Annotated in this window: 46 protein-coding genes and 3 tRNA genes (2 of these 49 running past the window's edge); 15 read left to right on the top strand and 34 right to left on the bottom strand. The window is 44.5% G+C overall.

The window, feature by feature from the left end:
- From infB to AWH61_RS05790, 10 genes are all read right to left on the bottom strand, one after another.
- A protein-coding gene (gene infB, locus AWH61_RS05835; RefSeq protein ID WP_014949256.1) for a translation initiation factor IF-2 crosses the window boundary here: on the bottom strand, positions 1 to 1,960 show its 5' portion. The gene continues 647 nt to the left of window position 1, outside the view; 1,960 of the gene's 2,607 nt are visible here — the first part of the coding sequence; the start codon lies at positions 1,958 to 1,960; its stop codon lies off the left edge, out of view.
- 24 nt (positions 1,961 to 1,984) lie between these two features.
- On the bottom strand, positions 1,985 to 3,481 hold the full coding sequence (gene nusA / locus AWH61_RS05830) for a transcription termination factor NusA (RefSeq protein WP_014949255.1): 1,497 nt from the start codon (positions 3,479 to 3,481) through the stop codon (positions 1,985 to 1,987).
- 45 nt (positions 3,482 to 3,526) lie between these two features.
- Positions 3,527 to 3,985 (bottom strand): ribosome maturation factor RimP, encoded by a 459-nt coding sequence (gene rimP / locus AWH61_RS05825; protein ID WP_014949254.1) that lies wholly within the window; start codon positions 3,983 to 3,985, stop codon positions 3,527 to 3,529.
- 377 nt (positions 3,986 to 4,362) lie between these two features.
- Positions 4,363 to 5,364, bottom strand: coding sequence for a response regulator (locus AWH61_RS05820; RefSeq protein ID WP_075176453.1), 1,002 nt, complete (start codon positions 5,362 to 5,364; stop codon positions 4,363 to 4,365).
- Between the two features lie 14 nt (positions 5,365 to 5,378).
- Positions 5,379 to 8,714, bottom strand: a complete 3,336-nt coding sequence (locus AWH61_RS05815; protein WP_075176452.1) for an MHYT domain-containing protein — start codon at positions 8,712 to 8,714, stop codon at positions 5,379 to 5,381.
- Positions 8,715 to 8,885: 171 nt separating this feature from the next.
- A tRNA-Met gene (locus AWH61_RS05810) sits at positions 8,886 to 8,962 on the bottom strand.
- A gap of 52 nt (positions 8,963 to 9,014) precedes the next feature.
- A tRNA-Met gene (locus tag AWH61_RS05805) sits at positions 9,015 to 9,091 on the bottom strand.
- Between the two features lie 53 nt (positions 9,092 to 9,144).
- Positions 9,145 to 9,221, bottom strand: a tRNA-Met gene (locus AWH61_RS05800).
- Positions 9,222 to 9,422: 201 nt separating this feature from the next.
- Positions 9,423 to 9,725: a 4a-hydroxytetrahydrobiopterin dehydratase gene (locus tag AWH61_RS05795; RefSeq protein ID WP_014949251.1), complete on the bottom strand. Its 303-nt coding sequence runs from the start codon at positions 9,723 to 9,725 to the stop codon at positions 9,423 to 9,425.
- A 190-nt stretch (positions 9,726 to 9,915) separates the two neighbouring features.
- Positions 9,916 to 12,621: a TonB-dependent receptor gene (locus AWH61_RS05790; RefSeq protein WP_075176451.1), complete on the bottom strand. Its 2,706-nt coding sequence runs from the start codon at positions 12,619 to 12,621 to the stop codon at positions 9,916 to 9,918.
- A gap of 421 nt (positions 12,622 to 13,042) precedes the next feature.
- Between AWH61_RS05790 and AWH61_RS05785 the strand changes: the two genes are divergently transcribed.
- Together AWH61_RS05785 and AWH61_RS05780 are read left to right on the top strand one after the other, a co-directional pair.
- Entirely contained in the window at positions 13,043 to 14,029 is a 987-nt protein-coding gene (locus AWH61_RS05785) for a mechanosensitive ion channel family protein (RefSeq protein WP_075176450.1), read from the top strand.
- 17 nt (positions 14,030 to 14,046) lie between these two features.
- Positions 14,047 to 14,211, top strand: a complete 165-nt coding sequence (locus AWH61_RS05780; RefSeq protein WP_075176663.1) for an entericidin A/B family lipoprotein — start codon at positions 14,047 to 14,049, stop codon at positions 14,209 to 14,211.
- A 274-nt stretch (positions 14,212 to 14,485) separates the two neighbouring features.
- On the opposite strand, the gene AWH61_RS05775 is transcribed toward AWH61_RS05780, so the two are convergent.
- Positions 14,486 to 14,935, bottom strand: a complete 450-nt coding sequence (locus AWH61_RS05775) for a MaoC family dehydratase (protein ID WP_075176449.1) — start codon at positions 14,933 to 14,935, stop codon at positions 14,486 to 14,488.
- A gap of 231 nt (positions 14,936 to 15,166) precedes the next feature.
- Here AWH61_RS05775 and AWH61_RS05770 point away from each other — a divergent pair, with 231 nt between their 5' ends.
- On the top strand, positions 15,167 to 16,069 hold the full coding sequence (locus AWH61_RS05770) for a LysR family transcriptional regulator (RefSeq protein ID WP_014949246.1): 903 nt from the start codon (positions 15,167 to 15,169) through the stop codon (positions 16,067 to 16,069).
- A 54-nt stretch (positions 16,070 to 16,123) separates the two neighbouring features.
- On the opposite strand, the gene AWH61_RS05765 is transcribed toward AWH61_RS05770, so the two are convergent.
- The gene (locus AWH61_RS05765; protein WP_075176448.1) at positions 16,124 to 17,992 is read right to left on the bottom strand and encodes a CocE/NonD family hydrolase; all 1,869 of its coding nucleotides are present in this window, start codon (positions 17,990 to 17,992) and stop codon (positions 16,124 to 16,126) included.
- Positions 17,993 to 18,008: 16 nt separating this feature from the next.
- Positions 18,009 to 21,053 (bottom strand): D-2-hydroxyglutarate dehydrogenase YdiJ, encoded by a 3,045-nt coding sequence (gene ydiJ, locus AWH61_RS05760; RefSeq protein ID WP_075176447.1) that lies wholly within the window; start codon positions 21,051 to 21,053, stop codon positions 18,009 to 18,011.
- Positions 21,054 to 21,256: 203 nt separating this feature from the next.
- Between ydiJ and AWH61_RS05755 the strand changes: the two genes are divergently transcribed.
- On the top strand, positions 21,257 to 22,276 hold the full coding sequence (locus AWH61_RS05755) for a CobW family GTP-binding protein (protein WP_075176446.1): 1,020 nt from the start codon (positions 21,257 to 21,259) through the stop codon (positions 22,274 to 22,276).
- Positions 22,277 to 22,405: 129 nt separating this feature from the next.
- On the opposite strand, the gene AWH61_RS05750 is transcribed toward AWH61_RS05755, so the two are convergent.
- The gene (locus tag AWH61_RS05750) at positions 22,406 to 23,719 is read right to left on the bottom strand and encodes a dihydroorotase (RefSeq protein ID WP_075176445.1); all 1,314 of its coding nucleotides are present in this window, start codon (positions 23,717 to 23,719) and stop codon (positions 22,406 to 22,408) included.
- Between the two features lie 41 nt (positions 23,720 to 23,760).
- Positions 23,761 to 24,213 (bottom strand): Fur family transcriptional regulator, encoded by a 453-nt coding sequence (locus AWH61_RS05745; RefSeq protein WP_075176444.1) that lies wholly within the window; start codon positions 24,211 to 24,213, stop codon positions 23,761 to 23,763.
- Positions 24,214 to 24,550: 337 nt separating this feature from the next.
- Here AWH61_RS05745 and AWH61_RS05740 point away from each other — a divergent pair, with 337 nt between their 5' ends.
- The gene (locus AWH61_RS05740) at positions 24,551 to 24,943 is read left to right on the top strand and encodes a DUF3718 domain-containing protein (RefSeq protein WP_014949240.1); all 393 of its coding nucleotides are present in this window, start codon (positions 24,551 to 24,553) and stop codon (positions 24,941 to 24,943) included.
- A gap of 170 nt (positions 24,944 to 25,113) precedes the next feature.
- On the opposite strand, the gene AWH61_RS05735 is transcribed toward AWH61_RS05740, so the two are convergent.
- Both AWH61_RS05735 and AWH61_RS05730 read right to left on the bottom strand, forming a co-directional pair.
- On the bottom strand, positions 25,114 to 26,631 hold the full coding sequence (locus AWH61_RS05735) for a mannitol dehydrogenase family protein (RefSeq protein ID WP_075176443.1): 1,518 nt from the start codon (positions 26,629 to 26,631) through the stop codon (positions 25,114 to 25,116).
- A 10-nt stretch (positions 26,632 to 26,641) separates the two neighbouring features.
- Positions 26,642 to 28,357 (bottom strand): purine-cytosine permease family protein, encoded by a 1,716-nt coding sequence (locus AWH61_RS05730; protein ID WP_075176442.1) that lies wholly within the window; start codon positions 28,355 to 28,357, stop codon positions 26,642 to 26,644.
- A 441-nt stretch (positions 28,358 to 28,798) separates the two neighbouring features.
- Between AWH61_RS05730 and AWH61_RS05725 the strand changes: the two genes are divergently transcribed.
- The 4 genes from AWH61_RS05725 (at position 28,799) to AWH61_RS05710 (ending at position 31,861) form a co-directional block, all read left to right on the top strand.
- Positions 28,799 to 29,479 (top strand): HAD family hydrolase, encoded by a 681-nt coding sequence (locus AWH61_RS05725; protein ID WP_075176441.1) that lies wholly within the window; start codon positions 28,799 to 28,801, stop codon positions 29,477 to 29,479.
- Positions 29,476 to 30,432: a sugar-binding transcriptional regulator gene (locus AWH61_RS05720; protein WP_014949236.1), complete on the top strand. Its 957-nt coding sequence runs from the start codon at positions 29,476 to 29,478 to the stop codon at positions 30,430 to 30,432. The genes AWH61_RS05725 and AWH61_RS05720 overlap by 4 nt, the downstream gene beginning before the upstream one ends.
- Before the next feature lie 332 nt (positions 30,433 to 30,764).
- Positions 30,765 to 31,163, top strand: a complete 399-nt coding sequence (locus tag AWH61_RS05715) for a DUF3718 domain-containing protein (RefSeq protein WP_014949235.1) — start codon at positions 30,765 to 30,767, stop codon at positions 31,161 to 31,163.
- A 299-nt stretch (positions 31,164 to 31,462) separates the two neighbouring features.
- Positions 31,463 to 31,861 (top strand): DUF3718 domain-containing protein, encoded by a 399-nt coding sequence (locus AWH61_RS05710; protein WP_014949234.1) that lies wholly within the window; start codon positions 31,463 to 31,465, stop codon positions 31,859 to 31,861.
- A gap of 94 nt (positions 31,862 to 31,955) precedes the next feature.
- Here the strand turns inward: AWH61_RS05710 and AWH61_RS05705 are convergent, their stop codons facing one another.
- The 4 genes from AWH61_RS05705 to AWH61_RS05690 form a co-directional block, all read right to left on the bottom strand.
- Positions 31,956 to 32,840 (bottom strand): alpha/beta fold hydrolase, encoded by an 885-nt coding sequence (locus AWH61_RS05705; protein WP_075176440.1) that lies wholly within the window; start codon positions 32,838 to 32,840, stop codon positions 31,956 to 31,958.
- A 155-nt stretch (positions 32,841 to 32,995) separates the two neighbouring features.
- Positions 32,996 to 34,795: an acyl-CoA dehydrogenase C-terminal domain-containing protein gene (locus AWH61_RS05700; RefSeq protein ID WP_014949232.1), complete on the bottom strand. Its 1,800-nt coding sequence runs from the start codon at positions 34,793 to 34,795 to the stop codon at positions 32,996 to 32,998.
- Between the two features lie 9 nt (positions 34,796 to 34,804).
- Positions 34,805 to 35,986, bottom strand: a complete 1,182-nt coding sequence (locus tag AWH61_RS05695) for an acetyl-CoA C-acyltransferase (protein WP_014949231.1) — start codon at positions 35,984 to 35,986, stop codon at positions 34,805 to 34,807.
- Between the two features lie 160 nt (positions 35,987 to 36,146).
- The gene (locus AWH61_RS05690; RefSeq protein WP_075176439.1) at positions 36,147 to 38,270 is read right to left on the bottom strand and encodes a 3-hydroxyacyl-CoA dehydrogenase NAD-binding domain-containing protein; all 2,124 of its coding nucleotides are present in this window, start codon (positions 38,268 to 38,270) and stop codon (positions 36,147 to 36,149) included.
- Between the two features lie 245 nt (positions 38,271 to 38,515).
- Here AWH61_RS05690 and AWH61_RS05685 point away from each other — a divergent pair, with 245 nt between their 5' ends.
- The 3 genes from AWH61_RS05685 (at position 38,516) to AWH61_RS05675 (ending at position 40,734) form a co-directional block, all read left to right on the top strand.
- Positions 38,516 to 39,430 carry a haloalkane dehalogenase gene (locus tag AWH61_RS05685; RefSeq protein ID WP_075176438.1) on the top strand — a complete coding sequence of 305 codons (915 nt, stop codon included), beginning with the start codon at positions 38,516 to 38,518 and terminating at the stop codon, positions 39,428 to 39,430.
- Between the two features lie 44 nt (positions 39,431 to 39,474).
- A complete protein-coding gene (locus AWH61_RS05680) occupies positions 39,475 to 40,239 on the top strand; it encodes an SDR family NAD(P)-dependent oxidoreductase (RefSeq protein WP_075176437.1) in 765 nt (254 codons plus the stop codon).
- A gap of 219 nt (positions 40,240 to 40,458) precedes the next feature.
- Positions 40,459 to 40,734, top strand: a complete 276-nt coding sequence (locus AWH61_RS05675) for a hypothetical protein (RefSeq protein WP_014976331.1) — start codon at positions 40,459 to 40,461, stop codon at positions 40,732 to 40,734.
- Between the two features lie 455 nt (positions 40,735 to 41,189).
- Here AWH61_RS05675 and AWH61_RS05670 read toward each other — a convergent pair whose 3' ends face one another.
- Entirely contained in the window at positions 41,190 to 41,555 is a 366-nt protein-coding gene (locus tag AWH61_RS05670) for a DUF4870 domain-containing protein (protein ID WP_075176436.1), read from the bottom strand.
- A gap of 11 nt (positions 41,556 to 41,566) precedes the next feature.
- Positions 41,567 to 41,947 carry a gamma-glutamylcyclotransferase family protein gene (locus AWH61_RS05665; protein WP_075176435.1) on the bottom strand — a complete coding sequence of 127 codons (381 nt, stop codon included), beginning with the start codon at positions 41,945 to 41,947 and terminating at the stop codon, positions 41,567 to 41,569.
- 225 nt (positions 41,948 to 42,172) lie between these two features.
- On the opposite strand from AWH61_RS05665, the gene AWH61_RS05660 reads away from it, so the two are divergent.
- The 3 genes from AWH61_RS05660 to AWH61_RS05650 all read left to right on the top strand — a co-directional run bounded on the left by AWH61_RS05660 (position 42,173) and on the right by AWH61_RS05650 (position 47,935).
- Positions 42,173 to 43,993 (top strand): M2 family metallopeptidase, encoded by a 1,821-nt coding sequence (locus AWH61_RS05660; protein WP_075176434.1) that lies wholly within the window; start codon positions 42,173 to 42,175, stop codon positions 43,991 to 43,993.
- A gap of 162 nt (positions 43,994 to 44,155) precedes the next feature.
- A complete protein-coding gene (locus AWH61_RS05655; protein WP_249922605.1) occupies positions 44,156 to 47,107 on the top strand; it encodes a ligand-binding sensor domain-containing diguanylate cyclase in 2,952 nt (983 codons plus the stop codon).
- Positions 47,108 to 47,302: 195 nt separating this feature from the next.
- Positions 47,303 to 47,935 carry an SDR family oxidoreductase gene (locus AWH61_RS05650; protein ID WP_075176432.1) on the top strand — a complete coding sequence of 211 codons (633 nt, stop codon included), beginning with the start codon at positions 47,303 to 47,305 and terminating at the stop codon, positions 47,933 to 47,935.
- A 185-nt stretch (positions 47,936 to 48,120) separates the two neighbouring features.
- Here AWH61_RS05650 and AWH61_RS05645 read toward each other — a convergent pair whose 3' ends face one another.
- The 11 genes from AWH61_RS05645 to AWH61_RS05595 form a co-directional block, all read right to left on the bottom strand.
- Positions 48,121 to 48,678 (bottom strand): pyridoxamine 5'-phosphate oxidase family protein, encoded by a 558-nt coding sequence (locus AWH61_RS05645; protein ID WP_075176431.1) that lies wholly within the window; start codon positions 48,676 to 48,678, stop codon positions 48,121 to 48,123.
- Positions 48,679 to 48,714: 36 nt separating this feature from the next.
- The gene (locus tag AWH61_RS05640) at positions 48,715 to 49,497 is read right to left on the bottom strand and encodes a TatD family hydrolase (protein ID WP_014979120.1); all 783 of its coding nucleotides are present in this window, start codon (positions 49,495 to 49,497) and stop codon (positions 48,715 to 48,717) included.
- Between the two features lie 63 nt (positions 49,498 to 49,560).
- Positions 49,561 to 50,448 (bottom strand): DNA polymerase III subunit delta', encoded by an 888-nt coding sequence (holB, locus tag AWH61_RS05635; RefSeq protein WP_014979119.1) that lies wholly within the window; start codon positions 50,446 to 50,448, stop codon positions 49,561 to 49,563.
- Positions 50,448 to 51,098, bottom strand: a complete 651-nt coding sequence (gene tmk, locus AWH61_RS05630; protein ID WP_075176430.1) for a dTMP kinase — start codon at positions 51,096 to 51,098, stop codon at positions 50,448 to 50,450. Before tmk ends, holB begins: the two co-directional genes overlap by 1 nt.
- A gap of 59 nt (positions 51,099 to 51,157) precedes the next feature.
- A complete protein-coding gene (gene mltG, locus AWH61_RS05625; protein WP_075176429.1) occupies positions 51,158 to 52,177 on the bottom strand; it encodes an endolytic transglycosylase MltG in 1,020 nt (339 codons plus the stop codon).
- 113 nt (positions 52,178 to 52,290) lie between these two features.
- Positions 52,291 to 53,142: an aminodeoxychorismate lyase gene (pabC, locus tag AWH61_RS05620; protein ID WP_014949216.1), complete on the bottom strand. Its 852-nt coding sequence runs from the start codon at positions 53,140 to 53,142 to the stop codon at positions 52,291 to 52,293.
- A 233-nt stretch (positions 53,143 to 53,375) separates the two neighbouring features.
- The gene (fabF, locus tag AWH61_RS05615; RefSeq protein WP_014949215.1) at positions 53,376 to 54,614 is read right to left on the bottom strand and encodes a beta-ketoacyl-ACP synthase II; all 1,239 of its coding nucleotides are present in this window, start codon (positions 54,612 to 54,614) and stop codon (positions 53,376 to 53,378) included.
- An 80-nt stretch (positions 54,615 to 54,694) separates the two neighbouring features.
- Positions 54,695 to 54,934 (bottom strand): acyl carrier protein, encoded by a 240-nt coding sequence (acpP, locus tag AWH61_RS05610; protein ID WP_012518211.1) that lies wholly within the window; start codon positions 54,932 to 54,934, stop codon positions 54,695 to 54,697.
- Between the two features lie 199 nt (positions 54,935 to 55,133).
- Entirely contained in the window at positions 55,134 to 55,874 is a 741-nt protein-coding gene (gene fabG / locus AWH61_RS05605; protein ID WP_075176428.1) for a 3-oxoacyl-ACP reductase FabG, read from the bottom strand.
- Positions 55,875 to 55,883: 9 nt separating this feature from the next.
- Entirely contained in the window at positions 55,884 to 56,813 is a 930-nt protein-coding gene (gene fabD / locus AWH61_RS05600) for an ACP S-malonyltransferase (RefSeq protein ID WP_014949213.1), read from the bottom strand.
- An 85-nt stretch (positions 56,814 to 56,898) separates the two neighbouring features.
- On the bottom strand, positions 56,899 to 57,671 hold the 3' portion of the coding sequence (locus tag AWH61_RS05595; protein ID WP_075176427.1) for a beta-ketoacyl-ACP synthase III. Its footprint extends 193 nt past the window's final position; only the last 773 of its 966 coding nucleotides appear in the window; its start codon lies off the right edge, out of view; its stop codon occupies positions 56,899 to 56,901.

The following is a 57,671-nucleotide window of genomic DNA, read 5'->3' as shown; positions in this document are numbered from 1 at the left end:
CAAGTTTCGCTTTTTGCTGACGAGCAAGTTTAAGTTCACGTTTCTTCTGATGACGTTTCGCTGCTACTTCACGCGCTTTACGCTCGTCTTTAACAACGGCTGCGTCTTCACCCGCTACCGGAACACCAGACAGACCAAGTACTTCCACAGGCGTAGAAGGACCAGCAATCTTAATTTCATTACCGTTTTCGTCACGCATTGCACGAACACGGCCGTATTCTTCACCACAAAGTAGAATGTCACCAGCGCGTAATTGGCCTTCTTGAACCAATACAGATGCTACTGGACCACGGCCTTTATCAAGGCGAGATTCAATAACAATACCGCGACCTGGGCCTTCAGCTACTGCTTTAAGGTCTAGAACTTCAGCTTGTAGAACGATAGCTTCAAGCAGTTCGTCTACGCCCATACCTGTTTTCGCAGAAACGTTACAGAACTGGTGCTCACCGCCCCACTCTTCTGAGATAACTTCTAGTTGAGATAGCTCAGTTTTAACGCGATCAGGGTCAGCTGTTTCTTTATCCATTTTGTTCACTGCAACGATAAGAGGTACGCCAGCAGCGCGAGCGTGCTGTACCGCTTCTTTCGTTTGAGGCATTACGCCGTCATCTGCAGCAACAACAAGAATAACGATATCCGTCGCCGTAGCACCACGAGCACGCATTGCGGTAAATGCGGCGTGTCCAGGTGTATCTAGGAACGTGATTTCGCCATTTTCTGTTTCTACTTTATATGCACCAATGTGCTGGGTAATACCACCGGCTTCACCGTCTGCAACTTTCGCGCGACGAATGTAGTCAAGCAATGACGTTTTACCGTGGTCAACGTGACCCATGATAGTTACAACAGGTGCACGTGTGGTTTTTTCACCGCCAGTGCCATCTGCCAACAACTCATCTTCAAGTGCGTTGTCGTTAACAAGCTCGTACTTATGACCCATTTCTTCAATTACTAGTACCGCTGTATCTTGGTCTAGTACTTGGTTAATGGTTGCCATTTCGCCCATCTTCATCATCGTTTTGATAACTTCGTTAGACTTAATTGCAAGTTTACTTGCAAGTTCGCCAACTGTGATGGTTGCGCCAAGCTTAACTACACGCTCTACAGGTGCAGCTGGCTTGTTAAAGCCTTGCTTAAGATGCTCACCCGCATTTTTCTTCGACTTACGACGACGGCGCGATGAACGCTCAACCTGCATGTCTTCTTCGTCTTCAGCTTCTTGAGCATAACGGTTAGAGTGCAAGTGAACTTCTTCAGCTTCTTCTTTCTTACGACGCTCTTCTTCTTCCTTCCAGCGACGCTCGTTCTCTTCAGCAAGTTTGCGCGCTTCATCAGCCGCTTTCTTCGCGTCTTCTTCAAGCTTCTTCTGCGCTTCTTCTTCTTGCGCTTTGCGCAGACGTTCTTCTTCCTGACGAGCCGCTTCAGCTTCCGCTTTTTCAGCTTCAGTTAGCTCAGGTTCGTCGGCCTTACGTGCTTCAGCTTCTTTTTTCGCTTGTTCTGCGCGACGAGCACGCTCTTCTTCAGCAGCTTTCTTAGCTTCTTCAGCTTTACGTGCTTTCTCTTCAGCGGCTTTTTTCGCTTCAGCTGCTGCTTTTTCTTCCGCTTCGCGCTTCAGACGAGCTTCTTCTTCAAGACGCTTCGCCTCTTCTTCCGCTTGACGCTGCTGTTCTTCAACATCGCTACGCTTAACGTAAGTGCGCTTTTTACGTACTTCTACTTTCACTTCTTTAGACTTACCAACACTTAGCGTGCTGGTTGTCTTACGCTTAAGTGTCATACGTGTCGGTTCAGCTGCGCTGCCGTGTTGCTTACTTAAATGATCCAATAGTTTTTGTTTCTCGTCTTCGTTTACCTGATCGCCGGCATTCTTAGTGATACCCGCGTCTTTAAACTGGCCAACCAATCGGTCAACGGTCGTACCAATGTCGCTGGCGAGCTTTTCAATAGATACATCTGCCATTACGTAATTTTCCCCCTGTTGACCTTACTCTTCTTCACTGAACCATACGATATTACGAGCCGCCATGATTAACGCACCGGCTTTCTCTTCGTCTAGTTCATCGATATCACTGATATCATCGGTACCTTGTTCTGCTAATTCTTCCAGGTCAGTAACACCGCGGCTGGCCAACACATAGGCCACGTGTTTACTCATACCTTCAAGATTTAATAAGGCTTCTGTAGGCTCTGCACCTTCAAGCGATTCTTCGTTCGCCAGTGCACGCGTGGTTAGGAAAGCGCGCGCTCTGTTGCGCAGCTCTTCAACCATTTCTTCATCTAACCCTTCAACCGCTAGAAGCTCACTTGCAGGCACGTATGCCACTTCTTCTAACGTTGTAAAGCCTTCATCTACCAAGACAGACGCGAATTCTTCGTCAATGTCCAAACCAGCAGTAAATAGATCAAGTACCTTCGCGTTTTCTTCTTCGTGCTTCTTGTTGAGATCTTCAACCGTCATCACGTTAAGTTCCCAGCCTGTAAGCTGGCTAGCTAGGCGAACGTTTTGACCACTACGGCCAATTGCCTGTGCTAGGTTGTCTGCTTCAACCGCTACGTCCATGCTGTTGCTGTCTTCATCAACAACGATTGACGCCACTTCGGCGGGAGCCATAGCATTGATAACGAATTGCGCTGGGTTTTCGTCCCATAACACGATATCAACACGTTCACCGCCAAGTTCCCCTGATACGGCTTGTACACGTGAACCACGCATACCAACACACGCACCAACCGGGTCTAAGCGCTTGTCGTTAGTTTTAACCGCAATCTTTGCACGAGAACCTGGGTCACGCGCTGCAGATTTAATTTCTAGTGTCTCTTCCGCAATTTCTGGTACTTCCAGACGGAAAAGCTCAACTAGCATGTCTGGGTGCGTACGGCTAATAAATAGCTGTGCGCCACGTGCTTCTGGACGAATAACGTAAAGAAGGCCACGTACACGGTCGCCCGGACGGAAAGTTTCACGAGGAAGCATGTCATCGCGGTAGATAACACCTTCAGCGTTGTTACCTAAGTCGATGATGATGTTGTCGCGGTTTACTTTCTTAACCGTACCTGTAACCAGCTCACCTACTTTGTCTTCGTACTCAGCAATCATTTGCTGACGCTCAGCTTCACGTACTTTTTGTACAATCACTTGCTTTGCGGTCTGCGTAGTTATGCGGTCGAATTTAATAGATTCAATCTGTTCTTCCACATAATCGCCGAGTTGTATCTCTGGTTCGTCGATTTGTGCAGCAGAAATCGTAATTTCAGCAAATGGGTTTTCCTGTTCTTGATCATCAGGGATAACCAACCAGCGACGGAATGTATCAAAGTCACCAGACGTTCTGTCGATGCTTACACGAACCTCAATTTCGCCTTCGTTTTTCTTTTTTGTTGCACTAGCGATCGCAAACTCTAGCGCTTCAAAAATTTTCTCTCTAGGCACTTGTTTTTCATTTGAAACGGCTTCCGCCACTAACAAAATTTCTTTATTCATTTTCGCCTCTCTTTTGCTTTCGTCGATGAAAGCAGAGCTGTTCCGTTAATCGAACGTGGGAACAACGTTACCTTTTTCGATATTCGCCACAGCTAACTGGAACTGCTGGCCATCCACTTCAATACTTACGATGCCATTTTCGCACGCGAGTACTTTGCCTTTAAAATTACGTCTGTCATCCATTGGCATAGACAAACGAATTTGAACCACTTCACCCACAGACTCGATATAGTGCTTCTCTTTGAAAAGCGGTCTGTCCATACCCGGTGATGACACTTCCAAGTTGTATTCAGTGCTAATTGGATCTTCAACGTCCAAAATTGCGCTAACCTGATGACTTACATCTGCACAATCATCAACGGTAATACCGTTTTCATGATCAATAAAAACGCGAAGAATAGAATGCTTCCCCGCTCGTACAAACTCGATCCCAACCAGCTCAAAACCCAGTGCTTCAACACCTGGCTCTAGCATTTCGGTTAGTTTCTCTTCAAGTTTTGCCAATGCAAACCTCCAAAAACGAAAAAAGGGCCTAAAGCCCACCTGTCATCACCCGGCTCAGCGAGGCTGACTCCAGGTTTTAATACAACAAAAAGCCCCGGACTAGCGGGGCTTTTATTAAAATTCTGAACCCATACCTGCCAACAAGGGCAGTTGCAAACCTATGGGTAAAACCACCGTTAGGTGATAGCTTGCTAATGATAAGTGCGTTACTTTCCTGTACTGAGGGAGCCCGCTCTCATCACTTAATGAGCACATTATACGTATAGCCGTCGCATTAAGCAACAGCCAATAGGCGCAGACACTGGAGGGTGTCGATCTTTTCTGTGCAAAATTCGGCCAGCATGAAAGTATTTTAATTGCGGTTTAGTCCAGCAGACTTAGTCTTCGTCTTTAAATGTCGCTTTAATATCAAGAATTTTAGGCATAATTTCTATCATCAAATCGACAAGTCTGGGTTCGAAATGCTTTCCCTTTTGGCTTTGAAGAAAATCTACCGTTTTTTCAATACTCCAGGCGTCTTTATAAGGACGTTTGCTGGTTAAGGCATCGAACACATCAGCAATGGCGCAAATACGTCCCTCAATGGGAATATCTTCACCCGCAAGCCCTTTAGGATAGCCTGACCCGTCCCATTTTTCATGGTGGGTAAGCGAAACAGACTTTGCAACTTTCAACAACAAAGAATCGCCGCAATCACCAATGATTTCCGCACCAATCTCAGGGTGGTTTTTCATGGTGGCAAACTCTTCGTCTGTCAGCTTCCCTGGTTTCAACATTATACTATCAGCAATACCAATTTTGCCGATGTCGTGCATCGGTGCAGCATGAAGCAGAATTTCAGCCTGTTTATCTGTGAGTCCATAGGCAAGCGCAAGCTCTTTCGAATAATGGCTCATGCGCATGACATGCATGCCCGTCTCATTGTCTTTATATTCCGCCGCTCTACCTAAACGCTGTACAACTTGTAAACGGCTATCAAGTAGCTCGTCAGCTTGCACCAAACTGAGGTGGGTTTTAACCCGCGCTTTTACGATGGCCGGAGATATAGGCTTAGTAATGTAGTCCACAGCGCCCGCTTGGAAGCCTTCCGTTTCTTCGTGTTCATCATTTAAGGCGGTGACGAATATAACGGGAATGTGCCTTGTATCTGCTTGCTGTTTAAGCTGGCGGCATACTTCAAAACCCGTCAGTCCAGGCATCATAACGTCAAGCAATATCAAATTTGGCTGTCTAGTCTCAGTGAGCTTTAACGCTTCTTCGCCATTTCTCGCAAAAATAAGCTGATAATCATTAGCGAGAAGTTGCTTTAAAACCCTTAGGTTTACTGGCTCATCGTCAACGAGTAATAAAGTAGGTTTTGTGATTTCAATGTTTAACATGCCGCGTCTCTTGGCTACTTTAATTCTTGTATCAATGTAGAGATGCGCTCATGCGCCAACTCGAACTCAAAATCATCGATATCTAAGAGAATTTGAGTTATTTGTTCTTTGTGACTAGAACACCCAACTTCGCGTAAAAATGACAATTCATCTTCATCTACCATGTTTTGCTCTACACTATCGAGCATAGCCTCCAAATGACTCAGCAGCAATGCATTATCGATACTTTCATTAATGGCATTTTCGGCATACAGTGGCGATTCGCTAAGCATCAACTCGATTTTATCTAAGGCATCACGAAGACGGTTAACGTCTTCAATATTCACCTCTGATTTTAGAGCCTGAGCTTCAATTTCCCTGGTCGTATGATAGAAGGTGGTTAAGCAAAGGTTACCCGATGTACCTTTTAAACCGTGTGAAAGTGTAGCAACCGCTTTATAGTCTTCACGAATTGCCGCCCCCATTAAGTCGTCGACTTTATCCCTGCAGGTAGTAGAGAATTTATCCACCTCTTGTAGGACGGCCTCTTCACTCCCCCATAAATCGATGGCCTTCTTCAAATCCAACACGTTTTTATCAACTTTAAGCGCAGATGCTGGAGCATTTACTTCTAATGTGTCTGGTACCGAGTCGACCTGAAGCGTATCTATGTTAAGCACGCGAGCAATCTCGTCCATCAATTGAGGGAAATCGACGGGCTTGTTGGCGAACCCTTCCATTCCCGCCTGCTGCGCGGCATGTTTGTCCTGTACTAACACGCTAGCAGTCAGCGCAATAATGGGCGTAGGTGGTAAGCTATTTTCTTTTTCAAACTCTCGACGCTGTTTGGCTGCCTCTAGGCCATCTAACTTAGGCATCTGTAAATCCATCAGTACCACGTCAAACGACTTAGCGCGCATTTTATCTAATGCAATCTGTCCATCTGTTGCCGTTTCTACACTGTGGCCAGCGCGTTTTAGCAGCAACGAAAGCAACTCAAGGTTTTGCTGCACATCATCAACAACCAGTACGGTTAACGAGGTTTCAATACGTGCTGCTTTAGAGGAGAGCTCACTAGATACGTAATCATCAATTTCTACAACTTCTAGAGGAAGTCTGAAAGTAAAGGTCGTTCCTTTACCTTTTTCACTAGTTGCACATATATTGCCGCCCATCAGTTCAACTAACTGCTTGGAAATAGTTGTACCCAGCCCAGTGCCGCCGTACTTTCGACTCATCGATGCATCTGCTTGAGAGAACGGGTCGAATACTCTTTCTACTTGCTCTTGCGTCATACCAATGCCGGTATCTGTCACGTCAAAATACACAAACTTTTCATCACTTTTGACATTGATAGTCACTTCACCCTCGTGAGTGAATTTAACGGCGTTGCCTATAAGATTGTTAAGTACCTGCCGCATTCGCTCCGGTACACCTCTGTATCCGTTAGCTACAGAATCATCGACATTAAGTACAAGTCCAACTTTTTTGCGTTTGGCTTCTAACCAAAATGTTGAAATAACCAAATCCAACTCTTCGCGAATAAGGAAATCGCGATAATCTAAATCAAGCTTACCTTTATCCAACTTCGCGCTATCAAGTATGTCGTTTAGAAGATGCAGCAAAGAACGTGCGGAACGGTTTATCGTGGTTAAGTGAGATTTTTGCTCTTCGCGTAAGGCTTCTCCTAACATGAGGTCGCTAAAGCCTATGATTGCATTCATAGGCGTACGGATTTCATGACTCATATTAGCAAGAAATGCGGTACGCGCAGCGGCAGCTTGCTCCGCTTTTTCCTTTGCCGCTTTTAATTCATTTTCCATCACTTTTCGATGTGTTATGTCAGATATAAAGCCGTCTACATAAAGCACCATGCCATCATCGTCCTTAACCTGCACTCCATGCTCGATAACCCACTTCACCTCGCCAGATTTCGCGACAATTCTATATTCATATGAGAATTCGCCCACCTCAGGACTAATAGACGAAAGGCGCTCAACATCATCAGGATGGTAAAGATCGGTGAAAGAGCGCTTCGGGTTGGGCAAGGTAAAATCTTCAGGCGGGTATCCGGTTACTTCTATTACAGCATCACTAATAAATACCATGGGCCACCCTGGCATATTTAAACAGCGATAAGCCATACCAGGAATATTTGAAATGAGGCTTCTAAACTTAGCTTCGCTCTCACGCAGTGCATCTTCCATTTCCTTGCGTTTGCGTAAATCAGAAGCGAAAGAGACAAAAACGGGTTTCCCATCAATTTTTGTGTAGCCGACACCAAGGCGCACTGGTATGCGCTCACCATCTTTGCGAAGTACTTCTACTTCTCTTCCTGTACCAATAATTTGCTCAGTTGGTACTACTCGCTGACTGAAGAAGTCATCACCGTATAAATGACGTCTTTCAGGAGTTACTACCTCAGCTGCGTGCATACCGATTATTTCTTGCTGAGTATAGCCATAGATGCGCTCAACAGCGGGGTTAGCGGTTTTTATGATGCCTTTGTCGTCAACAGTCAGGATGGCGTCGACGGCGGTATCGGTAATAGCACTTTGAATTCGCTCACTTTCAATGGCGCGTACCATTACATCGCGATATTTAAACAGAAGGCTAATGCCTAATACCATGGTAATTAATATTAACGTAACGATAGCAATCGAAATCGCTAGATAAACGGCAATATCTGAAGACTGACCCGACGTTTCCATTCCTGGTGGCAATACGAATCTTGCTGCCGCCATCCCCGTATAGTGCATACCAGAAATAGCCAGTCCCATGACGATACTTGCAAGTAATACATGTTTTCCTAACAGCTTTTTACTTTTCGTAGCAGCTGTAATGCCGAATTTAATCCACAGCGACAGCATGGCTAAACACACAGCTACCACAATAGAAAGGGCAAACGTACCAAGGTCGTAACGAAGAAGCGGTGCCATTTCCATAGCGGCCATACCACTGTAGTGCATAGTGCCAATACCAGCACCTACCAGTACACCACCTAATATTATTTCAGCGAGGCTAATACGGGACTTAGTTAAAAGGTGAAGCGCCACCCAAGCAGCGGCAATCCCGGGAACGGCAGAGAGCCCGGTAATCAGAGGATCATAGTCAACGGGCAGACATAAATCAAAAGCGGTCATCCCCAAGAAATGCATAGACCAAATACCACCGCCTAAAGCAACGCTGCCGGTGCCTAATAAGGTATTTCGTCGAAGTTTGTCTTCGGTGATCGCGGCTTGTCCTGCCACATTAAACGCCATGAATGAGGCAAATACAGCCACCATAAGCGATAGAATAACCAAAGGAAAATGATAAGCACCTTCTATTAAGGTGGCGTGTTCTTCAAAAGTAAAAAAACGGGATATCATAACGCGGCCATACTACCTATTAGTTTAATTTTCAATGGTGGCGTGAGGTTAACTTAGCACACTCATTTACACAGTGTAGTAATTAATTCAAAATTATCGTGTAAATCAAGGAACGCTATTATGTTTTGCCGTATAAAAAGAAAAAACCCAGCAAAAGCTGGGTTTTAAATGTGGTTGCGGGAGCAGGATTTGAACCTACGACCTTCGGGTTATGAGCCCGACGAGCTACCAGACTGCTCCATCCCGCGACTGTACGGTATAGCTTGCGATTGCAATGCTTTGTAATTCTGGTTTTCAAATTGGTTGCGGGAGCAGGATTTGAACCTACGACCTTCGGGTTATGAGCCCGACGAGCTACCAGACTGCTCCATCCCGCGCTTGTACGGTAAAGCTTGCCTTTGCAATGCTTTGAAATTCTGGTTATTTTCTGTGGTTGCGGGAGCAGGATTTGAACCTACGACCTTCGGGTTATGAGCCCGACGAGCTACCAGACTGCTCCATCCCGCGCCAGAAAATTATTGTTGTAAGCGCTTCATTTAATGCCTCGCTTCAACGTGGTGCGTATTATACATAGGGACTTTCGCAACACAAGTACCAGCATGCGAAATATTTCATTTTTCTGACTGTTAGCGGTTTAATTGACCAACATGAACAAAGTTAATACGAATTAACCGATTTTTAGCTCCCATTTACACACGTTGATTCAAGCTATTTAAATTTTTCCATTTTTTCAGCCAACGAAAAATCTAATTCTGTTAGCCCACCAGCGTCGTGCGTAGTCAATGTTACCTCTACTTTATTATAAACATTGAACCACTCCGGATGATGTTTTAGCTTTTCCGCCCAAATCGCAATTTGAGACATCCACCCAAAAGCTCGGATAAAGCTCTTAAACATAAACGTCTTTTTGATAGTGTCTCCACTTTGCTCCCATGGTGTGTCATCGGAAACCAGTTCATTGAGCGCTTTCAATTTTTCATTAATTTCATTATCAGACAGCTTCGTCGCCATTCTTATCTCCTTCAATCACTGATGATTACGTAAAAGTCTTACCTACTACGAGATACTTTAATCGATTGGTTTAACATTAGAAGAGACTGGAGACAAAATCACAAAGAGGAGTGGAGGCTAAGGTTTACAAAAAAGCCACCCTTCAACTTTTATAGTCAAAGGGTGGCTATACTTCTACCTTATTAACAGATTAGAACTCGATAGCTAAGCGCGCATAGATTTGACGACCTCGAGGATCGTGAACCTTAGAGTCAAACCCGCTGTTAGTGAATAGCTGTGGAGGCTCTTCGTCGAACATGTTAATTGCGCCTAACGTCAACACATAACTTTGTTCTGTATCATATAAGCCGCCTAAGTCGATGTTGTATTGAGCATCTACCGTCAAGTGACTATCCACTTCGTAAAAGCCACCTGAACAACCACCCACGTTTGCAGTACCGTCCGCGCAATTTTGATCATCGTCATACGATGAGATGTAGCGAAGGAAGATATTGGCTGCATGGATATCGTTTTGCCAAGCCAGCCCCAAGTTGGCGCGCAATTCAGGAGAAGACACACCAATATTATTGAAATTACGGCGTCCTGCACCATCAATGTTCCCTGCCTGTGGGTCCATCAAGTCATACTTAGTAATGTAGGTCGCATTCAACGTAGGTGTAAAGTTACCGAAGTCTGTCTCTATTTTATAACTGGTTACAAAATCAAGACCCGATGTTTCCAAAGAACTCGCGTTAACATACGTGTTATTTACTTGAAGAACAGGCCCAGTCAGCGGGTCTCCAGCACGGATAACGCGGTCTGGGTTAGTCGGATCATCATTTAGTACCGCCTGCGCGTTCTCTTGAATGATCAAGTCTTCAAACTCGAAATTCCAATAATCAACTTCAACAGAAAAGTCTCTGAAAGGCTCGTATGAGAAGCCAATATTATAGGCTGTCGACTCTTCAGGTTTTAGCTCTTCATTACCCGATGTTCTAACAGCCACAAATGCCGTAGCACCTTGAACGGGGTCAATAAGCTGTTGCAACGACGTTGCACCACCTTGTGCTAAGAACACTGTTGGCGCTCTAAACGACGTAGATATCGAGCCGCGAAGTGAAAACTCATCAGTCGCACGCCACGAAATCGCTAACTTTGGATCCACTGTACTACCAATGGTACCGCCGTAATCTTCATAACGAACCGCTAGCTGAACATCTAATTCGTCATTTATTGGTAATGCAAGTTCACCGAACGCTGCCCATACATCCTGGCTACCATCAATATCAGGGTTGCCGATAACGAATGTGAAACTGTCTTGGTTAGCAAGGTCATCGTAATCTTGGCTAAGCTGGTTTTCACGATATTGAACACCCAATGCTAACGCCGCAAAGCCACCGCCCATTTCGAACACATCAAACGATGTAAACGCTTCGAAAACTTCAAGGTCAGCTTTAGAGTCAATCACTTCGGTTCCCGTAAAGGAGCTAACCACGTAATCAGAGTTAGGTGCCGTTGTGTAAGACGTTGCAAATGGGTTGAAGAATTCGCAATCCCCTACCCCTGGCGTTCCAGCGATAGGGTCACAATTAGAGCCACCTAGACCGTATAGCGCAAGCTGAAACTCGGTATTTAGTACGTCAGGAACCCTAAATACAAAATCGTTAACCGCACGTGTATAGCTTACTTCCCAGAACCCAGTGTCTGTCACACCTTGTAAACTGGTGCTAAAGCGAAAGGTGTCTGATTCGGTATTAGCTGGGTCACCAGGGAAGCCGTTACCTTCAGCGCGACCGAAGAAAGCGACAGGCTGACCAAATGGATTCTGCGGATGATAATCAGGAACAATTGGAGAGGTTAAAATTGGGAAGCTCGGTGCTCCACCACGTTCAGCACGGTTTCTCGCTAAACTGAATTCAGCCGACCATGTAATATCGTTATCGAACTCGTAGTCTGCACGTACATAAGCATTTGTTCGGCTCTCATCGGCAACATATGAATAGAATTTACCGAAATCAAAACCACAAAAACCAATTTCTAAACCTGGCACTGTACCACTTGGCGCAAGTAAATTGGGTGCACCACCAAACTCCTCACATCCGTACGGGTCGATAATGGGCAGTGCCCCTGCACCTGGAATATTTAAGAAGAAAGAGCCTGGGTTACCCAGAGCACTTGTATCGTCTTGGGGACGACTTAGTCGTCTATCGCTGAGAAAAAGCGGCGAACGGTTGGTATAGCTTATCGCCGCTAGTACGCTTTCGTTATCTCCGGTTGCGCCCCATAAACCTTGTAAAATGTATTCTTTGTTGTCGCCATGCGCACCATCTTGATAGTCAAGGCTTACCATTGCTCCGTCATAATTGCGTTTGGTGATAAAGTTAACGACACCTGCAACGGCATCAGAACCATACAGAGCCGACGCACCATCTTTAACCACTTCCATACGATCAATGGCTATCATCGGTACAAGAGAACTGGTATCGACGAAGTTCAGGCCTTCGTTCGTTGGTTGCGCTGTAACGACCTGACGCTTGTTGTTAAGTAAAACCAGAGTAGACGCTACGCCTAAACCACGAAGGTTAATATTCGACGTACCCGCTGTTGCGTTTTGCGTAAAAGCATCTGGGTTGTTTTCAGCACCCGTGTTAATAGTGAGTGTTTGTGTAATATCCGCAATATTCTTTGCGCCAATCGCGTCGATAGCCACGCTATCTACCACGGCTAGTGGAGAAGGAGATTCGAAGTTTTCGCTACGGCGAACAAAACTACCGGTAACCAAAATAAGTTCTACGTCTTTCTTAGCTTCTTGCTCACTTTCAACGTCTGCTTCTTGGGCTGATGCGATATAAGGAGAGCAAAATAAAGCAGTACCGACCATTGCCGCCACTGCTGTCTTACGCGTTTTAAATTTCATAGTGTGATTCCAAATCTGGGCTTATCACTACCGGCATTACTACCCACACTTTCCGCTAGCGACAGGCTGTTCGATTTCGTGTTGTTATTGTCTGAGGCCATGAACAAATATTGACCTACGCAATTGATACTATGCTTGAATTTCACCTTTGTAAATTTATTGTGAATAATATGTTTACATTAATTTTACACATGGTCTGACCAGATATCCTTTAGGATAAATTGAAGCCTTTCCACCGAATTTAGCCATATCCCAATTGAGAATATGTTTCCCAATATGGGAAATTTATTCATTACGCTTGATTGATCGCGCACCTCAAAAATCAGGCATACCCTCTAATTTTCAATACGTTACAAGCTTATTTTGAAAGGAATGATTCTTGAAACATCAGGAACACTTTATATGAAGGTGCACGAGGTCTATGGAGTTTCCAAAAATAGATGAGGTTTATAAATTACTCAGCGAAAAGCTAGAGTCTTGGGTAGAGGGCGGCATTACGCTTCTTCCTAACATTGTTGTCGCATTTTTTATTGCAATAGCCTTTGGCATTATCGCCAAAGTGATCGGCAACGTTGCTGGCAGGATTATGCGCAGAACGTTCGAGTCTCGACAAATTGCAAGCCTCCTCACCTCCATAATCAAATCTATCGTTTTAATAGCGGGAATTTTCATTGCGCTAGACTTTGTTGGCCTCAAAGGTACTGTTACTTCTTTACTTGCAGGCGCAGGTATCGTCGGGTTGGCCATTGGTTTTGCGTTTCAGGACATGACGGAAAACTTCATTGCCGGTGTGGCCATGGGAATTCGAAAACCCTTTGAGATTGGCGACGTCATTGAGGCAGAAGGTGTATTTGGTAACGTGAAGGAAATAAACCTTAGAAACACCTTAGTTGAAACCTTTTATGGCCAACTTGAAGTTATACCCAACAAGATACTTTTCCGAAATATATTGACCAATTATTCATATCTTGGTTATCGAAGAATAGAGGTCCCTGTAGGTATTTCTTACGCTGATGATATAGAAGAAGCCGCTAAAGTTATTACGGATGCTATGAATGAAAAAGATTATGTCATCAAAAAAGAAGAGACCGCGGTTTACGCAGAGTCTTTTGGCGATTCAAGTATCAACCTATTACTGTGGTTTTGGATTCGATATCCAGGAGAGCCTGGATTTATGGTCGTACGCCACGACGCGATCAGTACAGTAAAAACGGTATTAGAAGAAAACGATATTCTTATTCCTTTCCCTATCAGAACATTGGATTTCAATGCCAAAGGGGGAGATAAGCTTAATAGCATGCTTAAAAAGCAGGATGAGAGAAGTCCAAGTAAAGGTAATACAAATTCATCAACTGAGCAGTCTGATGTGAAAGCGGGTGATAACCCTGAGCAACCCGCAGAAGAATGAAACTAACGGAGATGCAAATGGAAATGTTAAATTCAAAAACACTTAAACACGCTTTTTTAGTACTTATACTCGTAGCCAGTTTTGGGAGTTTAGGCGGTTGTGCAACAGTTGAAGGGGCCGGTAAAGATATTCAAAGTGCTGGAGAAGCCATTGAAGAAGGTGCCGAGGAAGCGTCTAACTAACTCGTTTCTGTCGACATAGGTCTTGCCGATAAAGTACGACTGTGTAGGTAAAAGCCTGACGATCGCTAAACTAGGCCCTGTTTACCTTTGCTATATATCAAAGGTCAACAAACGCCAGCATCTCAGGCTTTTTTATTTTGTGGCACCATGTTTTTGCAATACACGGTGCGGCATATCAACTAGACAACGACGTAGCACACGCATCGTAATACGCATTTGGCAATATGCCGTACTAGTCTGTACAGCCACTTTTACTGCGTGAAACAACAATCTATCAAGGCTTAAGCACCGCGAGCATGAAAAAGCCACCTATTAGCGCTGGGTTCCCATTCGATTTAAGTAAGCAACTTGCCTCTACTTTATAAAGCTTCCCTTGCGCCTTTTCAGTGATTTCGACAAGTTTGAATCGGTATTTAACGGCGTCATTACTTTTTACTGGTTCAAGAAAACGTAACTTATCAATGCCATAATTAATCATAGACGCGATACGCTCGTCTGGCTCGATCACTTCAGCGAATGCTTTAGGCATGAGACTGGCAGTCAAGAAGCCGTGAGCAATTGTTGCTTTAAAGGGACTTTCTTTTTCACAGCGCGCAGCATCTAAATGTATCCACTGGTGATCGCCCGTGGCGTCTGCAAACTGATTGATCATGTCCTGCGTAACCGTCAGCCATTCAGGTTGTTCAAGGGTATCTCCCACTGCTAAGTCTAAAAGTGTTCTCATTTTTCAGTCCAATCTCCATTTATTGACGATAAAACTACTATTATTACCTTGAATGTTTCAATTAACTTTTAATAATAGGTATTTATAAATATTCTTGTTACACTAACGTAAATTATTCGTAGATGCTATGTAGCATTGGATCACAGTTTTCTATTAAACGCACCGTGATACAAACTAGCGCCTCTTCATCTATTGGCTTTTTTCAGGGCACTCGCTCTTAAAGGATTAGTTATGAATCTCAATAGAATCGATTTGAACCTTTTTGCAGTATTCGACGCCATTTACACGGCAGGAAGCTTAACCAAGGCAGCAGATGTCTTATGCATTACTCAACCAGCGGTAAGTAACTCTTTAGCGAGACTAAGGGAAATGCTTAACGACCCGCTGTTTGTTCGTACCGGCCACAGTATGACGCCTACCCCCGTAGCGCAAAATATTATTGTTCCAGCTCGACAAGCCTTAGCCTTACTACGCAGAAGTGTGCAAGAAAGTCATACATTCGACCCTCTCACAGCCGAGAAGTCCTTTAATTTTGCCAGCCGTGATTTGCTTGAAGTAAGCATTATGCCTCGACTCATTTCACGTTTGCAGAATTTGGCGCCAAATATCGGGTTAACCAACTACGAGATTCCTAGAAGCCAAGTTGTTTCGGCGATGGCATCGGGCACGTTGGACTTTTACTCAGATGCATCGACATTTACAGACCCTCATTTGTGCAAAGAAAAAATCGCCCAAGACAGACTTGTTGTGTTAGCACGTAAAAATCATCCTGCGCTCAAAAACGGGCTTAACTTAGATACCTTTCTACGATTAGGCCATATTAATGTGTCACAGCGTAAATCTGGTGTGGGCCCAATAGATATTGCGTTAGATAAAATGGGCAAAAGACGCAAGGAAGTTATGCGAGGTCAACATTTTTTAACCGTACCAAGTACGATAGTAAAGACAGACCTAATCGCGTGCCTGCCGTATCACCTTGCTAAACATTACGATCTTGCGTTGTACGAGGTTCCTTTTGATTTACCGCCTGTAGAATATTTCCTTTATTGGCATGTAAGCGCCGACCATGATCACGCTCATATGTGGATGCGTGAACAAATAATGGAAGTAGCGAGCAACTATAAACCTCATTAACATAGACAAAGCCCTGTTTAAACAGGGCTTTTTTTACTTTTGAATAAATTAAACTTACAGCACGTTGAAGCTTATCGAACTCTGATGCTCATCATTGTGATAAATCGTGTGGAATGCTCTGGTGAAATCGCTCTCTTTAGCGTTAAAAATGTTTTCAACATAATTCTGCGGGTTTAAATCAAGGAACGGAAACATGCTACTTTGTATTTGAATTTGTAGCTTATGACCTCGTTTAAATGTATGTAATACATCGTAAAGTTCAAAACCAATTTCCGTAGGTTGATTTGGGACAAACGCTTTCGGTTTGCTCATATTTTCTCTAAAACGACCGCGTAACACGCCCCAACGCACCAACTCATGGCGATTACCTTTCTCCATATCCGCCTTATTGACATTGTCATCTACAGACGGAAAAACATCGACCAGTTTTACGACTACATCGGCAGCAGATTTGTTTGTTGAAAACCACAAATTTAGGTCTATGGCGCCAGCGATAGTGAGGTCGTTTTCTAGTATTTCTGTTTCGAATACCAGCACATCAGGTCTTCTCGCTGCAAACCTCTGATCTTCGACCATATAGGGTCTATCCCACCCGCGGCTAATTTTTGCAGAGTGTGGAACGGGTTTGTTCGGATCGCTCACATATTCGCTGCTTCCGGTGTTATTTGCATTTTCAACCAGCTTTTCCTTTCCTGCTAAGAACAACGTTTTTTGAGATGTATCTTTGGGTGGCCAGACATCAAAGTGACGCCAACGATTACTCCCCGTTTCAAACATAGTTGCAGTGGCAATGTTTGCATCATTGGCCCCTTTCAAGTGTTGCTTGAAGAACGGCAATAACACGTCTTTTTGAAACCAAGCGCTGGTGTCAAATCCGAAATGCGCTTCGCCGAGTTCCGTTCCACCTTTTTCACTCTGCCATTGACCGTGATACCAAGGACCCATCACCAGCTTTACATGATCCTTTTTGTTGTTATGTGACATGGTTTGGTAGGTGTAAAGCGGGCCATATAAGTCTTCGGTGTCGTACCAACCGCCGACAACCAGCGTCGCAGGCTTTGTCTTAGATAAATGTTGCAATACATCTCGTGACTTCCAATAGTCGTCATAATTAGGGTGTTGAATAACTTCATTCCAAAATGGTCGTTCACCGTGAAAGTACTTGTCGTTGACATTGGAAAGCGGCCCTAAATTTTTAAAAAATTGATAGCCATCTGGTGTTTCTGACTTCATTCCTTCAGGCCAATAAGCAAACGTACCATCACGCTGCTTATCAAACGTGTCGAAAAATATAAACGCCATAGGGGTCACAAACGCCCCATTTCGATGGAAGTCATCAAAAAACCAATCTGCAATTGGAGCTTGTGGAGAAATAGCCTTTAGCGCGGGGTGGCTATTTATAGAGGCGACTGAAGTGTAATAGCCAGGATACGATGTGCCCCACATCCCCACTTTTCCGTTATTGCCTTCAACATTTTTTACTAACCACTCAATAGTGTCATAGGTATCAGTAGCATCATCCGTCGCATCTTTACCGCGCTTATAAGCGTCTTGAGGACGCATATTGACAAACTCTCCTTCAGACATGAATTTGCCACGCACATCTTGGAACACAAAAATAAAACCTTCTTTTTCGAAAGCTTCGCTCGGCCCCAAACGCTTTTTATACTTACTTACACCATAAGGAGCAACGCGATAAGGCGTACGCTGCATCATAAAAGGGTAAGCGTCTGTTCTATCGTTTGGCACATAGACTGACGTAAACAGTTTTACGCCATCACGCATTGGAATTTGGTATTCGTATTTCGTGTAGTTTGCCCTTATATAGGCTTCCCTAGCATCGGTTTCACTTTGTTCACTGAATGCATACGTTGTTGTTAACAAAAGTACCACCAGCATAACGCTGCGCATTACCACCTTCATTTTCTGTCCTTTTTTGTTATTGGATTAATTCATTTACAACCGCGATAGGGTGACGTGGCTTTTTACCTTCAAACCTTGCAACTTGGCTTCGACATGAAAAGCCGCTTACAAGCACTTCATGCTGTGTGCTACATTGCTTGAACACACCTGACCAACTTAATTCGTAAAGCGCTTTTGAATTTTTATAATGTGAAGCTTCGTGACCATAGGTTCCAGCCATACCGCAACATCCTGAGGGCTGCACTGTTAAATTAGCACCAAGTTTCTCAAAAATGCTTTGCCAGCGGGTTGTCAGCGACGGCATAGCCGTTTTTTCACTACAGTGTGCAAGCAAACTGAATCGCTTTTTAATCATCGCCTTTACTATGTGCTTTTCAGTTAAAACCAAATCCAGCCATTCATCGATGGTATGCACAAAGAAGTTACCTCTTTTATCACGCAAATACTTCTTGTATTCATCTCTGTAACACAACACTAGCGACGCATCAGTGCCTACCATAGTTATGTCTAGTGCATGGAGTTGATTTAGTAAGTTAGCGGTCTTTATCGCTTGTTTTTCAAACTTATCCAGAAAGCCTTTTACGTGAGCAGGTTTTCCATTGGGCGTATACGGCACTACCATGGGTTTAAAGCCAAGCTTATAGATCACACTTATCAGCTTCTCGACGCTAGCCGCATCGTAATAACTGGTAAAGGGATCTTGAACGACAGCGATATAATTTTTTCGCTCTTCTGTATTCATTTGGGAAAGGCGTTGTAAATCAAACGGCACTGTTTGTGCTTTTACTCGGCTAGTTAACGTTGGATAAGAAAGCTGAGGAGCATCTTTATACCCTACTTGCTTCTCCAAGAAGCGCTTCACCCATTTTAGCTCTATTAGGGCATTATGAAGTTTAGGCGCACGCGCGCTCAATGGAGCAATCGTTTCTATATTAGCAACCAGCATATCTTTTAAAGGTCGCAAATACCGTCGATAGTAAATAGACAAAAATATTGACCTGAAGTGCGGCACATCAATATTCACCGGGCATTGATGTGTACATGATTTGCACGCCAAACACCCATCCATGACCTCTTTGACTTCGTGTGAAAAGTCTGGCTTGTTACTTAAAATGGAGTTCTTAAACCGAGATAGAAAGTTACTTTTGAACTGCTTATACGACAACCCTTCACTTTCTAATGTAGTGCCGAATTTGGTACTAAGCGATAGTAGCCGCGTCCATTCCCTTAGCATACTTGCGCGCCCTTTCGGTGTGTGCCGCCTATCTTGGGTAACCTTGCTAGACGGGCACATAGGTGATGTAGGCTCGTAGTTGAAACACAGTCCATTGCCGTTACATTCAAAAGCAGGAAACACATCTTGTTTTATGCTGACGGGAATAACCCGCTCAATCCCTGCTCTTTTAATATCTTTCACCGAGACTAATTTATCATCACTCTCTATCGGTGTGCAGATTTTGCCGGGGTTCATCTGGTTATGGGGGTCAAATACGGCTTTGATCTTGCGCATTTCATTGAACAGTGTTTCGCCAAAAAATGCGGGGCCGTATTCACTTCGAAATCCCTTGCCATGCTCTCCCCACATCAATCCACCGTACTTAGCAACAAGTGCCACTACCTCATCAGAAAGCGAATGCATCAGTGCTTCTTGCTGTGGTTCTGATAAATCTAGTGCCGGCCTCACGTGCAAAACACCAGCATCAACGTGACCGAACATGCCATATTTTAAATTATGGCTGTCTAATAATGCTCGAAACTCACCAATGAAGTCGGCCAAGGTTTCCGGCGGCACAGCGGTATCTTCGGCAAATGCAATGGGCTTTTGATTGCCCTTTACCTTACCAAGCAGCCCAACGGCTTTTTTCCGCATGGCATAGATGCGCTGAATATCGGGCTTGTCATAGGTGACGCTATAGCCTGTTATATTGCTGCCATCTCGTCCTATCTCTTGTGTAATTGCCACTTCTAACTGTTCAATATGAACTTTCATTTCTTCTGCAGAATCGGCGTTGAACTCTACAAGATTTAAACCCAACAACTCGTTATCTGGAACATCTGCTATTAAATGATGAATGGAATGCCACACAATGTCGGTTTTCGCAAAGTTAAGTACCGTGCTATCGATGGTTTCAACACTGGTTGCTTTGGCTTTTACCAACACTGGCGCATGTCGAAGCGCCGCGTCAAATGAACGGTAGGATATGTTAACAAGCGCTTTCAGTGGCGCTATTTTATCAAGTGTTAACGTCGCTTCCGTAACAAACGCAAGTGAGCCCTCTGCACCTGTGATTAGCTTACCAATGTCAATGTTATCACCGTCAACTACGTGTTCTAAATCGTACCCCGTCAAAAAGCGGTTTAAGCGGGGAAATGTTTTTAAAATGCCCTCTCGATGTTGAATACAGGTACGCATTGCTTGTTGATAAATTGCGGCTTCTGACGTACAGCCACTTGCTTTAAGTAAAGCTTCATCCCGCGAAATTTTTGCGGTTTCAATTATCTCGCCATTCGCAAGCACTGCTTTGAGTCCGATGACGTGGTCGCTGGTTTTACCATACACTAATGACCCCTGCCCCGACGCATCAGTGCTTATCATACCGCCAAGCGTAGCGCGATTGCTGGTTGATAGATCAGGGGAAAAGAACAGGCCGTGCGGGCGCAATGCGTCGTTGAGTGAATCTTTGACTATACCCGCTTGAACCCTAACCCACCCTTCTTCCAGGTTCAGTTCAATGATCTCATTTAGATAACGACGGATATCGACAACGATACCATCGGTTAAACTCTGCCCATTAGTACCAGTGCCACCACCACGGGCAGAGAATGCGACATCTGGGAAGTGGCTGGCTAATTTACCTATACACTGACAATCTTCAGTAGATTTTGGGTAGATAATGGCCTGCGGGACTTTGTAATAGACTGAGTTGTCAGTAGCATGCGCGATGCGAGCACTATAGGCCGTTTCGATATCACCGGTGAAGGCACTCATCTTTAGGCGCTCTACAAATGCTTTATATTGTGCGGCTAGATTGGATTCGACCGTCAACGCGGGAAGAGTCACTTGTTGATTTTCCTATGTTAAAAATGAGGGAGATTTTGTTACTGCGAAATTTTCTTACCTTAAGCGTATATCGCGGTGAACACCTCGCTCAAATGTTATAATATAACATATCATGATTAATTCATAGGGATGTACTCCCTGCTATGATAGCCTTGTGTGAGAGTTTTGATATTTTCATATGACTTTCAACGAAGACATTCACAATGATAAAAGCTGTACCTACTAACATCATTACTGGCTTTTTGGGTGTGGGTAAAACATCCTCGCTATTACATTTATTAAAACAAAAACCTGCAAATGAACGCTGGGCAATACTAATTAATGAGTTTGGTGAGATTGGTATCGATGGTTCATTGGTAAACGGCTCGCGAAATAAAGCACCTAACAATGACGCCAGCGGTGAAAAGCGGGTATTTATTAAAGAAGTGCCAGGTGGATGTATGTGCTGTGCCGCGGGGCTGCCAATGCAGATTGCTCTTAATCAGCTGTTGGCCGAATCTAAACCAGACCGTTTGCTTATTGAGCCTACTGGTTTGGGGCATCCTATAGAAGTACTACAAACACTAGCTGCCGAGCATTATCAAGACGTTCTCGACATACAAAAAACGGTAACTTTGGTTGACGCAAGAAAGCTCGCTGATCCTCGCTATACCTCTCATGATACCTTCAATCAGCAAATCGCCATTGCTGACGTTATTGTGGGGAACAAACAAGACCTTTACACTCATTCAGATGCCGAAGCATTGGAGACCTATGTCGTCCAACGTACCAAGCCAAACACGCCCGTCTTACTGTGCGAAAAGGGAGAGTTCCCAATTAGCGTATTAAAGGGAAGCTCAAGTGCACTTACTCATATCAAAGCACAAAAATTGCAAGACCACAAAACTACCACTACGCCCTCAATAAATGAACAGCCTTTTCCTGACTCAGGTGTATTGAGAGTAGAGAATAAAGGCGAAGGTTTTAAAGCTGTCGGGTGGCGTTTCTCACCTTCCAGGGAGTTTGACCGCATTGCACTACTAAAATGGATGCACAACCTTAACGTTGAAAGGCTTAAAGCAGTTGTCATAACAAGTGACGGTGTCTTTAGCTATAACGTTGTTGACAACGAGGTTACCGAAGCCGAGTTAAGTGAGTGTAGTGAAACTAAAATTGAAATTATCGCTATTGAACTTAACCCTATATGGGATGAAGAGCTCACAAAGTGTCTTTCGGTTTACTAGTGCAATAATGTTTAGCATCAAGGCAGTCTTTTTATAACATTTGACGCAGTAACAGCGCGAGGCTATCACGCGGCACCAAAGAGAGAAGCGCCGCCGCAGTATTATTGAAATTAGAGGTGGTTTATTTGTCTAAATATGGCCCCGTGAATACACTATGTTGCCTGCAACTATGGTTGTATGCGTTTCTCCATACAGCGTTTCTCCTATAAATGGCGAGTTCTGAGACTTAGAGACGAAAAAGGATGGCGTTACCGTGAACGCGCTATTTAAGTCGAAAAGCACCAGATCTGCCACTTCGCCTTGTTCAATTCTTCCGCAGCGTATGCCGAATATGTCGCCTGCATTTTTACTCATTAAATCGATGGCACGACCAAGCGTTAGCTTTTTGGTTTTTACGAAATGAGTAAAGATCAGAGGAAACGCAGTTTCAAGACCAATAATACCAAACGGTGCCTGTTCAATAGGTTGCTCTTTTTCTTCAGGCGAGTGAGGTGCATGGTCGGTTGCTATAGCGTCTATTACGCCCTCTATAAGGGCACTTTGGCACGCAAGCATGTCCTCTCTAGAGCGAAGCGGTGGATTCATTTTCCAATTCGCATCTAAAGTCCCATCAGCTTTTATGGCGATGTCTTCGTCACACAGCAACAAGTGATGAGGAGAAACTTCTACAGTAACCTTGGCGCCACGTTCTTTTGCTCGCTTCACTGCTTCAATAGAAGCCGATGTAGAAACATGCAATACGTGGTAGTGACCACCGGTTTCCAAACTATAGCCGCAACCTCGTTCGACATGTACAGATTCAGAGGCTGATTTAATACCCTTAACATTGAATTTTTTAGATATTTCGCCTTCATGAATTGCCCCTCCATTTGATAATGTTTCGTCTTCACTGTGATCGAGAACTGGAATCCCTAGGTGCTTAGCGCTAACGAGCGCTTGCTTGAACAACGCATTGTTTTGAACGCCTTTACCGTCATCGGTAATTGCCACTGCACCAGCGCTTGTTAAGGCGCTGAAGTCAGTCATGGACTTTCCTTCTAATCCCTTTGAAAGCGCGCCCGTTGGGTAGACTTTACACAAGCCTTTTTTAGCTGCTGTTTCTACCATGAAACGTACAGTATCTGCATTATCAGCAGTAGGCGTTGTATTAGGCATTGAAACTACTGCTGTAAACCCACCCTTAACCGCGGCTTTACTACCCGATTCTATGTCTTCTTTGTATTCCATCCCCGGTTCCCTGAAATGTACTTGGGGATCAAGAAGGCCAGGCGATAAAAACAAGTCTTTCGCATCTATGGTCTTTACCGACTTTATAGTGATGGGGGTTTCCGAAAGAGCAGCTATTTTTCCGCCATCAATTAATAGTGAAACAGACGTTATTTCATCTTCATTTTTGCCTAATAACCGTGACGAGGTAGAGGCATTATTTATAATTAGTTTCATGACACTAAAGATTTGAGTAGATTAAAAAAAGTAGCGCTGCATTACTTGCAGTGCTTGCAGATACACGCCACTTCAAGGTGTGGCGTTACAATATCGCACCCTAGATTTTTAGCTTGCTTAACAAGATTTTCAGATATGGTTGGGTCTATCGCAACTTCTTCAACAGAGCCACATTGAACACAAATTAAAAACTGTGAGTACCCGTGATGCTCGCAACATTTTGCTTGAGAACACGCGACAAACTTGTTGTTCAAATTCAGTTTGTGTACTAAATCAGTCTCAGTGAGAAACTCTAGTGCGCGATATATCGTCATAGGCTTTACATCTTCAGAATACCTCGTAGTGAACATATCCTTTATCTCGTAAGCGGAAAGCGGAGCTTGGGCATCTATTAATAAGTTCAATACTCTTTTGCGTTTTTCTGTTAAGCGCAAACCGTCCGAGTCGCATTTATCTTTTGCTACCGCAAGTAAATTTACAAACCGTCGATTCATATAACCCTAGCGTCAAAATGACGATTTCCTGTGACATTAAATGGCATGGCGTTCACAACCCAAAGCGATTAATTACGCACCTCAAGTGTTACATTATAACATCTCATTTTCAAGTGATTATTGTCAGCCCTGCACCACAAAAAGGCACTAAAGAATTGTTTTTGTAAAAGAGTGGTTCAAGCCTCGATGCGAACGACAGAGGCTTAATTCAATTACCTTACTATACTTATGAAACCACATACCTAAGTATCGCTTAGAACGTTTTCAAGAATTCATTTTTGTCGTTTAATCCTCCCGAACAAACAAACAATCTATAGAAGTACTTGAGGAATTAACCATGTTGAAAATTGTTAAAACTTCTCTTGTTATCGCAGCGACATTAGGTGTGTCGGGCGTAGCACAGGCTGATGTTAACGAAGCACTAGCGAATATCTGCACTATCGTTCAAGCGGACGATAAAGGCGAACTACGTAAGAAAATGCGTTCAGTCGAATCAGACTACCGCATGAAACTTAAAGACTACTACTCAGCAATTAGCTGTGGCGGTAACAGCCTAATTCGTACAGCACTGCTAAACAATGCTTTAGAAGCTGGCGAGTTACTTGTTAAGAAAATGCCAAAAAGTGATTTAGAAGCACCTGAAGCTGATGGAAAAACACTTCAAGCTTGGGTTGCAGAAAACGGTCTGCAAGATAACCCAATTGCTGCGGTTATCAACGACCGCCTATAAAACAGTTTCACACCATGTGAACCAGTTCAACATGGTTGCAGAGAAATCTGCACTTTAGAAAGCGACCCTCGGGTCGCTTTTTTCTTTTGTATCAGTTGATAAAATTCAATGCATAAAAAAGGAGAGTATTCCCTACTCTCCTTCGTACTAATACAGATTACCAATACAATCTAACAAGCTCTGGCAAGCTCGAGTTTATTGTTTGCTACCTTTTCGCTAATCAGCAACACCGGCTCTTGTTGATACAAGCGCTCTACAAAGCCCTGGAAACTAGCGGTAAAACGCGCTTCATCAACCAGCTTACCAAATACTTCTTCTAGCATTAAAAAACTAAGGCTGTCTATTTGGTTATTACTAGCCGCGTTGTGTAACTTATCAGCTAACACATCGTTGATTTCAAGTGACTTCCCGTCTTGAGAGGCATGCCTGTCTGAATAGAAGGCCCAGCAAGCAACAACTAAAGCACTTATATCGGTGTCTCTGTTTGCCGCCAAATTATCTCGTACGGTGGGAAATAAAAACACCGGAAGCTTAGCCGAACTTTCAAGGCAAATTCGCGCTAGCGTATCTTTAATGAAAGGATTGGAGAAACGAGATAGCAGCGTATCTCTGTATTCATACACGTCAATCCCCTCTACTGGGTCGAGTGTTGGCATAACCTCTTGTTCCATAAAGATTGATAGAAGACGCTTTAACTGTTTCGCTTCAACACTTTCATGGATAGTTTCAAGCCCTGCTACAGAACCAACCAACCCAAGTACTGAATGGCCCGCATTAAGCATACGAAGCTTAAGCTTTTCGTACGGTGCCACATCGCTTACAAACTGCGCGCCTACTAAATCTAAACACGGCTTGGTATTGCAAAAGTCATCTTCAATAACCCACTGGTCAAAAGGCTCACACACTACAGGCCAAGCATCTTCTACGCCCTGAGCCCTTAACGTTGCGATATCGTCATTTGTGGTTGCAGGCGTTATTCTGTCTACCATTGAATTAGGGAAACTCACGTTTTCGTTAACCCAAGTAGCAAACGCTTGGTCAAACAGTTCAATATACGCAAGCAGCATTTTCTTTAACACATGGCCATTGTGCTGAATATTGTCACATGACATAACGGTAAAAGGCCTAACGTTGTTTTCTTTGCGTTTTTTAAGCGCTGCAACTAAATAGCCGAAAACCAGTTTAGGCGTTTTGGGGTTTTCGATATCGTGAATGACATCAGGGTTAGTGGTAATAAATTCCCCTGAGGAAGCATCAAAATTATAGCCACCTTCGGTAATGGTTAACGATACGATGCGTACTTCGGGCTCAGCCATTTTATCAATGACTGCTTGAGGATCGTCCGGCGCCATCAAAAACCCCGTCATTGCACCGATAACTGATGCACTGCGGGAACCGTCATTGTGCTTTTCAACCAAGGTATATAAGTTATCTTGTTCGTCGAACACTTTTTTCATTGCACGGTCGTTCTCGCGAAGACCCACACCACAAATGCCCCACGATAGATCGCCGGTTTTTGCCATTAATCTGTCTACATACATGGCTTCATGTGCCCGATGAAAACCACCTACACCAATGTGAACAATACCCGTTTGAACGTTCTCCACATCATAAGCTGGACGCCTTATGTCATTTGGCAACGACGATAAGTTCGCTCTGTTCAATAAAATAGACGTTTGAGATTGCATAAGAACCTTATTAACTTTGTAACGCTTTGTGGCGACGCATCGCCCAATACGCAGTAACGAAATAGATAACGGTGCACGCGAACCCAACATTAAAGAATAGGTCTCGGTTCAATTCGTAAGCGGCAACCGTGTCACTAAGAGAAAAAGTTTTGATTGCCAATGCTATGGACACCAACAAACTCGCTAGCGAAGTAAGACGCAGTAATTTAGATACGGCAGTAACGTCTTCAACGTGTTCGTTTTCTAACGCCGCTTCTTGCTGCTGATGAGCTTCAACACGTGCATTGAAAGCATCTACTTGTGCTTCTTGCTCAGGATAAGCTTGTTTTGCGCCATACTTGGCGGCCAGTGCTGTATAGACAGCTATGGTGAAGAACCACGTGGGTATGAATAGATAGTAGAAAGACATGACGTCTAAGGCGTTTAAACCAAAGCCAAACACAAGCCCCAAACCCCAACTCGCTACCGCTGGCGTGCTGTGAGTAAGGCTTTGATAATGTGCCCAATAACGTGTGAATCCAATACGCGGAAAAATCATGTGCTCTGCGAACACAATTGCTCCCACAGGAACAACAAGTAATCCAGCATACGTTAACAGTGGCAGTAATTTAGTAAACACGAACGGAAAACACGCAATTGCAACGGTGACCATACCGACGACCGCGGTCGTTGTAGTACGTGATTTATCTTTAAAAATAGCTTGCGCGGCAAGTCCAGCGCGATAGAGATTCGCGTTTGCTGTAGTCCAGCCTGCAACGATAACAATAACGAGTCCAGAAAGACCTAATGCGTGGAATGCCACATCGCCCGGGTCTAATTCACCAATGGACTTTTGAACAATAACCGCTGTTCCTGCGCCCATAATACCGGCTGAAATCCATGCTATATAATGACCAAATAACATACCCGCCGACGTACATAAACCGTAACGTTTACGCTTGGCAAAACGCAGTAACGCCATATCAATAAGGCCGAAATGCGTTATCGTGTTCGCTGCCCACGAAAAGCCAATCACTTCTAATAAACCAATACCAGGCTCACCACTTTGGGTGAAGCCCGTCCACACCGATGTACTACCGATATGAATAAAGTCATTCCACGATGTAAGAAACGTTTGCCCAATTACAGATTCAGCGAGTGCAGGCATTAGAATAAGTGGACCGCAAATGAACATGGTGAACAACCAAGGCGCACAAATACGAGAAAAATTGGAAACGGCGTTAAAGCCATACATAGCGACAAAGACAACTATCACACCGACTGCAAGCACGACGGCAACAAAAGCTAAATTAGTCGGATACCAATTTAACTGCGCCGGAATGTTCAATGCAAAACGCACGGCGGTTGCCGACACCGTAATCATAGCGGCCGATATCACTGTAAATATGATGACATTCGCCCAGTTATAGAGCTTGGTCATAGAGTCGCCAGCTATTTTCTGAAGATACGAGTACAAGCTCAAACGGGTATCTACAGCGATAGGCGTAGTGATAAGTGTCCAGCTTAGGACAGCAAGTAGATTACCAATTAATAAACCCAACAGAATGTCGGTCATGGTGGCGCCTAGCGCAACAAAGGTTGCACCAAATACGAATTCAGTGGCTGCAACATGTTCACCGGCATATAAGCCCATGAAATGTTTCCACCCTTTTAACTTATGTTTAGCGACGGGGAGTTGCTCGTCACTAACTTGTGAAATATCAATATCACTAGACGTCGACTTCATCTTCAAATCTCGTGTTGTAGGTGTATTTCCCACTGGTTTCAAAATACATCAAGAGCATTTGCCCAGACATTGGGATATATCTCAATTTTTGTAAATATTTGCATATACCCTCTACTTTGTAAACAGCCATTAACAAAATAAACGGAGGCTTGTTTATTTAATTAACACAATAAAAATGCACATTTAACCAATCAAAATAAACGCGATATAATCTATCCAATTGATACTATGAAGAAATTTTAGAGACGAAATTTGAGGCCGAAAACCGCGTATGTAGTCGTATGACTCAAGAACTGCTTGTTAAGGTAGAACAAACGCCATCAATTACCTTACACTTAGGCAAATGTTCATATAATTATGGGCCTGTTGACCTTTGGTGTACGAATACGGAATTGGCAAGGGGACGTTGGTTAAATGTTAATACTTAAAGGAAGGTGACTCTTGCAGGCACACAACGTGGAACTGGTGATTTTTGATTGTGATGGCGTACTGATTGACAGTGAAGTGCTGTCGATGCAGGCGTGGCAAGCACTTCTGTCTAGTTTCGATATTGCATTATCGAAACAATATTTTATAGAGCATTTTCTTGGCAAGAGCATGGAGCACGTTCAGGGTAAGTTAAAAGATGACTTTGCGCTCACACTTACCACGTCCATGAAAAACAAATTCCATGGATTACTGTTCGACAGCTTCGAGTGCCATTTACAAAAGACTACCGGTATCACCTCTGTACTTTCTGCACTTAACTCACTAGGTATTCCATTTTGTGTCGCCACAAGCAGTTCACCTGAAAGAACAACAAAGGCGTTAACCAGTACAGGGCTTCTTTCCTATTTTGAAGGCCGCATTTACACGCGAGCACTCGTAAATAAAGGCAAGCCAGCACCAGATTTATTTTTATATGCGGCAAATGCGCTCAACATTGCTCCTAAAAACTGCCTAGTTATTGAAGACTCTCAGCCTGGGATTGCTGCCGCTAAAGCCGCGGACATGCGCTACTTCCACTATACAGGTGGCGCACATCTACAGAATTGTATTGTGACATCGGACAACACCATTAATTCATGGGACGAGTTTTACTCTCGAATCCCTGACATTTTTGACATGAGAAAAATTAAATGAGTAAGAAAGCACAAAACGAACTCAATAAACTCGACGAGGCCGCCAGAGCAGGATGGATGTACTATGTTGGTGGTAAGACGCAAGATGAGATAGCTAAAACGCTCAAAACATCACGCCAAAGCGCACAACGCTTAGTGGCGTTATCCATGTCGGAAGGTCTTGTGAAAGTGCGCTTAGAACACCCGATTGCTAGATGTATGGAATTAGCGCAAGGCATAAAGAAAAAATTCGGATTAACTTTCTGTGAAGTTGTGCCCAGTGTTGATGACGATCCCAATTCAACGCTTGGCCTTGGTCAAGCGGGTGCAGCAGCAATAGAAAGAGCTTTAAAATTCGACGCTCCACAAACCATCGCGTTTGGCACTGGCCGTGTACTGCGTGCCTGTGCTGATGAATTGTCAATACTTCACTGCCCTCAGCATAAAATTGTTTCCCTTGTTGGTAATATTGCTGATAACGGAGAGGCGACGCGTTATGACGTTGCTGTTCACGTAGCCGACAGAGTTAAAGCACAGCATTATCCTATGCCTATCCCTGTAATAGCATCTAGTAAACTAGAACGGGAAATTTGGCAACAGCAACAACACATATCTAGAATTCACACGCTTGCCGAACAAGCGGATATTAGCTTCGTAGGCATTGGTAACTTAGGCAGTGTGTCTCCATTGTATAAAGACGGATTTATCGACGATGATCAATTAGCAACCCTCGCTGAATCTGGTGCAAGTGGCGAAATCATAAGCTGGATCTTTAATGAAGAAGGTGCGTTGATTAGTTGCGATATTAACGAGAGAGTAACGAGCTTTAAGTTGAAAGCAACGCCAGAAAAGCCTGTAGTAGGTGTTGCAGCGGGCGACAACAAACTGCACGCTATAAGAGGCGCTCTGCGATCGAAATTGCTCAATGGGCTCATCACGACAGAACGTACTGCCTCAGCACTGCTCACTTCTTAATTTCGTTCTTTTCTTATTAATACAATGCCTATTGCGTACATTTTTAATACGCATTAACTTCAACAAAAAGCAAAAAAACAGCATTAACGTTGTTTTTTTGCACTTTATTTGGCTATTTATTGATCTTCGATTGCAATTCAACTTAGTTTGCCTGCGCCCTTTAATACTAAAGGCTACAGCGCATTTCATACCTCTTACATCTTTAGTCTAACGTATTATTCGATATACCTTGTTATTTGAATGAATGTTTTTCATTCGACCTGATTGTTTTTTAATTAATCCCGAACAGACAAACCGATTAATTAAACAAATATAACGAAGGAAATTTAACCATGTTGAAAATCGTTAAAACTTCTCTAGTCATCGCAGCATCAACATTAGCTTTTTCAAACGCAGCACAAGCAAATGACGTAAACGAGGCACTAGCAAACATCTGTACTATTGTTCAGGCTGACGACAAAGGCGAATTGCGTAAGAAGATGCGTCGCGTACAGTCAGACTTCAAATTAAAGTTACGCGATTATTACTCAGGTGTTTCATGCGGTGGTCAAAGCCTTATCCGCACGGCCTTAACGAACAACGCAGTTGAGGTAGGTACACTGCTTGTTAAGAAAATGCCAAGCAAAGACCTTTCTGAGCCCGAATCAGACGGCAAAACGCTTCAAGCGTGGATAGCAGAGCAAGGCTTACAGAGCTCGCCAATTTCTGCTGAGCTTAACGATAGAATCTAAGCACTAATTCACATAGCCATGTGAGTCGATTCAACATGGTTGCAGCGTCAGCTGCAATGAAAGGCCCCGCTACGGGGCCTTTTTACTTTCTGTCTCTTTAAATTTTCACGTTCTTCAACCCAGTGACTTAGGTAATCAAGCTGCGGTATGCGTGAGCTCGTAACGCAAGCCCCCCCCTTTAGGTATGGTTTGACATACCATGTTATTTTACAACATGTTTTTCAAATAGTTAGATTCGGGTTTAATGCATTTCAACGAACGAACACAATCTTAACAACAACAACCGAAGGAATTTAACCATGTTGAAAATCGTTAAAACTTCTCTAGTAATTGCAGCATCAACTTTAGCTTTTTCTAACGCAGCTCAGGCTAATGACATCAACGAAGCACTTGCAAACATTTGCACAATTGTTCAAGCAGATGACAAGGGCGAACTACGTAAGAAAATGCGTAGCGTTCAATCAGACTACAAACTTAAGCTTCGCGATTACTACTCTGGCATTTCTTGTAACGGCCAAAGCCTAATTCGCACTGCTCTTACTAGCAATGCGGTTGAAGTAGGTACTCTACTGGTTAAGAAAATGCCAAGCAAAGACTTAGCAGAGCCTGAGTCAGACGGTAAGACACTTCAAGCGTGGATTGCTGAACAAGGTCTTCAAAGCTCTCCTATTTCAACAGAGCTTAACGGCAGAATCTAATATAACTAATTAATCACACCATGTGATGTAACGATTCAACATGGTAGCGGCAGGACGCCGCACTGGAGGCCCCTTTTAGGGGCCTCACCCCTTTCTAGAACCCTATAAAATTTATCACTTCTTTTTGTACCCATTCAGGTTTTTCCCTGTGTAACCAGTGCGACGCGTGCGGATTAAACCGCTTAATTATCAATGGAACATAGTGTTCGATTTTATCCAGTACACTTAGATCAAACGCATCATCCTGCTCTCCCCACAATAACAGGGTTGGGCAGTGAATGAATATTTCAGGTATACGAATATCATCCAACACTTTCTCAGATACATTCTTTTGTGGCACTTGTTGAGGCATTTGCCGATAGTAATTGAGCATCGCACTGAGGGTTTCAGGTTTACCCCAGTCGTTAAGTAGAGTCCTTGAATAGCTGGTTTCTTTCTCAAAAAAGCCGTTGCCTAACATATTTTTCAATAACGTAAAGCTTGTATTTGTAAGGGTCCGCTCTGCCCCCTTATCAATAAGCGCAGAGATATACAGGCTTTTTGCTCTTTGTGTAGAAGAGGTCTTTATTGCCCGTGTAAAACAAGAAGGATGAGCAGCATTAACAATAATAAGTTTGCTAATTAATGTTTGGTGAAAGGCTGCTAGGGGCCACGCTATTGCCCCACCCCAATCGTGTCCCAACAAAATAACCTTTCGGCCTTTTTGAACTTTCTCGATGAAGGCGGCCATTCGACTTATCAATGATTGAACTTGGTAGTCCGTTTCATTGGGTAGTGGACTCGATAAATGATAACCGGGCAAATCTGGGGCAATGATGTCAAGTGATGTGGGGAGTATCGCCATTAACGCTTCCCATGTGTGCGCATTTTCTGGAAAGCCATGAAACATGATAAGCAGAGGGTTCTCTGCGCTCTCCTCTTCTCGGGATAAATAATGAAGGCTGGCTCCCTCAACATTCACGTACTTTGAAACAACCACTGTGCTCACTTCCTCTATGTTGTTTTTAAGAAACAAAAAGGCCGAGCAAAATAACGCATCCAAATGATTATTTGGTTAAATCATTTTCTCGGCTACATTATTTTCTCGGCCTTTCGTACGTCTTTTAGTAACGCACGTGTATTACTTTTATGTCGTTACTCGATAGCGAACATACTCTCTGGCATAGACATCAAGTTGTCTGCGCCTGATTGCATTGCCGAAACCAGTGAGCGAGTACGGGTTAACAAACGGTCAAAGTAGAAGCCCGTTGTTAAGATTTTACTCTTATAAAACTCGGTTTCGGTGCTACCTGCATCAAGCTGTTCTTGTGCTTTCACTGCCATTTTTAGCCAGAAGTAAGCAACGGTGACATAACCTGAATACATTAAGTAATCGACAGACGCTGCACCAATTTCATCTGGGTTCGATGCTGCTGCCTTACCGATATCCATAGTGATCTGCTGCCACTCGTCAAGATGAGAGTTTAGCGCGTTAGTCCAAGCACTAAACTGAGCGTTATCGCGCAATGAATTACAGTAGTCGCGCACTTCTTGAACAAACACATTAAGCAATTCGCCATTAGAGCCCATTACTTTACGACCTAATAGGTCAACGGCTTGAATACCGGTAGTACCTTCATACATAGTGCAGATACGGGTATCGCGAGCTAGCTGCTCCATACCCCATTCTTTGATAAAGCCGTGGCCGCCATAAACCTGCATACCGTAACTCGTGGCTTCTTGCGCGGTTTCAGTTAAAAAGGCTTTCACGATTGGCGTTAAGAATGCAAGTTTTGCATCCGCAAGTTGCTTCTCAGCCTCGTCGCTACCATACAAAGTAACGTCAACTAACTGCATACAGTAAGCGGCAAGCGCTCGGTTGCCTTCCGCGAACGCTTTCTGCGTTAACAGCATACGACGTACATCAGGGTGCACAATAATAGGATCAGCTGGGCCATCAGGGTTTTTACGCCCTGTTAATGAACGGAACTGAATGCGGTCTTTTGCATAGCGAAGCGCACCTTGGAATGCTGCTTCAGATGATGCCAAGCCTTCTAGACCAGTGCCAATACGTGCGGTATTCATGAACGTAAACATGCAATTTAGGCCGCGGTTTGGTGGCCCAATCAAATAACCTTTTGCACCATCGAAGTTGATCACACAGGTTGCGCTGGCTTTGATCCCCATTTTATGTTCAATGCTTCCGCATCCTACTGCGTTTCTATCTTGCTTTTCGCCATCTTCAGACACGTTAAACTTAGGCACAACAAATAGTGAAATACCTTTGGTACCCTCTGGCGCATCTGGCAATCGAGCTAACACAATGTGTACGATATTTTCAGACAAGTCGTGTTCACCTGCCGAAATAAAAATCTTCGTTCCTGTTAAGCTGTAGGTACCATCTTCTTGAGGTTCCGCGCGACATTTCAACATACCAAGGTCTGAACCGCAGTGTGCTTCGGTCAAACACATAGTGCCTGTCCACTCACCGCTAACCAGTTTTTCAAGGAACATTTTTTGTAGCAACTCAGAGCCATGGGCTTTTATTGTTGCCATACAGCCTTGGCTTAGACCTGGGTACATCGCCCAAGAATGGTTTGCGCCTGAGAACCACTCAGCAATGATAGATGACAATGAATATGGTAATGCCTGACCGCCAAATTCCTCAGGGTGAGACATTCCTGGCCATCCGCCCTCAACATACGTTTGATAAGCTTCTTTAAAACCTTTAGGCGTTGTTACTTCACCATCAACCCACTTACACCCTTCTTCATCACCTGATGCATTGATGGGTGCCAGTACGTTCTCTGAAAACTTTGCAGCTTCAGCGAAAATCGCCGACACCAGATCTTCTGATGCTTCGTCGAAACCTAGCTTTTGATAGTGATTTTGATAATTTAGTAGCTCATGTGTTACAAACATGGCGTCACGTTGTGGAGCTTTATAACCTTCCATACCCAATACCTATATTACTTCAAATAGACCAGCAGCGCCCATGCCGCCACCGATACACATGGTGCAAACAACATATTTCGCACCGCGTCGTTTACCTTCGATGAGTGCATGACCCACCATGCGAGCACCGCTCATGCCGTATGGGTGACCAATAGAAATGGCACCGCCGTTTACGTTTAATAATTCGTCTGGAATGCCTAACTTATCGCGGCAATACAGTACCTGTACTGCAAACGCTTCATTAAGCTCCCATAGACCGATATCGTCCATGGTTAATCCATGCTGCTTTAATAGCTTAGGAATGGCGAACACTGGGCCAATTCCCATTTCATCTGGCTCACAGCCTGCCACTGCAATACCGCGATAAATACCAAGAGGTTGAGCATTGCCTTTTGCCGCTGAGTGCTCATCCATAATCACTGTCGCGCTGGCTCCATCAGAAAGCTGGCTTGCATTACCTGCGGTAATACAACCACCTTCTATCACTGGGTTAAGCGCTTTAAGCCCCTCTAGCGTTGTTTCTGGGCGATTTCCTTCGTCTTTTGACAAGGTCACTTCACGCTCAGAGGTTTCACCTGTTTCTTTATTAAATAAGGCTTGCGTTGCTGTGATAGGTACAATCTCATCATCAAACTTACCTGCTTCTTGAGCCGCTGCTGTGCGCATTTGGCTTTGGTAACCGTATTCGTCTTGTACGTCACGGCTAATGTTGTAGCGCTTACCCACCACTTCCGCAGTTTGAAGCATTGGCATATAAATATCTTTGTGCTTAGCAACCAGTGCAGGGTCTACTGCACGAAACATATTCATATTTTTGTTTTGCACTAAAGAGATAGAATCTAAGCCGCCCGCAACCATAATGTTGGTATCGCCCGTACGAATTGAATTCGCTGCGGTAGCAATGGCATACATGCCAGAACTGCATTGGCGGTCGAGTGTCATACCCGCTACGGTGACTGGTAAACCACCCGCTAAACCAGCCAAGCGGCCAATATTCATGCCGCCACTGCCTTGGGTTAGCGCTGCGCCCATTACCACGTCGTCGACACTGGCAGGGTCGATCCCTGCGCGTGCTACTGCGTTTTGAATAGCATGGCCACCTAATGAAGGGGCTGGTAAATTGTTCAGCGCACCTTTATAAGCGCGCCCGATTGGCGTACGTGCTGTACTTACGATAACTGCATCGCGCATTTTCATGTTCCTTTCAGTTGGGCTGAAAGTTCAGCCAAAGTTTAGCTAGGCCTATTTTCTTCTTCTCGAAATCACCTAGCTTTACCAAATTCGGATGTCGGGTAACGAGAGCTATCGCTAGCTCTCACCGTCGATTAATTCTCGCTAACAAGAGCTATGTCTACTTCGCTTTATAGCTTTTAAACGTGCCGCCGCTTTGGGCCAATTTCACCAACAAATCACTTGGTTCAAGCCACATTTTTCCGTAATCACCCAATTGATCACGATAGGTAGTCAGCTTATCTAAAATAGTGCCTAGCCCTACTTCGTCGGCATATTGCATAGGGCCGCCGCGATACACAGGGAAGCCATAACCGTAAACATAAATCACATCGATATCGCTAGATTTAGCTGCAATGCCTTCTTCTAAGATAGCGGCACCTTCGTTAATCAATGAGTACATGACGCGAACCAGAATTTCCTCATCGCTAATGTCTGAACGCTGAACCACGCCTAAACGCTCTGCTTCTTGCTTAGCAATTTCTAGTACTTCTGGATCTGGGATAGGAACTCGACTGCCAGGTTCATAGTTGTAAGCTCCGCGTCCGGTTTTAAGCCCGTTGCGCCCCTTTTCTACCAAGCGATCTGCCACCGCACCGTAAGCGGGGTCGTGTGCAATGTGCTCTTGTCGAGACTGTCGTACATAGTAGCCAATATCTAATCCAGCCATATCACCCATAGTGAACGGCCCCATTGGCATACCAAACTCGGTTAAAACGCGATCAACTTGCTCAGGTGTTGCTCCTTCAAGCAGCAAGCGGTTAGCTTCACGGCCGTAAGGCTCAATCATGCGGTTACCCACGAACCCGAAGCAAACGCCTACCAACACCGCTACTTTCTTGATGCGTTTAGCCATCTTCATGCAGGTTTTAATGACCTCAGCAGATGTCTTCTCTGCTTTAACCACTTCTAGCAGTCTCATCACATTCGCTGGCGAGAAGAAGTGAAGACCAATCACATCTTCAGGACGGGATGTGGCTGTCGCTATTTCGTCTATATCCAGTGTTGACGTATTTGAAGCCAAAATGGCGCCTGGCTTACACACTTTATCCAGCGTCGAGAATACGGTTTTCTTTACTTCCATCTTCTCGAAAACGGCTTCGATGACGAGATCAACATCAGCTAAGTCGTCATACGACGTAGTACCTGAAAGCAGTGCCATGCGGCTCTCTACCTGCTCTTGGGTTAACTTGCCTTTTTTCGCTGAGTTTTCGTAGTTCTTTCTAATAAGCGCTAATCCCTTCTCTAGCGCTTCTTCTTTGAGCTCAAGCATTGTGACTGGAATGCCGGCATTGGCGAAGTTCATAGCGATACCACCGCCCATTGTTCCGGCGCCGATAATCGCAACTTTATCAATATTGCGCTCAGGAGTATTTTTGTCGAAATCGCTCACATGACCTGCTGCGCGTTCAGCAAAAAAGAAATGCTGCTGGGCACGCGCCTGTGGCGTATTCATACACTCCATGAAAAGCTTGCCTTCATTTTTAAGGCCATCTTCAAAAGCAAGCGTGTATGCGCCGCGTACCGCTTCGATACATTTTAATGGAGCAAAGAAACCACGAGTCGCTTTTTTAGTTTGTGCAGTTACTGCGTCAAACACCGCCTGCGTTTCATCAGACATGGACAGCGTGATATCACTGGTGCGTTTAATCGCTTTATCTGGCGTTAATGCTTGTAAATACGCTTTTGTATCTTCAAGTAAATGCTCAGGCTTATCAGAAATTTTGTCGAAGACACCTGGAAGTTTGACCACCGACGTAGGCTTGCCTGTTACGATCATTTCTAACGATGTTTGTGCGTCGGCTAAGCGAGGAAGGCGCTGAGTACCGCCTGCGCCCGGTAATATGCCTAGATTTACCTCTGGAAGACCCACCTTATTGTCGGCAAAGGTGATGCGATGATGGCAAGCTAACGCCACTTCTAAGCCACCGCCGAATGCTGGTCCAGGGAGAACAGCAACAACCGGCTTAGACGCATTTTCAATCTTGTCTAGTACCTCAGGCAGCATGGGAGACAAATCGCCACCAGAGAATTCACTGATGTCAGCTCCACCCGAAAAAATAGGTAGTGAAGAAGTAATAACAATGGCACTTACGCTGTCGTCATCTAGTGCATTGTTTATGCCTTCTATCAACCCTACTCTGATAGCGCGTGACAGCGCATTAACGGGCGCACTTTGCATTGTCAGCGTGGCAACACCCTGTTGTACTGCATATTCTACGGCTTTATTTTCCATCTCAGTCATAACCATGTCCTGTTTATCACGTTAACTGGATGTTATTGCAGTGTTGTCAATCATCCAAGTTTATTGGTGTTATAGACATTTATCATAATATTTAATATTGACCGCCAGCCCCTTTGTGAATTCATTTCTCTGCGCAGAGCCTGTCCTACCTTGCCTAAGGTTTATTTGACAGAAAATAAAACCGGTGTTTTTGTTAATCGGGCAACACTTGTAATTACATTTTATTTACAAAAGGATGATTGGCTATGCAAGTGCTTAAAACACCGGAAAGCGCCTTCGACACGATCACTGACTTTCCCTACTCCCCCTGTTTCACTGAAGTAACAGACACAGTAAGCAGTGAAATAACAATGGCCCATTATCAATGTGGACAGAAAGATGGACATACCGTGCTATTAATACACGGCGAACCGACGTGGGCTTATTTGTACCGCAAGATGATGCCCATATTGGCTGATGCGGGATTCAATGTCATCGCGCCGGATCTCATTGGTTTTGGGCGCTCAGATAAACCAGTAAGAAAAGAGGACTACTCCTACGCTCGTCATGTGATATGGCTAAAAGACTGGTTTTCACAGGCTACTAAAGGCCCCGTTACACTATTTTGTCAAGACTGGGGAGGTTTACTAGGCCTGCGACTTGTCGCCGATATGCCTGAGCGTTTTTCGGGTGTAATGGTGTCTAATACCGGTTTGCCCACTGGCGACCACCCGCCAAGTGATGCTTTCATCAAATGGCGCCGATTCTCACAGGATGTCGCCGTATTTCCCACATCTACGATCATTCAAAACGCCACAACCACTGTTCTAGATGAGGCGACGCTTGCAGCTTACGACGCCCCTTTTCCAGACGAAAGCTTTAAAGCAGGTGCACGTATGTTCCCTATTCTTGTTCCTACAAGCCCAGACAATGCTGAGGCACAGGCGAATAGACAGGCATGGGAAAAGCTAAAGCAATATAACAAACCTTTTGTTACGGCTTTCGGTGATAGCGACCCTGTCACTAAAGGTGGCGATAAGGTATTTCAAAAGCTCATTCCGGGCAGCAGCGGCATGGCTCATACCCTTGTAGAAAACGGTGGTCACTTTATCCAGGAAGACCAAGGGGAAATGCTAGCCAAATTACTCATTCAATTTATAAACCAAACGCAGCTGAAATAGCCACGTTTCAAAAAACATTAAACAGTTACCAATAGGAGATTACCATGGATGCTCTACTCGACTTTTCAGGGCAAGTTGTATTAATTACCGGCGCAGGCAGTGGCTTTGGCCGCTTGTTATCGCTAGGTCTTGCCAACCGAGGAGCAAAACTCGTTCTTTCAGACATTAACGAAACCGCCCTTGAGGAAACGAAAAAGGATGTAAAAGCACTCACTGATGTCGTGGTGCTAGCGGGTAATATTGCTAGCGAGTCGCTAAATAAGGCGCTGGTTGAAGCAGCCATTGAAACCTTTGGCAAACTGGATATAGCCGTAAATAATGCAGGCATAGCGCATAACCCTGCACCAATTCATCAAATGACAGAGGAAATCATGGACTCGCAGTTCGCTGTGAATGTAAAAGGCGTTATGTTTGGAATGAAGTACCAAATACCCGTTATGCTTGCACAAAAGCAAGGGCACGTTTTAAATGTAAGCTCACTTGCAGGACTAGGTGGAGCCCCTAAAGGCGGTGCTTATGCTGCAGCAAAACACGCGGTTTCGGGGATAACCCGCACAGCCGCGGTGGAATACGGCCGAAAGAATGTTCGCGTTAATGCAATTTGCCCATTCTATAGTCCTACCAATATTTTGAACGTAGACGGGTACAACACCCCTGAAGCGCGTGAGCAACTAGGCATGGGAAGTCCTATGAAACGACTAGGCGAACCGCAAGAAATCGTTAACACCATGATGCTGATGCTTTCCCCTGGCAACTCTTACATGAACGGGCAAACCATAGCAGTAGATGGTGGTGTTACAGCGTGGTAATTTTTATCTCGCAGTTTCGAAATACATGCAAAGGTATTTTTTGACATACCTTTGTATGACTCATCATGTTTCTCTTTCGTTCTACTTTAGGTGTAATGAAGAGGAACAAACAAAATCGATGAATGAGGCGAGTGCAACCGCCTCTGCAATCGACCCCCTATCAAGTAAAACCCAATAATTTTATTTAGCGATTAAGTTGAACAAAAAGAGAAAAATGTGATGAAAAAGCCAAGTAAAAACATTTTTTTAGCTACTACACTTTGTATAACCTATTCGTTGATTAACGTTAGTATTGCGCAAGAAGCCCAATCTACGCTTGTAAATATGAAGGAAGTGCCTTCTTCGCAACTATTAAAGAAGCAACGTCAAAATAAACCGCTAGCACTAAGCACAGTGAAGCGCGGTACTGATGTTTCGCTTCAAGCCACCAAACAATCCAAAAGCCAATACCTTATTCATAGCGCACTGCCAAGTCACCGCTTCAGCGCAAAGTAATTTTTAGGCGAGTACTCGTCTATCAGGTTAATCCTTTATATAGCGCCATTCTTTGCGTTTATTATTCTTTTTTACTCTATCGCACACGCAGAAATAGTATTCTACGAATCAAATATTTATACCAATCCGCATAGATAAGTGCTAACCGACGACATAGCGCTTTTGAAAAAGTAACGCCCTCGTAACGACATTAGCGACACATGAGTTAATTATACTAATTGTGAATAGCGCGACACCTATTTGAAAACTATCTTCAAGAGTACCACAGGTAGAAGAAGTCATAGGTAAGAGGTGAACATGCTTTTAAAACCAAAACACATCGCGTTATTGTTCACGCTGGCAATTGCAGTATCTGCAATGGGATAAGCACGAAGGCGTTTCAACATGGAAACGCCCTTCGAAAGCGATCTTAAGCCGCAGTTTTTCTTGCTAGACGTGACGTAGGATTCTTTAGGTTAACGTTTAAAAAACTCAAAGCTTAGCGGATACACCCACAACTCCCCTTTGTTCGCTTTGACTGCTGCCACGATAGCAAAGACGATGTTCATTAATCCAAGAGCGATGAAGCCTAGGGCTCCTATGATAACCAGCGTCAAGACAAAACAAATAACAGAGTAAATGAGCAAGCTTATTAACCAATTCGCTGTCACCCTGCCGTGCTGATTGATGTCTTCGTTTTGATCCTTGTGAGCAATCCATAGCACGATAGGCAATATGATACCTAAGCCAGGTATAATGAAACTGGATAACTGAGAAACATGAATGAGTGTACAGTAGCTTCGAGCGTTCAAGCCCCAGTAGAGTGGTTCTTCCGTTGACATAATGGTCCTTTTTATTGCGTTGGTTTGATTTGATAAATATAGGCGTTTTCAGTGTGATCGGCATCAAGCTTAACAGAAACAATGACCCGCTCATATTGGTCACCTTCAAACTCATCCAGCATGGCCCAGTTTTCGGCAAGTTGAGTAGACGTTAGCATCATGCCCTTCACCTCTTCTTTTACTTTAGTTAGATCAGAAATAACAATTCCTGGAAACCCCATAACTGCTCCCCACCCTTGTTGAACTAAGTGCCCTTCTACCGTACCAGACTGCCACTGGCCATCAATATGAGCGACGATATGGTGATTTGGGCAATTAGGAGCAAGGCTTCCGTAGATAAACAACCTTTCTAAATCAGGTGTAGCAGACGTTACATTGTCATTGTTTTGCATTACTTTGACCCATTATTAAAAAACTTTTCGTCAGGTGTTGAGGCAAATTTAAAAACAGGCCCCAACCGTTCGCATTTCTAGTTATAAATTGCCTAAAAAAGCCAGTGCTTTTGTGAGAGTAATATCGAATTTGTTTTACAAAAGCAACACAGCGTTACACAATGCTAGAGCATGTCTATGTGAACGTCGATTCACGTAAAAAACACAATAATTAAAGGACAAAGTATGCTCAATCACAAACGTACTCTGATAGCAGCATTGGTAAGCGTTTCGCTTATGGGGTGTGGCGAAAGTACAACACAGACAGAAACTAAACCACAACTCACTGCACAAGACGCCAAGCAGTTTTTAACACAGGCGCAAAATGATATTGCAAAAATGCAAGTTCCTGCCGCGCACGCCGAGTGGAGCTACGCCACGAATATCAATTTCGATACAGCAGCAGTCAGTGCTTACTTTAATGAAGTGCTTTCTACCAAGGTTGCAAAGTTAGCTAAAGAAGCGGCGAAATTTAACGATGTAGACGTAGATGCCGACACCCGCAGACAGCTTGATCTACTTAAAAACAGTTTAACAATGCCGCCGCCGGCAGATGCCGAAAAAGCAGAGCGGCTTGCAAAAATTGGTTCTGACCTAAGTGCCATGTACGGCTCTGGTGAGTATTGCAGCGAAGATGGTACGTGCAAAAGCTTGGTTGAAATGAGCTCTGAAATGGCCACCCTACGCGATGCTGACAAGCTACTAGAATATTGGACAGGCTGGCGTGAAGTATCTAAACCAATGGCAGGACTCTATGCAGAACAAGTATCGCTTGCCAATGAAGGCGCTGCAGAGCTAGGTTTTGAAAACGTCAGCGCCTTGTGGCGTGGAAAGTACGATATGCCAGCAGATGAATTTCCCAAGGAGTTGGATCGCTTATGGACGCAAGTAGAGCCTTTCTACAAGTCACTACATTGCCATGTGCGCGCTAAGCTAGGTGAACACTATGGCGAAGACGTAGTACCTCAAGACAAACCAATCCCAGCCCATTTATTAGGTAACATGTGGGCACAGTCGTGGGGGAATATTTACGATATCGTTAAACCTCAGCAAGAAATGAAAGTTCCTGATGTTACAGGCGCATTAGCTGAACAGGGGTATGACGAAATCGCCATGGTTAAACAAGCAGAGTCATTTTTCTCATCACTTGGCTTTGAAGAACTTCCAGATACCTTTTGGGAACGCTCTATGTTTCAAAAGCCTGAAGGCCGTGACGTTCAGTGTCATGCCTCTGCGTGGGATTTAGATGACAAAGACGATCTTCGTATAAAGATGTGTATTCAAAAGACTGGCGAAGAATTTAACGTTATTCACCACGAATTAGGTCACAACTACTATCAACGCGCTTATAAAGACCAACCACTTCTTTACCGTGGTTCGGCAAACGACGGCTTCCACGAGGCTATTGGCGACACCATCGCTTTATCAATAACACCTAAGTACCTTAAGCAAATCGAGTTAATTGATGAGATCCCAGACGCATCAAACGATATCGGTATGTTAATGCAAGTTGCGTTAGACAAGATTGCCTTCATTCCCTTTGGTCTGATGGTTGACCAATGGCGCTGGAAAGTGATGTCAGGTGAAGTAACACCTGAACAATACAATCAACTATGGTGGGAATTGAGAGAAAAGTATCAGGGTGTGATGGCGCCTGTTGAGCGCAGCGCCGACGCGTTTGATCCGGGTGCAAAATATCACGTGCCTGCGAACGTACCTTATACACGCTATTTCCTAGCGCATATCCTTCAATTCCAGTTCCATAAAGCACTGTGTGACATTGCAGGTGATGAGGGCCCGCTTAACCGTTGTTCTATCTACGGCAGTGAAGAAGCCGGTAAAGCACTTAACGAAATGCTAGAGATGGGTATGAGCCAACCTTGGCAAAATGCGTTAGAAACACTGACAGGCTCACCGCAAATGGATGCCAGTACTATCGCTGACTACTTTGCGCCACTAAAAACGTGGTTAGATGAGCAAAATGCTACACGCCAGTGTGGCTGGTAACTATATCCGTTATGATTAGCCACTGGCTAACATAATTAATGCAGTCCAAAAAGCCTCGAATTTCGAGGCTTTTTTTATTGAATTTAAACTTTTGTACCATTGTAAGAGCGGTAGATTAGCGTAACGTTAGTGTATAAATTTTATGTAATTTTTGATCATATTATGCGCACCCTGTTGGTACTTTCGCTTTTCATAGTTTTTACTGCAACTTGCAGCCTACCTGCACGCGCGAAACCTATTGCCCCAGCGTTTCACTCCTACAATATGGATAGTGGTATCGCCCACGTATCCATTTCAGATATTGCGGAAGATAAGTATGGTTTTCTGTGGTTGGCATCGCAGTCTGGTGTCGATAAATTTGACGGCTATACATTTCGAAACTTCGGCTTGTGGGGTGAAGACAAGTCAACAGGCCTCCAGACCCTGTTCGCCCTTCAGATAGAGGCAAGCTTAGACGGTCAATACCTGTGGGTGGGGACATACAGCGGGCTGAGCCGTATAGATGTTGATACTGAGTCGTTCAAGCACTACACGTTACCGGCGTCAGAGCCTTTCAATAAACAGGTAATTAATAGGATCAAGACCACCCACAATGGCCAGCTTTGGATAGTCTCTGAGCGAAACCTTTACACATACTCTCCAGAATCAGACAGTGTAGAACTGGTCAGCTACCTTCCCAGTACCACGAGTACGCTGACAGACATAGAACTTATCGGCAACACCCTTTATGTCACTTCCACCTCGGGCCTTTATAAACTTGATCCGTTTAAGAAGTCTCTTGAGTTAGTGGCTTTTGAAAACATGAACTTTACTCGACTGGTGGCAGCAGAGAAATCTCGATTCTGGTTGGGCACCGCTACCCACGGCGCATGTTTGTTCAATCCCGACGAACAAAGCACTACCATCGACAAAAGCTGTACCTCTGAAACTCACGGATTATCTGATAACTACGTTACAGACATCTTATTAAAGGACAACGGTGATATATGGGTTTCTACTCAGCGTGGGCTGAATATTTTAACGTCACATAACCCCAACTCTGTGCTGCGTGCACCGATTAACGAGAAAGATGCGGCCAAAGAGAGAATTTCAAGCCTTTATCAAACGAAAGCTGGGCTGGTTGTCGTTGGCACCAGAGACGATGGGTTTGCGATCAGTAACCCTCTGCTTAGCAACTTCTACTCTCAGGAAATAGGCGAAGGACGAATCATCTCCTCTTTATCGAATTACAAAGATAACCAAGTATGGGTAGCGAACGAAAAGGGCCTTTGGCTTTACGACACGATAAGTAAAACTCAAGAAGGTCCATTTACTTCCAATGGTGCATTTGCAAGTAGCGAAGACACTAACGATAAGCTGTTGAGCGTGTTTTATCATACAAAGAGCGATGCATTATGGGTAACCACACGCACAGGCCTCGCCAAACTAAACCCTCAGACCAGAAACCTAGAATTTGTTGCGCTGAATGGTAAGTCGGGTTACAGCATTAATATCGATGATGACGGAGACATTTGGTATGGCGGCTACAGCGATGGGCTGTTTGTATATCGCCCGTCAGAAGATAGGGTAATAAAGCAATGGCCATTGTCGCTGACAACGAGAATTGTTTTGGACGACAATGAAAACGCATGGTTAAGTACGGTATCCGGTTTATTTGTTGCGAATAAACTGACTGGAGACTTGACCAGCGTCAGTGAGTTTACGGACAAGATATCAGATCAAACTGTAGTGACGTGGATTTCTCAGTCAAAACGCGGTGGTTATTGGATTGGAACGCAAGCAGCTGGACTCTTCTTTATGTCTAAAGAAGGCAGTGATTTGTCAACGATTAAAGTGACACAAATTAAGCCTGAAAGTCGATTGAGCAATGTATCCATTGGGGCAATTGTTGAAGATGATGAATATGGGCTTTGGATCTCTACAATTGAAGGGATTGCGTATTTAGCACCTGACTTGTCTACCCTTTCTTATTTCGGTGCAGAAAACGGCGCACTGTCTACGGGTTACTATATTGGCTCTGTCACCGTAACTGAAAATAACACAATAATGTTTGGTGGAGCGGAAGGCGTAACACAATTTACTCCTTCACAAGTGGCAAATGTAAAGTGGTCACCTGGAGTGCACCTCACAAACGTTGAAACGGTGAGTAGGAACGAGCAAAACGGAACAACCTATCAGCAAAGACAGCGCCTAGACGAGGTAATCGAACTTAAACATAACGATATTGCGCTCACGATTGAATTTGCCGCCACTGATTATATGAATGCAAATGAACTTAGGTATGCCTATAAACTCGCAGACTTTGAGAACAGCTGGCGCTTTACTGACTACAAGACAAGAACGGCCACCTACACCAACTTGGACCCAGGACGCTACCGCTTCACTGTTAAAGCTATAAATCAAGAGAATGAATGGAGCACCAATGCAGCGCAACTTGAAATAGTTGTAGTTCCACCATGGTGGGATAAGCCTATATGGCGTGTGGCGATTACCCTGCTAGGCATGCTGTTGATTTCATCGATGGTGTGGCTGAGGATAGCATCGTTGAAAAAGCGCTCTGCTGAACTTGCACTAAAAGTTGAGGAAAAAACCCGAGACTTAGAAGCGGTCGTAGAAAAGTTGACGCAGCTTTCAACTCAGGACGCATTGACGGGTCTCAAAAATCGTCGCTACTTTACACAAAGAGCCAAGGCAGCATGGCAAAATTATAAACGCCATAATCATACTTTCTCCTTGCTAATTGTTGATATTGATTTCTTCAAGCGTATTAACGATGAATACGGTCATCATGTGGGTGACACAGTACTGGTCAAAATAGCTAGGATCCTGGAAGATAGTTTAAGAGAAAGTGACGTTATTGCGCGATGGGGCGGTGAGGAGTTTCTTATATTGCTGCCTTCATTAAAGGTACAAGAAGCGTTTTGGGTGGCAGAAAAGCTACGTAAAACTGTCGCGGATTACGAAATCGATGCTCCCCCCTACTCGGTATCGGCTACCATAACCTGTGGTGTAGCGGATATACGAGATTACGATAGCGTCGAGGCTTGCATCCACGCTATCGATAAAAAGCTATATGTCGGCAAAGAATCAGGCCGAAATGCGGTGATAAAATAGCCGCTGGCTGATCATCGTACCCATTAGTTTCTCTTCCCCCCATTGCATTGCCGTTTAAACGGCAATGCATGCAGGCAAACGTTTTGTCATGCATTTTATCGCAGTAATTGATCGCTTTCCTTTTTACCCGCCTATGTATTGTGAATTCTTAAGTAGCTTAAGATGAGCGAAATCACCCACAAGGAGGATGAAAACATGGCAAATGTATTAGTAATCGGCGCATCAGGCCAAATTGGTAAGCAAGCAACAGTGAAATTGTTGGATGCTGGTCACAAAGTCGTAGCGCCAGTAAGAAGCCCAGACAAACTGTCAGATATCCAAAGTGCCAACCTCACAGTGGTTGAGCAGGATTTAGAAAAAGATTTTTCAGCACACTTTGAAGGTGTGGACGTTGCGGTTTTCACAGCAGGTTCAGGCGGTAGCACCGGCGCAGATAAAACACTTATGATTGATCTTTGGGCGGCCCGCAACGCGGTTAACTATGCAAAAGCGGCGGGGACACCCAAATTTGTTATGGTTAGTTCTATTGGTGCAGACGATCCTGACGCCGTGGAGTCAGCAATAAAACCATATTTGGTTGCCAAACACATGGCCGACGAGCATTTAATTAATAGCGGCTTACATCACGTAATACTTCGACCTGGCACTTTATTAAATGAACCGGGCACGCATTTAGTACGAACCGATATGCCAAGCAATAGGGACGATGCTGTAATACCAAGAGAAGATGTAGCGACAGCTATTGTCGAAAGCGTTGCAAGAGAAAGTAATGCTGACTTGATCACCTATTTATTTAAAGGTGATACACCAATTTCCCATATTTTCTAGGTGAGCGACTTTTCTAGGTGATCGGCGCCCTCTCATTTGCCAATGCGTTATCGCGTCTATTCAAGCTAGAGAGGGCTTACTTTTTGCTTAGGTCGCCGGTTTGTATGCCGCTGACTTAGGTGGTGCCCAGAATAGGCAGTATCACGCACTTAATGTGTGCCTACTTAGAGACTAGAGGTGGTTACCTACGGTATCAATGACTGGCTAACCCAGTTGCCATTTCCGTCTTTTTGATGCCACTCTCGACTTTGAGGGTTACCTCTCAAATTCAGGTAATCTACGCTATCAATAGCCAGCATGATCACGCAAAAGTGAGGTGGAACTACACCAAAATCCCCTTCAACCTGTAGTGCCGAACCATCGTTTCTTGGCGTGCCGGGCTCGCCCCACAAAAACTGCTTTTTGCCTGCATCTGACAATTTATTCCAGTGCTGAGTAACTAAGTCAGCATCTTGATGTAACGTTTTTATTGTTGCAGTACAAGAGAAGCGATATTGCTCCCTGGTTTTAGAAAAATACCAACAAACCTGCGAGTGAGGATTCTGGCCAAGCTGGTCATATTTATCTGAGCGGGTGTCAGAAATAACCACCAGTTGGTTGTCGTCGGTGATCCCTCTAAAAACCACGGTACGGCAGTACGGTACACCACTACCGTCTACAGTAGCTAACTGAAAGTAACGACTTTCTGGCATACTGCGAGTTTGGTGAAGACTCTTTGTCAACCCTTGTCGCCACTGGGGCATAACCACCTCCGAGAGTAAAATCGCCTATACTTACCGCTACGCGGCTTTCTTCTTCGCAGCTAAAGAAAACAGCGTGTAGAAGTTTTGTGTGGTAATTTCCGCTAATTCTTTTACCGTCACGCCTTTAAGCTCAGCAATAAATTCTGCCACTTCTACCACGTAACCTGGCTGGTTTTGTTTACCTCGATGAGGAACTGGCGCAAGCCATGGTGAGTCAGTTTCAATAAGTAGTCGCTCTAAAGGGATCGCTTTTACCACTTCACGCAATTCATCTGCTGAATTAAAGGTTACGATGCCTGAAATAGAGATATAGAAGTCCATCTCTATTGCTGCCAGCGCCATGTCTAATGACTCAGTAAAGCAATGCAAAACACCTTTAGTGTGCGCAGCTTTGTGTTGGCGGAGTAGGTTAATAGTGTCTTCCCTTGCATCCCGCGTATGAATTATTAACGGCTTTTTAGTTTCGTTAGCTACTTTGATGTGGTCGACGAAAGACGTTAGCTGGACTTCTTTACTTTCCGGACTATAAAAATAGTCCAGCCCAGTTTCGCCAATGGCTACCACTTCTTCACGCTGCGCCTTCTCTAGCAGTTCTTCATAGCTACACGCTTCATCTTGATGTAGTGGGTGCACACCACAAGATACTGATACATCTTCAAACTGACTTACAGCTGCTAACATGCTGTCGTAATCACCAACAGATACGCACACACAAAGGAAGTGTTCAACACCTCGGGTTCTTGCGAAATTTAAGGTTTCAGCCAGCTCTTCTGGCCCTTGCTTAAGTCGGTCTAAGTGACAATGAGAATCTACGAACAAACTACACCTGTTTTAAAAAATTGCTGTTAGACAAAAGGGCTTCGACAAGCCAGCGTTTGCCTATTAACGTTGAAATTGCTTTAGTAACCCAAAAAGTACCATTGATTTGTTAACACCTGCGTGCTGCAGCGTTCTTACCGCATCAACACATGCTTCATAGCGTTTAAAATCAACAGCCTGTTGACGTTTTATGTATTCGTCATGGGCCATCTGTTGACACCACAATGCGATTTGAGGTGCATTGTCCTGCCACTTATTCGCAAGCGTTTGTACTTGCAAATTTGCATCGCCTGCTAAGAGCGCTTGCATACCATCGCTAAAATTGCGATAGCTAATGTCTTCTTCACCACTGAGGGCCTCTTCTACGCGAAGAGGGGCATAGCCATAAGCTGCCAGTAACGCTTCGCTTGCATCTTCTACGCCCTTAGCGTTTAAGTAGTTCAAACTGTCTGACACTGACGGGAGTGAGAGTATCTGCCGTTCACATCGACTTAATATGGTCGGCATAATTTTATTGATACTGTCAGTGATCAGCAGCAAGAAGGTATTATTTGTGGGTTCTTCTAAGGTTTTCAACAGTGCATTAGCTGCCGCTTCCGTCATGGTATCGGCACGGGGAATCAACAACACTTTATTGCCCCCCATTTGCGCAGTACCTGATAGCTTACCAATGCCCTCGCGAATTTTATCCACACCTAACTGCTTTTCACTTTCTAAAACATGAAAGTCTGGGTGGTTTCCAGCTTGCCTCAAATGGCAACTTTGACACTGTTCACATGGCCCATTTATGCTTGGCTGCTTACACAATAGCGCATTGCTTAACCCTAACGCGAGTTGGTATTTTCCAATTCCCTTTGGCCCTGTCAGCAATAAACCATGGTGTAGTTTCTTTGCCATATATCGCGACAGTAACGTCGAGAACGTTGTAGCAAACCAAGGCATTACTTGCATTAACCTTTCCCCTGCTGGCTTTTGCTACTTGTGTTCGTCACATAGTCATTGATAATCGCAATCACGTCTTGATGAACCTTTTCCATAGGCTGCATTGCACTGACCACGACGATAGATTCATCTTGCTTAGCAAGAGACAAGTATTTTGCACGAGTTCGTTCGAAAAAGGCGAGCCCCGCTTGCTCAATGCGGTCAAGCTCCCCTCGCCCACGGGCGCGCTCTAGTCCAACCGCAGGCTCGACATCCAGATATAAAGTTAAATCTGGCTTAAACCCTTTAAGGGCGATATCGCTGATGGCCGACATTGTTTTTCCACTGACGCCCCGACCACCGCCTTGATAGGCTTGAGATGACAGGTCGTGTCTGTCACCTACCACCCACGCACCAGCATCAAGTGATGGTAAGATTTTATTGGTAAGTAATTGCACACGCGCCGCATACATAAGAAGTAGTTCAGTCTCCTCACTCACGGTCTCATCCCAGTCGTGTTTTACACATTCTCGAATGGCTTCTGCCATCGGTGTGCCGCCTGGCTCACGAGTTTGCTCAACGCGCTTTCCTGCACCTTTTAATGCTTGAACAATCAGCCCAATCACTGAGCTTTTTCCTGCCCCTTCAAGGCCTTCAACTACAATAAACTTTCCGCGCATTACTTTTTAAACTCTGTTTTTATTTAGCTATAACGTATCGGTTGTCTGCATCAATACGGCTATCGTTTTAACTGGTATTTTCGCACAGCTGCATTGTGTTCAGCTAGTGTCGTAGAAAATTGATGGCTGCCATCGCCCTTCGCCACAAAATAGAGTGCATCCGTTGTCAGTGGGTGCAACGCAGCGTGAATGGCGGCCTTGCCTGCCATCGCGATAGGCGTAGGTGGGAGCCCTTTAATAACATAGGTATTGTAAGGCGTTGCTGTTCGCAAGTGCTTACGGGTAATGTTTCCGTCAAACGTAGGACCGATACCATAAATCACGGTGGGATCAGTTTGAAGACGCATATTTCTGTTTAGCCTATTGACGAAAACGCCTGAAATCATGTCACGTTCCGCAGGCACAGCCGTTTCTTTTTCAATGATACTCGCTAAGATAAGAGCCTCGTAAGGTGTGGCTAACGGCAGTTCGGCATCCCGTAACTCCCATTCGCTAGAGACAAAGTCAATTAGCGCGCGGTGTGCTCTTTTTAATACCTCGCTTGCGGTTGTGCCTTTGGTAAAGAAATACGTATCAGCCAAATATACGCCCTCTGTCTGCGCAACGTTTTCGCAACACCAATCTACACCATTATCCTGAGTGAGCTGGTTTAATTTCCCTTCATTTAAATCAAACACCAAATCTGTGTTTTGTTTAAGCGCCTCAAGCCACTGTGCAAGAGTTAGCCCTTCAACTAGACTCACTGCGAAGAGATGCTCATCGCCCTCAGTAAACAAGGTAAACACATCTACTAGTGACTGCCCTGGGCGCAGCATGTAGGTGCCAGACTTAACAGACGTACTGCCTGCAAAGAATTTGAGCCACACCTTAGCAACAAAGGGCGACACATCGGTCATGCCTATTTTACGCAAGTGTTTCACGGTACGATAAGCGTTACTGCCGCTCTCTATCGTAAATAAGGTTTCACTTTTTAATGCTAGTTCATCGGTAACCTTGCTCGAGACATACATTACGCCAGAGGCTGCCCCAACAACGGCAAGCATGAAAAGAGATAATAGAATAACAATTACCCGCTTCATGCTTGAACTTCCCCTTTCTTCATTGCTTTACATTCCATTTTATTTCTTTTTACTACTAATCTGGTGAAGCTCGTAAAACGTTGACGAACCCCGTTGTGAGAAGTGCGTTTTAGTTAATTTTGAAGCGCAGTCTGAAGCCGTGTCTTTAGCGCTACAATCGCATCGCTTCTTACATCAAAATCGACATAAGAGAAATCCGGCATTTGTATTTTCTGTACCGGCATTACGCCCATTAGTGCATTGGTAATTACCACTGCACTCGCTTTTCGCAAATAAGAAAGGTCATATTCCCCCACGTGAAGCGAACAATTGTCGTTTAACAGCGAATCAATAAGACACTGCCTGACTACGCCATTGACACCGCTTCCCTTCAAAGACGGGGTATACCATTGTTCATTGAGGTAGAAAAATACATTGCCAGCACTCGCTTCAATAATGTTATCTTGGGTATCGCAAACAATAGCATCGTGTACGCCAGCGTCGTCTACTTCGTGCTTAATTAAGACTTGTTCTAGCCTGTTCATATGCTTTACACCCGCAAGCAATGGTTGAATGGCTAACCGCGTTTGAGCGCATATTACCGTTGCACCTTCATTCGCAAGACTATCGTAATGGACAGGGTAAGGGTGCTGGCTAAATCTGACTAATGCTTCACTGTCTTCGCTTCGCGCATACCCCCTTCCGGCTTGACCTCCCGACACGTGAACTTTTAGCACATATTTTGGAGAAGCGTTATCACCTGAACCGCTCTTTATCGTCTTGACCTGTTCAGCAATTGCGGCTTCAAGCGCGCGGATATCAATGTTGAGCTTGATGGCTGCCGCATCGTGCTCTAAACGTGAAATATGATAAGGCAATAATTCTACTTGATGTTCACTTACCAACAATGTGGTAAACACACCGTCGCCATAATTAAACGCCCTGTCACTTGATGAAATAGGCGTAGCGCTAGGAATAATTCTCACTGCCTACTCTTGTTCGCCGTTATTGTGGTTGTTGGAAGTATACCAACTTGCGTTGGTCAGACAACGTCTAGCTGAATTGATTTGGCTGTAGCTGTGCTCAAAGAGACCTGAGTTTTATGATATTTACTGTGAGATTTAACTGTATAAACAACAAAAGGCAGCCGAAGCTGCCTTTTAAATATACGTGAATTACACTTAAACAGCGATAATTACGCTATATTAGTTACGCCGTATTAGATACGCTTGAAAATCAATGATCCGTTCGTACCGCCAAACCCGAATGAGTTACACAGTGCGTAGTCTTCATTGAATGCTTTCGCTTTGTGTGCAACAAAGTCTAAGTCGCAGCCTTCACCTGGTTCATCCAAGTTAATGGTTGGCGGCGCCATTTTGTCACGCAGTGCCAAAATAGTGAAAATTGCCTCAACTGAACCGGCGGCCCCTAGCAAATGGCCTGTCATTGACTTGGTAGAGCTAACAAGTAGCTTGTGAGCATGGTCATTGAACACGCGTTTTACTGCTGCCACTTCCGCAATGTCACCTGCAGGCGTAGACGTACCATGTGCGTTAACATAGCCGATTTCGCTTGCATCCAACTTCGCATCATTTATCGCGTTTTGCATAGACGCTGCCGCACCTTCTCCATCTTCAGGTGGAGAAGTCATGTGGTATGCGTCGCCGCTCATGCCAAAACCAACCAGTTCTGCATAAATGGTCGCGCCACGCGCTTTGGCTGCTTCGTATTCTTCTAGCATTACCACGCCAGCGCCCTCACCCATGACAAAACCATCGCGGTCTTTATCCCATGGGCGGCTTGCTGCTTGTGGGTTGTCGTTGCGAGATGACAACGCACGTGCTGCGGCAAAACCAGCCATGCCTAGCGGAGTAATAGACGCTTCTGCGCCTCCGGCCAACATGGCATCAGCGTCGCCATAAGCAATTGTTCTTGCGGCAATACCAATGTTATGAACGCCTGTTGTACAAGCAGTCACAACGTTTAAATTCGGTCCTTTCAACCCTTCCATGATAGACAAAAAGCCTGAGATCATGTTGGTAATGGTTGAAGGTACAAAAAATGGCGATACGCGCTTAGGACCGCTATTTGTCAGTTTCAAATGGTTTTGTTCAATTTGTTCTAAACCACCAATACCTGAACCAATAGCTACACCTACACGATGCGCATTATCTTGTGAAATAGTTAAACCAGAATCGACCAAGGCTTGCTTGCCTGCTGCTATACCCAGCTGGATAAAGCGGTCCATTTTCTTGGTTTCTTTCTTTTCAATGTATTCCTGCGGATCAAAATCATTAATTTGACCTGCGAAACGGGTTGAATAGTTACTACAATCGAAATGGGTGATTTCACCGATGCCGCTTTCGCCCGCGAGCAATTTGCGCCATGTGTCTTCGCTATTAAGACCTAATGGTGAAAGCATTCCAAGACCAGTAACCACTACGCGACGTTTTGTCACAAAAAGCCCTCGCTTTGGAACTAAGGTAGGAGATACAAAAACGGCTCTGTTAGAAGAGCCGTTTTGTCGCTACTTAAGACTTAAGCGTCTTTGTTAGCGTTGATGTAATCAATTGCTGATTGAACAGTAGTAATTTTTTCTGCTTCTTCGTCAGGAATTTCAGTATCGAATTCTTCTTCCAAAGCCATTACTAGCTCAACAGTGTCAAGTGAATCAGCGCCTAAATCGTCAACGAATGAAGCTTCTGCTTTTACTTCTTCTTCTTTCACGCCAAGTTGTTCAACGATGATTTTCTTAACGCGTTCTTCAATGTTACTCATAATTCTAGGTTTCCCTTAAACGTCACTAGATAATAAAAGTGCCGCTAGTTTATTTTGCAAGGTGCATCCTTGCAAGCACCAGTTTAAACAAATTTTCTGGTCAAACCAGCGACATTCGAAATTCGTAAAATACTATTTTTACATCCAAGTTCGGGTAAATACCACCCCAAACTAAGGAAAATTCGCAATTTTTGCGAATTTACCCCATATACATACCACCATTTACATGGATAGTTTCGCCTGTAATATAGGCTGCACCATCGCTTACTAAAAAGGCAACAGTGGCTGCAATTTCATCAGGCTCGCCTAATCGGTTAGCCGGAATATCTTTGAAAATGGCTTCTTTTTGGTCATCGGTCAGCGCTTTTGTCATATCGGTATCGATAAAACCAGGCGCTACAACGTTGATGGTGATACCGCGAGAAGCCACTTCACGCGCCATAGATTTAGAAAAACCAATGACCCCTGCTTTCGCTGCAGCATAGTTTGCCTGTCCGGCATTACCTGCACTGCCCACCACTGAACCAATGTTCACAATGCGACCAAAACGCTTCTTCATCATACCGCGAAGTACCGCTTTTGACAGTGTGAAAATTGAGGTTAAGTTGGTGTCGATAATGTCCTGCCACTCGTCATCTTTCATGCGCATTAGCAGATTATCACGTGTGATACCTGCATTATTGACCAAGATATCGATACCACCATGTGCTTCATTAATCGCTTTAATCGTGGTATCTACGCTTTCTTTGTCGGTGACATTTAGTGCAAAGCCTTTGCCGCCGAATTCAGAAAGATAATCGCTGATCGCTTGCGCACCATTTTCACTGGTTGCTGTGCCGATAACCGTAGCACCTTGCTGAGCAAGCTGCTTGGCAATCGCTTTGCCTATACCTCGGCTTGCGCCGGTAACAAGCGCAATTTTACCGTCTAATTGACTCATTGCGTTTCCTTATTGTTTTAATGCTTCAACACCATCAGGTGTATTAACTGCAAGAGATTCTAGGCTCTTGTCGATACGTTTGTTCAATCCAGTAAGTACTTTACCAGGACCTACTTCAATAACGCGCTCAACGCCCGCTGCCGCCAAGTATTCAACAGTACGCGTCCATTGAACGGGGCAATATAGTTGTCTCACTAATGCGTTCTTGATTGCATCACCTTGGGTTTCTATAGTGACATCAACATTGTTCACAATATTGATTGCAGGCTCATTAACGTTCAATGACGATAATGCGTCTTCTAACTTATCTGCGGCAGGACGCATTAACTCACAGTGTGAAGGAACGCTTACCGCAAGAGGAAGTGCGCGCTTTGCGCCCGCTTCTTTACACGCATTAGCAGCTTGCTCGGCGGCGTTCTTTTCCCCTGCAATAACCACTTGGCCTGGAGAGTTGAAGTTAACTGGTGCAACCACATCGCCTGTAGCAATAGCAGTTTGCTGACAAATATCAGCAATGGCGGCATCGTCTAATCCGATAATGGCATACATGGCACCTGCACCTGCTGGTACAGCTTCTTGCATGTATTTACCTCGGGCTTCCACAAGCTTAATAGCATCAGCAAAATCCATGGCGCCGCCACATACTAATGCAGAGTACTCACCAAGGCTGTGACCCGCTAGGTAATCTACATCGATGCCCTGCTCGCGAATAACACGCCAAATTGCTACGCTAGCAGCAAGCAACGCTGGTTGAGTGATATGGGTTTCGTTAAGTTTACCGTCTGTATCATTTTGGACTAAATCCCACAGATCGTAGCCGAGCGCGTCAGAGGCTTCTTTAAACGTTGCTTCGATAATCGGAGAAGTCTCAGCAAGTTCCTTTAGCATACCTACGCTTTGAGAACCTTGTCCTGGAAATACACAGGCTGTCTTTGTCATGTCGATTCCTTATTATTTTTAATTTACTAGAAACGAGAAAACGTCGGAGTTGGAGTGCCCCTTAACGAGGCAAATATCTGCAAGGCTAATAGCGTACAAGCGCCGATGCCCAAGCAAATCCGCCTCCGAAGGCTTCTAGTAATAAGTGCTGTCCGCGTTGAATGCGCCCGTCTCTGATAGCTGTATCAAGCGCTGTAGGCACAGTAGCAGCAGAGGTATTACCATACTGCTCTAACGTAAGCACTACTTGATCAAGAGACATATTCAGCTTTTTAGCTGTCGCTTTAATAATTCTAAAGTTTGCTTGGTGAGGTACTAACCAGTCAAGATCAGATTTTTGCATACCGTTGGCAGCAAGGGTTTGTTCTACCACTTCTGAAAGCTTGGTTACCGCAACCTTAAAGACTTCATTACCACGCATCACACCCCAGTTCTCGTGAACCGACTGCTCGTCACCACGGGTTGGATTACCCACGTACAGCAAATCGCCATAAGAGCCTGATGCGTTGATATGTGTGGAAAGAATGCCAGGTTCATCACTTGCTTCAATAATCGTCGCGCCTGCCGCATCGCCAAACAAGATAACCATGGTTCTGTCTTCAGGGTTTATCAAGCGGCTCAAACAGTCGGTACCGACTACAAGAATACGTTTCGCCATGCCAGACTTAATGTATTGATCGGCAACACTTAATGCGTAGCAGTAACCTGCACATGCAGCAGCTACGTCAAATGCAGGGATACCGTCAATATCAAGAATGCGTTGAATTTCACATGCTGTGCTTGGAAGCGCATAGCGACCACTTGTGGTAGCGCACACAATCATGTCGATAGATTTCGGGTCAATGCCAGCCATCTCAA

The sequence above is a fragment of the Alteromonas sp. W12 genome, from assembly GCF_001924945.1.
GTDB classification, from domain to species: domain Bacteria; phylum Pseudomonadota; class Gammaproteobacteria; order Enterobacterales; family Alteromonadaceae; genus Alteromonas; species Alteromonas macleodii.
This window is presented reverse-complemented; position numbering and strand designations above follow the sequence as displayed.

Excerpts from the sequence above, each read along its gene's own strand:
- AWH61_RS05770 (WP_014949246.1), top strand. The coding sequence starts at position 15,167 with ATGAATCTCAATAGAATCGATTTGAACCTTTTTGCAGTATTCGACGCC.
- AWH61_RS05690 (WP_075176439.1), bottom strand. The coding sequence starts at position 38,270 with ATGACTGAGATGGAAAATAAAGCCGTAGAATATGCAGTACAACAGGGT.
- AWH61_RS05660 (WP_075176434.1), top strand. The coding sequence starts at position 42,173 with ATGCTCAATCACAAACGTACTCTGATAGCAGCATTGGTAAGCGTTTCG.
- AWH61_RS05755 (WP_075176446.1), top strand. The coding sequence starts at position 21,257 with ATGATAAAAGCTGTACCTACTAACATCATTACTGGCTTTTTGGGTGTG.
- AWH61_RS05765 (WP_075176448.1), bottom strand. The coding sequence starts at position 17,992 with ATGAAGGTGGTAATGCGCAGCGTTATGCTGGTGGTACTTTTGTTAACA.
- AWH61_RS05730 (WP_075176442.1), bottom strand. The coding sequence starts at position 28,357 with ATGAAGTCGACGTCTAGTGATATTGATATTTCACAAGTTAGTGACGAG.
- AWH61_RS05795 (WP_014949251.1), bottom strand. The coding sequence starts at position 9,725 with ATGGCGACGAAGCTGTCTGATAATGAAATTAATGAAAAATTGAAAGCG.
- fabG (WP_075176428.1), bottom strand. The coding sequence starts at position 55,874 with ATGAGTCAATTAGACGGTAAAATTGCGCTTGTTACCGGCGCAAGCCGA.
- AWH61_RS05715 (WP_014949235.1), top strand. The coding sequence starts at position 30,765 with ATGTTGAAAATCGTTAAAACTTCTCTAGTCATCGCAGCATCAACATTA.
- AWH61_RS05675 (WP_014976331.1), top strand. The coding sequence starts at position 40,459 with ATGAAAAAGCCAAGTAAAAACATTTTTTTAGCTACTACACTTTGTATA.
- AWH61_RS05645 (WP_075176431.1), bottom strand. The coding sequence starts at position 48,678 with ATGCCCCAGTGGCGACAAGGGTTGACAAAGAGTCTTCACCAAACTCGC.
- nusA (WP_014949255.1), bottom strand. The coding sequence starts at position 3,481 with ATGAATAAAGAAATTTTGTTAGTGGCGGAAGCCGTTTCAAATGAAAAA.
- AWH61_RS05650 (WP_075176432.1), top strand. The coding sequence starts at position 47,303 with ATGGCAAATGTATTAGTAATCGGCGCATCAGGCCAAATTGGTAAGCAA.
- AWH61_RS05700 (WP_014949232.1), bottom strand. The coding sequence starts at position 34,795 with ATGGAAGGTTATAAAGCTCCACAACGTGACGCCATGTTTGTAACACAT.
- AWH61_RS05780 (WP_075176663.1), top strand. The coding sequence starts at position 14,047 with ATGGAAATGTTAAATTCAAAAACACTTAAACACGCTTTTTTAGTACTT.
- AWH61_RS05745 (WP_075176444.1), bottom strand. The coding sequence starts at position 24,213 with ATGAATCGACGGTTTGTAAATTTACTTGCGGTAGCAAAAGATAAATGC.
- holB (WP_014979119.1), bottom strand. The coding sequence starts at position 50,448 with ATGCAAGTAATGCCTTGGTTTGCTACAACGTTCTCGACGTTACTGTCG.
- AWH61_RS05785 (WP_075176450.1), top strand. The coding sequence starts at position 13,043 with ATGGAGTTTCCAAAAATAGATGAGGTTTATAAATTACTCAGCGAAAAG.
- AWH61_RS05655 (WP_249922605.1), top strand. The coding sequence starts at position 44,156 with ATGCGCACCCTGTTGGTACTTTCGCTTTTCATAGTTTTTACTGCAACT.
- fabD (WP_014949213.1), bottom strand. The coding sequence starts at position 56,813 with ATGACAAAGACAGCCTGTGTATTTCCAGGACAAGGTTCTCAAAGCGTA.
- AWH61_RS05680 (WP_075176437.1), top strand. The coding sequence starts at position 39,475 with ATGGATGCTCTACTCGACTTTTCAGGGCAAGTTGTATTAATTACCGGC.
- AWH61_RS05720 (WP_014949236.1), top strand. The coding sequence starts at position 29,476 with ATGAGTAAGAAAGCACAAAACGAACTCAATAAACTCGACGAGGCCGCC.
- AWH61_RS05815 (WP_075176452.1), bottom strand. The coding sequence starts at position 8,714 with ATGATATCCCGTTTTTTTACTTTTGAAGAACACGCCACCTTAATAGAA.
- acpP (WP_012518211.1), bottom strand. The coding sequence starts at position 54,934 with ATGAGTAACATTGAAGAACGCGTTAAGAAAATCATCGTTGAACAACTT.
- mltG (WP_075176429.1), bottom strand. The coding sequence starts at position 52,177 with ATGAAGCGGGTAATTGTTATTCTATTATCTCTTTTCATGCTTGCCGTT.
- AWH61_RS05670 (WP_075176436.1), bottom strand. The coding sequence starts at position 41,555 with ATGTCAACGGAAGAACCACTCTACTGGGGCTTGAACGCTCGAAGCTAC.
- AWH61_RS05735 (WP_075176443.1), bottom strand. The coding sequence starts at position 26,631 with ATGCAATCTCAAACGTCTATTTTATTGAACAGAGCGAACTTATCGTCG.
- AWH61_RS05750 (WP_075176445.1), bottom strand. The coding sequence starts at position 23,719 with ATGAAACTAATTATAAATAATGCCTCTACCTCGTCACGGTTATTAGGC.
- AWH61_RS05695 (WP_014949231.1), bottom strand. The coding sequence starts at position 35,986 with ATGCGCGATGCAGTTATCGTAAGTACAGCACGTACGCCAATCGGGCGC.
- AWH61_RS05685 (WP_075176438.1), top strand. The coding sequence starts at position 38,516 with ATGCAAGTGCTTAAAACACCGGAAAGCGCCTTCGACACGATCACTGAC.
- tmk (WP_075176430.1), bottom strand. The coding sequence starts at position 51,098 with ATGCGCGGAAAGTTTATTGTAGTTGAAGGCCTTGAAGGGGCAGGAAAA.
- AWH61_RS05775 (WP_075176449.1), bottom strand. The coding sequence starts at position 14,935 with ATGAGAACACTTTTAGACTTAGCAGTGGGAGATACCCTTGAACAACCT.
- AWH61_RS05740 (WP_014949240.1), top strand. The coding sequence starts at position 24,551 with ATGTTGAAAATTGTTAAAACTTCTCTTGTTATCGCAGCGACATTAGGT.
- AWH61_RS05820 (WP_075176453.1), bottom strand. The coding sequence starts at position 5,364 with ATGTTAAACATTGAAATCACAAAACCTACTTTATTACTCGTTGACGAT.
- AWH61_RS05665 (WP_075176435.1), bottom strand. The coding sequence starts at position 41,947 with ATGCAAAACAATGACAATGTAACGTCTGCTACACCTGATTTAGAAAGG.
- AWH61_RS05710 (WP_014949234.1), top strand. The coding sequence starts at position 31,463 with ATGTTGAAAATCGTTAAAACTTCTCTAGTAATTGCAGCATCAACTTTA.
- AWH61_RS05790 (WP_075176451.1), bottom strand. The coding sequence starts at position 12,621 with ATGAAATTTAAAACGCGTAAGACAGCAGTGGCGGCAATGGTCGGTACT.